The sequence below is a fragment of the Microvirga yunnanensis genome (assembly GCF_025460875.1).
This window is the reverse complement of the sequence record NZ_JAMXFI010000038.1, coordinates 1-54,227: the sequence shown is the minus strand read 5'-3', so window position 1 is coordinate 54,227 and position 54,227 is coordinate 1. Positions and strand designations below refer to the sequence as shown.

56 protein-coding genes and 1 tRNA gene (1 of these 57 running past the window's edge) are annotated in these 54,227 nt (G+C 67.9%); 26 read left to right on the top strand and 31 right to left on the bottom strand.

What is annotated here, in order from left to right:
- The 5 genes from thpR to NF876_RS19370 all read left to right on the top strand — a co-directional run.
- Positions 1-243, top strand: partial view of an RNA 2',3'-cyclic phosphodiesterase gene (gene thpR / locus NF876_RS19390; protein WP_262270300.1) — the 3' portion only. 294 nt of this gene lie to the left of the window's left edge; only the last 243 of its 537 coding nucleotides appear in the window; its start codon lies beyond the left edge, outside the window; its stop codon occupies positions 241-243.
- A 36-nt stretch (positions 244-279) separates the two neighbouring features.
- Positions 280-870: a histidine phosphatase family protein gene (locus tag NF876_RS19385; protein WP_262270299.1), complete on the top strand. Its 591-nt coding sequence runs from the start codon at positions 280-282 to the stop codon at positions 868-870.
- Positions 871-1,093: 223 nt separating this feature from the next.
- The gene (locus tag NF876_RS19380) at positions 1,094-2,110 is read left to right on the top strand and encodes a YeiH family protein (RefSeq protein ID WP_262270298.1); all 1,017 of its coding nucleotides are present in this window, start codon (positions 1,094-1,096) and stop codon (positions 2,108-2,110) included.
- Positions 2,111-2,176: 66 nt separating this feature from the next.
- Complete coding sequence (locus NF876_RS19375) at positions 2,177-2,479, top strand: 4a-hydroxytetrahydrobiopterin dehydratase (protein WP_262270297.1); 303 nt, start codon at positions 2,177-2,179, stop codon at positions 2,477-2,479.
- A 3-nt stretch (positions 2,480-2,482) separates the two neighbouring features.
- A complete protein-coding gene (locus NF876_RS19370; RefSeq protein WP_262270296.1) occupies positions 2,483-2,887 on the top strand; it encodes a GFA family protein in 405 nt (134 codons plus the stop codon).
- Positions 2,888-3,048: 161 nt separating this feature from the next.
- Here the strand turns inward: NF876_RS19370 and NF876_RS19365 are convergent, their stop codons facing one another.
- Positions 3,049-3,834 (bottom strand): SDR family NAD(P)-dependent oxidoreductase, encoded by a 786-nt coding sequence (locus NF876_RS19365; RefSeq protein ID WP_262270295.1) that lies wholly within the window; start codon positions 3,832-3,834, stop codon positions 3,049-3,051.
- 95 nt (positions 3,835-3,929) lie between these two features.
- On the opposite strand from NF876_RS19365, the gene NF876_RS19360 reads away from it, so the two are divergent.
- The 3 genes from NF876_RS19360 to rlmN all read left to right on the top strand — a co-directional run bounded on the left by NF876_RS19360 (position 3,930) and on the right by rlmN (position 6,797).
- Entirely contained in the window at positions 3,930-4,301 is a 372-nt protein-coding gene (locus NF876_RS19360; RefSeq protein WP_262270312.1) for a YkvA family protein, read from the top strand.
- A 303-nt stretch (positions 4,302-4,604) separates the two neighbouring features.
- On the top strand, positions 4,605-5,330 hold the full coding sequence (locus NF876_RS19355; protein ID WP_262270294.1) for a hypothetical protein: 726 nt from the start codon (positions 4,605-4,607) through the stop codon (positions 5,328-5,330).
- A 141-nt stretch (positions 5,331-5,471) separates the two neighbouring features.
- Positions 5,472-6,797: a dual-specificity RNA methyltransferase RlmN gene (gene rlmN, locus NF876_RS19350; RefSeq protein WP_262270293.1), complete on the top strand. Its 1,326-nt coding sequence runs from the start codon at positions 5,472-5,474 to the stop codon at positions 6,795-6,797.
- A gap of 156 nt (positions 6,798-6,953) precedes the next feature.
- Here the strand turns inward: rlmN and NF876_RS19345 are convergent, their stop codons facing one another.
- Positions 6,954-7,460 carry a hypothetical protein gene (locus NF876_RS19345; RefSeq protein WP_262270292.1) on the bottom strand — a complete coding sequence of 169 codons (507 nt, stop codon included), beginning with the start codon at positions 7,458-7,460 and terminating at the stop codon, positions 6,954-6,956.
- Positions 7,461-7,586: 126 nt separating this feature from the next.
- Here NF876_RS19345 and NF876_RS19340 point away from each other — a divergent pair, with 126 nt between their 5' ends.
- The 4 genes from NF876_RS19340 (at position 7,587) to NF876_RS19325 (ending at position 10,733) form a co-directional block, all read left to right on the top strand.
- Positions 7,587-8,075, top strand: a complete 489-nt coding sequence (locus NF876_RS19340) for a hypothetical protein (RefSeq protein WP_262270291.1) — start codon at positions 7,587-7,589, stop codon at positions 8,073-8,075.
- Between the two features lie 287 nt (positions 8,076-8,362).
- Positions 8,363-8,968, top strand: a complete 606-nt coding sequence (locus NF876_RS19335; protein ID WP_373371480.1) for a LemA family protein — start codon at positions 8,363-8,365, stop codon at positions 8,966-8,968.
- A 400-nt stretch (positions 8,969-9,368) separates the two neighbouring features.
- Complete coding sequence (locus tag NF876_RS19330; protein ID WP_262270290.1) at positions 9,369-10,121, top strand: TPM domain-containing protein; 753 nt, start codon at positions 9,369-9,371, stop codon at positions 10,119-10,121.
- Positions 10,122-10,733 carry a TPM domain-containing protein gene (locus NF876_RS19325; RefSeq protein WP_262270289.1) on the top strand — a complete coding sequence of 204 codons (612 nt, stop codon included), beginning with the start codon at positions 10,122-10,124 and terminating at the stop codon, positions 10,731-10,733. It abuts the gene before it with no gap.
- A gap of 15 nt (positions 10,734-10,748) precedes the next feature.
- On the opposite strand, the gene NF876_RS19320 is transcribed toward NF876_RS19325, so the two are convergent.
- The 8 genes from NF876_RS19320 to NF876_RS19285 all read right to left on the bottom strand — a co-directional run bounded on the left by NF876_RS19320 (position 10,749) and on the right by NF876_RS19285 (position 18,051).
- Positions 10,749-11,504 (bottom strand): DUF1223 domain-containing protein, encoded by a 756-nt coding sequence (locus NF876_RS19320; protein ID WP_262270288.1) that lies wholly within the window; start codon positions 11,502-11,504, stop codon positions 10,749-10,751.
- A gap of 67 nt (positions 11,505-11,571) precedes the next feature.
- The gene (locus NF876_RS19315) at positions 11,572-12,528 is read right to left on the bottom strand and encodes a lipid A biosynthesis lauroyl acyltransferase (RefSeq protein ID WP_262270287.1); all 957 of its coding nucleotides are present in this window, start codon (positions 12,526-12,528) and stop codon (positions 11,572-11,574) included.
- 132 nt (positions 12,529-12,660) lie between these two features.
- Positions 12,661-13,683: a zinc-binding dehydrogenase gene (locus tag NF876_RS19310; RefSeq protein WP_262270286.1), complete on the bottom strand. Its 1,023-nt coding sequence runs from the start codon at positions 13,681-13,683 to the stop codon at positions 12,661-12,663.
- A 319-nt stretch (positions 13,684-14,002) separates the two neighbouring features.
- Positions 14,003-14,749, bottom strand: coding sequence for an SDR family NAD(P)-dependent oxidoreductase (locus tag NF876_RS19305; RefSeq protein WP_262270285.1), 747 nt, complete (start codon positions 14,747-14,749; stop codon positions 14,003-14,005).
- A 21-nt stretch (positions 14,750-14,770) separates the two neighbouring features.
- On the bottom strand, positions 14,771-16,051 hold the full coding sequence (locus NF876_RS19300; RefSeq protein WP_262270284.1) for a beta-ketoacyl-ACP synthase: 1,281 nt from the start codon (positions 16,049-16,051) through the stop codon (positions 14,771-14,773).
- 10 nt (positions 16,052-16,061) lie between these two features.
- Complete coding sequence (locus tag NF876_RS19295; protein WP_262270283.1) at positions 16,062-17,186, bottom strand: beta-ketoacyl-ACP synthase; 1,125 nt, start codon at positions 17,184-17,186, stop codon at positions 16,062-16,064.
- Positions 17,186-17,647, bottom strand: coding sequence for a 3-hydroxyacyl-ACP dehydratase FabZ family protein (locus NF876_RS19290; protein ID WP_173949101.1), 462 nt, complete (start codon positions 17,645-17,647; stop codon positions 17,186-17,188). The genes NF876_RS19295 and NF876_RS19290 overlap by 1 nt, the downstream gene beginning before the upstream one ends.
- 122 nt (positions 17,648-17,769) lie before the next feature.
- A complete protein-coding gene (locus tag NF876_RS19285; protein ID WP_009490841.1) occupies positions 17,770-18,051 on the bottom strand; it encodes an acyl carrier protein in 282 nt (93 codons plus the stop codon).
- A gap of 309 nt (positions 18,052-18,360) precedes the next feature.
- Here NF876_RS19285 and NF876_RS19280 point away from each other — a divergent pair, with 309 nt between their 5' ends.
- Positions 18,361-19,083 (top strand): fused DSP-PTPase phosphatase/NAD kinase-like protein, encoded by a 723-nt coding sequence (locus NF876_RS19280; protein ID WP_262270282.1) that lies wholly within the window; start codon positions 18,361-18,363, stop codon positions 19,081-19,083.
- Between the two features lie 40 nt (positions 19,084-19,123).
- On the opposite strand, the gene NF876_RS19275 is transcribed toward NF876_RS19280, so the two are convergent.
- On the bottom strand, positions 19,124-20,905 hold the full coding sequence (locus NF876_RS19275) for an ABC transporter ATP-binding protein (protein ID WP_262270281.1): 1,782 nt from the start codon (positions 20,903-20,905) through the stop codon (positions 19,124-19,126).
- Between the two features lie 176 nt (positions 20,906-21,081).
- Here NF876_RS19275 and NF876_RS19270 point away from each other — a divergent pair, with 176 nt between their 5' ends.
- Positions 21,082-21,708 (top strand): LysE family translocator, encoded by a 627-nt coding sequence (locus NF876_RS19270; RefSeq protein WP_262270280.1) that lies wholly within the window; start codon positions 21,082-21,084, stop codon positions 21,706-21,708.
- Positions 21,709-22,032: 324 nt separating this feature from the next.
- On the opposite strand, the gene NF876_RS19265 is transcribed toward NF876_RS19270, so the two are convergent.
- Complete coding sequence (locus tag NF876_RS19265) at positions 22,033-24,429, bottom strand: thiamine pyrophosphate-binding protein (RefSeq protein ID WP_262270279.1); 2,397 nt, start codon at positions 24,427-24,429, stop codon at positions 22,033-22,035.
- A gap of 156 nt (positions 24,430-24,585) precedes the next feature.
- Positions 24,586-24,660 (bottom strand) — tRNA-Gly (locus NF876_RS19260).
- A gap of 285 nt (positions 24,661-24,945) precedes the next feature.
- On the opposite strand from NF876_RS19260, the gene NF876_RS19255 reads away from it, so the two are divergent.
- Genes NF876_RS19255 through NF876_RS19240 form a run of 4 tightly spaced genes read left to right on the top strand, consistent with a single transcriptional unit; the run spans position 24,946 to position 27,381 of the window.
- Positions 24,946-25,485 (top strand): prolyl-tRNA synthetase associated domain-containing protein, encoded by a 540-nt coding sequence (locus tag NF876_RS19255; RefSeq protein ID WP_262270278.1) that lies wholly within the window; start codon positions 24,946-24,948, stop codon positions 25,483-25,485.
- A 41-nt stretch (positions 25,486-25,526) separates the two neighbouring features.
- The gene (gene trxA / locus NF876_RS19250; protein ID WP_262270277.1) at positions 25,527-26,432 is read left to right on the top strand and encodes a thioredoxin; all 906 of its coding nucleotides are present in this window, start codon (positions 25,527-25,529) and stop codon (positions 26,430-26,432) included.
- Positions 26,433-26,461: 29 nt separating this feature from the next.
- Positions 26,462-27,133, top strand: coding sequence for an LON peptidase substrate-binding domain-containing protein (locus NF876_RS19245; RefSeq protein WP_262270276.1), 672 nt, complete (start codon positions 26,462-26,464; stop codon positions 27,131-27,133).
- A 26-nt stretch (positions 27,134-27,159) separates the two neighbouring features.
- Positions 27,160-27,381: a Trm112 family protein gene (locus tag NF876_RS19240; RefSeq protein ID WP_262270275.1), complete on the top strand. Its 222-nt coding sequence runs from the start codon at positions 27,160-27,162 to the stop codon at positions 27,379-27,381.
- A gap of 244 nt (positions 27,382-27,625) precedes the next feature.
- On the opposite strand, the gene NF876_RS19235 is transcribed toward NF876_RS19240, so the two are convergent.
- Complete coding sequence (locus tag NF876_RS19235; RefSeq protein WP_262270274.1) at positions 27,626-28,510, bottom strand: HpcH/HpaI aldolase/citrate lyase family protein; 885 nt, start codon at positions 28,508-28,510, stop codon at positions 27,626-27,628.
- 67 nt (positions 28,511-28,577) lie between these two features.
- Here NF876_RS19235 and NF876_RS43170 point away from each other — a divergent pair, with 67 nt between their 5' ends.
- The 4 genes from NF876_RS43170 to NF876_RS19210 all read left to right on the top strand — a co-directional run bounded on the left by NF876_RS43170 (position 28,578) and on the right by NF876_RS19210 (position 35,438).
- Entirely contained in the window at positions 28,578-30,272 is a 1,695-nt protein-coding gene (locus tag NF876_RS43170; protein ID WP_315975052.1) for a serine/threonine dehydratase, read from the top strand.
- 13 nt (positions 30,273-30,285) lie between these two features.
- Positions 30,286-30,969 (top strand): carbonic anhydrase, encoded by a 684-nt coding sequence (locus NF876_RS19220; protein WP_262270273.1) that lies wholly within the window; start codon positions 30,286-30,288, stop codon positions 30,967-30,969.
- Positions 30,970-31,082: 113 nt separating this feature from the next.
- Positions 31,083-31,421 (top strand): hypothetical protein, encoded by a 339-nt coding sequence (locus NF876_RS19215; RefSeq protein ID WP_262270272.1) that lies wholly within the window; start codon positions 31,083-31,085, stop codon positions 31,419-31,421.
- A gap of 204 nt (positions 31,422-31,625) precedes the next feature.
- A complete protein-coding gene (locus tag NF876_RS19210) occupies positions 31,626-35,438 on the top strand; it encodes a hypothetical protein (protein ID WP_262270271.1) in 3,813 nt (1,270 codons plus the stop codon).
- Positions 35,439-35,648: 210 nt separating this feature from the next.
- Here the strand turns inward: NF876_RS19210 and NF876_RS19205 are convergent, their stop codons facing one another.
- The gene (locus tag NF876_RS19205) at positions 35,649-36,680 is read right to left on the bottom strand and encodes an aspartate-semialdehyde dehydrogenase (RefSeq protein ID WP_262270270.1); all 1,032 of its coding nucleotides are present in this window, start codon (positions 36,678-36,680) and stop codon (positions 35,649-35,651) included.
- A 284-nt stretch (positions 36,681-36,964) separates the two neighbouring features.
- Positions 36,965-37,447, bottom strand: a complete 483-nt coding sequence (locus NF876_RS19200; protein WP_262270269.1) for a GNAT family N-acetyltransferase — start codon at positions 37,445-37,447, stop codon at positions 36,965-36,967.
- A 108-nt stretch (positions 37,448-37,555) separates the two neighbouring features.
- Between NF876_RS19200 and NF876_RS19195 the strand changes: the two genes are divergently transcribed.
- The gene (locus tag NF876_RS19195; RefSeq protein WP_262270268.1) at positions 37,556-38,359 is read left to right on the top strand and encodes a hypothetical protein; all 804 of its coding nucleotides are present in this window, start codon (positions 37,556-37,558) and stop codon (positions 38,357-38,359) included.
- Here the strand turns inward: NF876_RS19195 and NF876_RS19190 are convergent.
- Entirely contained in the window at positions 38,337-39,458 is a 1,122-nt protein-coding gene (locus NF876_RS19190) for a sulfite oxidase (protein WP_262270267.1), read from the bottom strand. The genes NF876_RS19195 and NF876_RS19190 overlap by 23 nt on opposite strands.
- 141 nt (positions 39,459-39,599) lie before the next feature.
- On the opposite strand from NF876_RS19190, the gene NF876_RS19185 reads away from it, so the two are divergent.
- Positions 39,600-39,944: a hypothetical protein gene (locus tag NF876_RS19185; RefSeq protein WP_262270266.1), complete on the top strand. Its 345-nt coding sequence runs from the start codon at positions 39,600-39,602 to the stop codon at positions 39,942-39,944.
- Between the two features lie 49 nt (positions 39,945-39,993).
- On the opposite strand, the gene leuB is transcribed toward NF876_RS19185, so the two are convergent.
- The 9 genes from leuB to NF876_RS19140 form a co-directional block, all read right to left on the bottom strand.
- On the bottom strand, positions 39,994-41,100 hold the full coding sequence (gene leuB, locus NF876_RS19180) for a 3-isopropylmalate dehydrogenase (RefSeq protein ID WP_262270265.1): 1,107 nt from the start codon (positions 41,098-41,100) through the stop codon (positions 39,994-39,996).
- A gap of 86 nt (positions 41,101-41,186) precedes the next feature.
- Positions 41,187-42,611, bottom strand: a complete 1,425-nt coding sequence (locus tag NF876_RS19175) for a serine/threonine protein kinase (protein ID WP_262270264.1) — start codon at positions 42,609-42,611, stop codon at positions 41,187-41,189.
- Positions 42,612-42,614: 3 nt separating this feature from the next.
- Positions 42,615-43,355 carry a metallophosphoesterase family protein gene (locus NF876_RS19170; RefSeq protein WP_262270263.1) on the bottom strand — a complete coding sequence of 247 codons (741 nt, stop codon included), beginning with the start codon at positions 43,353-43,355 and terminating at the stop codon, positions 42,615-42,617.
- A gap of 184 nt (positions 43,356-43,539) precedes the next feature.
- The gene (locus NF876_RS19165; protein ID WP_262270262.1) at positions 43,540-44,730 is read right to left on the bottom strand and encodes a lytic murein transglycosylase; all 1,191 of its coding nucleotides are present in this window, start codon (positions 44,728-44,730) and stop codon (positions 43,540-43,542) included.
- Positions 44,731-44,920: 190 nt separating this feature from the next.
- On the bottom strand, positions 44,921-45,295 hold the full coding sequence (locus NF876_RS19160; RefSeq protein ID WP_262270261.1) for a cupin domain-containing protein: 375 nt from the start codon (positions 45,293-45,295) through the stop codon (positions 44,921-44,923).
- Between the two features lie 44 nt (positions 45,296-45,339).
- Positions 45,340-45,942, bottom strand: coding sequence for a 3-isopropylmalate dehydratase small subunit (gene leuD / locus NF876_RS19155; RefSeq protein WP_262270260.1), 603 nt, complete (start codon positions 45,940-45,942; stop codon positions 45,340-45,342).
- A 108-nt stretch (positions 45,943-46,050) separates the two neighbouring features.
- The gene (gene poxB, locus NF876_RS19150) at positions 46,051-47,787 is read right to left on the bottom strand and encodes a ubiquinone-dependent pyruvate dehydrogenase (protein WP_262270259.1); all 1,737 of its coding nucleotides are present in this window, start codon (positions 47,785-47,787) and stop codon (positions 46,051-46,053) included.
- A 116-nt stretch (positions 47,788-47,903) separates the two neighbouring features.
- Complete coding sequence (locus NF876_RS19145; protein WP_262270258.1) at positions 47,904-48,311, bottom strand: metallopeptidase family protein; 408 nt, start codon at positions 48,309-48,311, stop codon at positions 47,904-47,906.
- Positions 48,312-48,314: 3 nt separating this feature from the next.
- On the bottom strand, positions 48,315-48,590 hold the full coding sequence (locus tag NF876_RS19140; RefSeq protein WP_262270257.1) for a hypothetical protein: 276 nt from the start codon (positions 48,588-48,590) through the stop codon (positions 48,315-48,317).
- A 123-nt stretch (positions 48,591-48,713) separates the two neighbouring features.
- Between NF876_RS19140 and NF876_RS19135 the strand changes: the two genes are divergently transcribed.
- Positions 48,714-49,031: a hypothetical protein gene (locus NF876_RS19135; RefSeq protein WP_262270256.1), complete on the top strand. Its 318-nt coding sequence runs from the start codon at positions 48,714-48,716 to the stop codon at positions 49,029-49,031.
- Between the two features lie 76 nt (positions 49,032-49,107).
- Here NF876_RS19135 and leuC read toward each other — a convergent pair whose 3' ends face one another.
- The 3 genes from leuC to NF876_RS19120 form a co-directional block, all read right to left on the bottom strand.
- Positions 49,108-50,514: a 3-isopropylmalate dehydratase large subunit gene (gene leuC / locus NF876_RS19130; protein ID WP_262270255.1), complete on the bottom strand. Its 1,407-nt coding sequence runs from the start codon at positions 50,512-50,514 to the stop codon at positions 49,108-49,110.
- Positions 50,515-50,742: 228 nt separating this feature from the next.
- Entirely contained in the window at positions 50,743-51,126 is a 384-nt protein-coding gene (rplS, locus tag NF876_RS19125) for a 50S ribosomal protein L19 (RefSeq protein WP_262270254.1), read from the bottom strand.
- Between the two features lie 271 nt (positions 51,127-51,397).
- Positions 51,398-52,069: a winged helix-turn-helix transcriptional regulator gene (locus tag NF876_RS19120; protein WP_262270253.1), complete on the bottom strand. Its 672-nt coding sequence runs from the start codon at positions 52,067-52,069 to the stop codon at positions 51,398-51,400.
- 104 nt (positions 52,070-52,173) lie between these two features.
- On the opposite strand from NF876_RS19120, the gene NF876_RS19115 reads away from it, so the two are divergent.
- Positions 52,174-53,121: a PLP-dependent cysteine synthase family protein gene (locus NF876_RS19115; protein WP_262270252.1), complete on the top strand. Its 948-nt coding sequence runs from the start codon at positions 52,174-52,176 to the stop codon at positions 53,119-53,121.
- Between the two features lie 12 nt (positions 53,122-53,133).
- Here the strand turns inward: NF876_RS19115 and NF876_RS19110 are convergent, their stop codons facing one another.
- A complete protein-coding gene (locus NF876_RS19110; RefSeq protein WP_262270251.1) occupies positions 53,134-53,532 on the bottom strand; it encodes a VOC family protein in 399 nt (132 codons plus the stop codon).
- 116 nt (positions 53,533-53,648) lie between these two features.
- Positions 53,649-53,993, bottom strand: a complete 345-nt coding sequence (locus NF876_RS19105) for a hypothetical protein (protein ID WP_262270250.1) — start codon at positions 53,991-53,993, stop codon at positions 53,649-53,651.
- Positions 53,994-54,227: the final 234 nt, after the last annotated feature.

Here is a 54,227-nt window from a genome sequence, read left to right as displayed (position 1 = left end):
CAGGCCGAGCAGGAGCGCCTCCTGCGCCAAGTCGGCCTGCCCCCGGAGACCCGCAAGTTCACCCCGCACGTGACCCTGGCGCGCCTGCGCAACGTCTCGCCCATCGACGTGGCGGATTACATCGCGACCCGGGGCCACTTCCCCAAGCTGACCTTCACGGCCGACCGCTTCGTCCTGTACTCCTCGCGGAACTCGGTCGGCGGCGGGCCCTACATCGTCGAGGCGGCCTATCCCTTGGGCTAGCTCGACGGGCGGATGCGAGGCCGGTAGAGCAGCCCGATGGCCTCGCTCATCTTCATCACCCATCCCGAAGTGGTCATCGACCCCGACCAGCCCGTTCCCCAATGGCCCCTGAATGCCACCGGGCGCGCCCGCATGGAGCGCTTCGCCGCGATGCTCGCGGACAGGGACGTGTCCGCCGTCTATGCCAGCACCGAACGAAAGGCCATGGACGGCGCCGCCATCGTGGCGGAGAGCCTCGGCCTGTCCTATGACACCGACGAGGATCTGGGCGAGAACGACCGCTCGTCCACGGGCTTCATCGCGCCGCCGGAATTCTGGGAGGTGGTGCGCGAGTTCTTCGGCCGTCCGCACGAGAGCATCCGCGGCTGGGAACGCGCCATCGACGCGCAGACGCGGATCGTGAACGCCGTCCGCCGGATCCTGCACGAGGACGAGACCGCGGGCGACATCGTGGTGGTGTCTCACGGAGGGGTCGGATGCCTGCTCACGGCCCATCTGCAGGGGGTCGCGATCGGACGGGAAAGCCGCCCGTCCCATCCCGGCGGCGGCTGCTTCATCGTCATCGACCGGGACTTGGTCGCGCTGACGCAGGATTGGCGCGCCATCGAGGATGGGTTCGCCGCCTGAGGACGATCTCGTCGTTCCGGGCGCCGGAGATGCCCCTCTTCCGTCGTGGCCGGCCTTGTGGCGGCCATCCCGATGGGCTAAGGGCGCCGCGCCTCCACGTCATCGGGATCACCGGGACACGCCCGGTGATGACCTGGAGGCGATGTCGGCTGCCGTTTGCGCTTGCATCCGCGGCGCCATGGGACTAGCCCCTGAGCCGAAGACCCAGGACTGACGCAACCCCATGATCCGCACCCGCATCGCGCAAGCAGCGCCCGGCACCGCCTTGTGCGCGGCGATCGCGCTGGCCGCCATGGGGCTGCAATGGGCGGAGGAGCACTGGACCGGACGGCCCTGGCTCGAGGCCCTCGTGATCGCCATCCTGCTTGGCACCCTGGTGCGGACCCTCTGGACGCCGGACCGGCGCTGGACCCCGGGAATCGGCTTTTCCGCCAGGACCCTGCTCGAGATCGCCGTGATGCTCCTGGGCGCGTCGATCAGCTTCCAGGCGGTTCTCGACGCGGGCCTCGGCCTCATCCTGGGCATCGCCGTCGTGGTGGCGCTCGCCATCGGGGCGAGCTACGGGCTCGGGCGGTGGCTCGGGCTGCCGAAGCGCATGGCCATGCTGGTGGCCTGCGGCAACTCGATCTGCGGCAACTCGGCCATCGCGGCGGTCGCACCCGTCATCGGGGCGAAGCCCGAGGACGTCGCCTCGGCGATCGCGTTCACGGCCATTCTCGGGGTGATCGTCGTGCTCAGCCTGCCCCTGCTGGTGCCGCTTCTCGGCCTGTCGATGACGCAATACGGGGTGCTCGCGGGATTGACCGTCTATGCGGTGCCGCAGGTGCTGGCCGCCACCGTGCCGGTGAGCCTCGTCAGCACGCAGCTCGGCACCCTGGTGAAGCTCGTGCGCGTGCTGATGCTCGGCCCGGTGGTGATCGGCCTGTCCCTGGTCGCGGGCCGGAGCACGGCGGACGCGAAGCCGAGTCTCGCCTGGAGCCGGCTCGTGCCGTGGTTCATCGTCGGGTTCCTGGGTCTCGCCCTGCTGCGGTCCCTCGGAGTCATTCCTGACGTGGTCCTGCGGGCGGTCGTGCCGATCGCGACGCTGCTCACCGTCATCGCCATGGCGGCCCTGGGCCTCGGGGTGGATCTCCGGATTCTGAGCCGGGTCGGCGCCCGGGTGACGCTCGCCGTGACGCTCTCGCTCCTGGTGCTGATCGCGATCAGCCTGGGCCTGATCCGGCTGCTCGGGATCGCATGAGGCCTTGAAACATCGCTCGGGCGCGTCATCACTAGGGCAGTCCCCTCCTGCCCCTGACGTGCGCCCATGCCCCGCCTGACCGACGCCGAACGTTCCGAACTCCTGCCGGCCCTCGACGGCTGGGCGCTCGTCGAAGGGCGCGACGCCCTCCACAAACGCTTCGTCTTCGACGATTTCAATGCCGCTTTCGCCTGGATGACCCGCGTGGCGCTCATCGCCGAGGCCATGAACCACCATCCGGAATGGTCGAACACCTACAACCGGGTCGAGGTCACCCTCGCCACCCACGACGCCAAGGGCCTCACGCGCCGCGACGTCGAGCTGGCGCAGCGCATGGACCGGATGGCCGCCGGACTGGCGAAGGGATAGGCCATGACGGAGACACGCATCCGGACGGGCGGCTGCGCCTGCGGGCAGCTGACCTTCCAGGCCCGGGGCGAGCCGAAGCGCGTCGGGCTCTGCCATTGCATGACCTGCCGCAGGATCAGCGGCGCGCCATTCAACGCCTACGTGATCTACCCCGTCGACGAGGTGACGGTCTCGGGCGCGTTCCGGGGCTGGTCGGCGACGCCCGAGAGCGAGCGCTGCTTCTGCGTTGTGTGCGGCTCGCAGGTCTTCGACCGGGATTCCGACACCGAGATCGAGATCAAGCTCGGGGCCTTCGACGAGCCCAATCTCTTCACCCCCACCTACGAGGCCTGGGCCCGGCGCCGGGAGCACTGGCTGCGCATTCCGGATCTGGAAAGCTTTCCCGAGAACCGGGGCGGCGCGGCCTGAGCGGCAGGACAGGGTTCACCCGGCCCGCATGAGAAACCCTCGACGGCATGGCCGGCCTTGTGCCGGCCATGCCGTCGGAAAGGTGCGGCGCTCCGCAGCATCGGGATCACCGGGACAAGCCCGGTGATGACGAACAGGGGCGAACGCCCGCTCGGCCTCTCCTATTTCGGCTGCATCCGCAACGCGCCGTCGAGGCGGATGCCCTCGCCGTTGAGCATGTCGTTCTCGATGATGGCCTTCACGAGCGCGGCGTATTCCTCGGGCCGGCCCAGGCGCGAGGGGAACGGCACGTTGGCCTCGAGCGCCTTGCGGTAATCCTCCGCGATGCCCTCGAAGAGCGGCGTGTGGAACAGGCCCGGCATGATCGTCATCACCCGGATGCCGAAGCCCGACAGGTCACGGGCGACGGGCAGCGTCAGCCCCAGCACGCCGCCCTTGGAGGCCGCGTAGGCGGCCTGCCCGATCTGCCCGTCCTGGGCGGCCACCGACGAGGTGTTGACGATGACCCCGCGCCCGCCGTCGGGCGTGACCGGATCGAGCCCGGCCATGGCGGTGGCGCATTTGGCGATCATCGCGTAGGTGCCGATCAGGTTGATTTCGACCGCCCGGCGGAAGCTCGCCACGTCGTGGGGGATCAGTTCTCCGGTCTCGCGCTTCTTCGCCACCGTGCGCTTGCCGGGCGCGATGCCCGCGCAGTTGACCAGGATGCGCTCGATGCCGTTGGCCGCTCGGGCGGCGGCAAGCGCCGAATCGATCGAGGTCTCGTCGGTCACGTCGGCCTGGCAGAAGACGGCGCCGATCTCCCGGGCAACCGCCTCGCCGCGTTCGGCGTTCATGTCCAGGATCGCGACCTTCGCACCGCCGGAGGCCAGCATCCGGGCCGTAGCCTCGCCGAGGCCGGACGCCCCTCCGGTAACGACGGCTGCCATCAATTTGTCGAGCTTCATCGCTTTTCTCCCTACGCCCGGCGATGTCTTAAGCTATCCCTGACGCAGCGGAAACGCATCCCATGGAAGGAGCCTGTTGAATGAGTGAACCCTTCATGAAGCCTTTCTCCAAGGCCGAGATGGAGGCCATCCGCAAGGAGACCCAGGACGAGGAAAGCCTCAAGCGCCGCTTCTGGGTCAAGCTGAAGCGGGTTGCAGGCAGAATTCCCTTCGCCGAGGATCTCGTGGCGGCTTTCTTCTGCGCGACCGATCCGTCGACTCCGAGCCGCGTGAAGATCATCCTTCTCGGGGCCATCGCGTATTTCGTCTTTCCGGCCGATGCCATCACGGACCTTCTGCCTGTGTTCGGCTTTGCCGATGACGCAGCGGTCCTGGCGGCCGCGATCACGCAGGTTGCCGGTTCCATAACGGAAGAACACAAGGAAAGGGCACGGAAGGCACTCGGAGACGCGATCGACCGCGCCTGAAAGCTTGGCTTTAGGAGCATATTCAGAACAAAGAATATTGACTTATTGCAATGTTATTATAGGTAACGTAAAGATGAGTCGTTCGCAACAAAGTCATTTCCTTCCTCCGGCTTTTAAAGACGAACAAGCTTTGCAGAACCACCTTGGGCCGCCCGAAAGGCGGCCCTTCTTTCTTGCCCTGGCGTGCGCCAGACCCTGGTCGAGGACAGAAACCGCCACGTTTCGACGCATCGCCAAGACCGGGGCGTGGCCTTAACGGAGATGGTGAAGAGTTCTTAACCATCCGCCTGTATGGTCCGCCCCATGATACCTGCATCTCTCCAGCGCGGCATCGCCGCGGGCATCCTTTCCGCCATCGTCGTCATCGGAACCGGGCCGGCAGCCCTGGCTCAGTCCGGACGTTCGACGCCGCAATCGACCCGCGGAACTCCGGCCAAGCCGGCCCCGGCGACGAAGCCCAACCCCGCTCCGGCGGCCAAGGCCAACGCGGCTAAGACCAACGCGGCCAAGCCTGCCGCGGCCGCCACAGGAGCCGCCGCCGGTGCGGCAGCCGCCGCCAGGCCGGCCCAGGCGGCGACGGGCCCGGGCGGCGCCTCGCTGCTGACCTCATACGGCGATTGGGGCGTCTACACGGCCCAGACCGGCCGCTCCAAGATCTGCTACGCGCTCAGCCAGCCCAAGGACCGGCTGCCGAAGAACGTGAACCGCGACCCGGCCTATCTCTTCGTGTCCTTCCGCCCGGCGGAGAACGTGAAGAACGAGGTCGCCCTGGTGCTCGGCTTCACGGCCAAGGAGAACGGCCCGGCGGAAGCCGCCGTCGGCAACGCCTCCTACGCGCTGATCACCAAGGCGGCCAATGCCTGGCTCAAGAACCCCGCCGAGGAAGGCCAGGCGATCGCCACCATGGCCCGCAGCGGGACCGTGACCGTGAAGATGCAGTCGGCCCGTGGCGCGAGCCTGACGGACCGCTATTCCCTGAACGGCTTCGGCAAGGCCCTGGAGCACGCCCGCAAGGAATGCGCTTCGTAAGCCCGCGCATGGTTGAAAATCCGCGTCTCGATGAGCATGTTCCGGGTCTCGCGCCCGGAATTTTGCGTTTGAAGGCTCACGGTTTCGGCGCAATCGTGCTATAGGCACGCCGATTCCCAACAACGAGGCTTGAGATTTCCCATGGCGACGGTGCTCGACATCGCCAAGCGCAACCCCAATGCGGCCACCGTGGCCGTGAGCGATGCCGCGCGCGCGGCCGGGTTCATCGAAAAGACCGCGGAGCTGAACGCCGTGGCGGGCGCCGCCCCGGGCGGCGCCTCCCTCGTCGGCCTCACCCGGGACCAGCTGAAGGAGTCCCTGGCCGCCATCGGGGTGCCGGAGCGCGAGCTGAAGATGCGCGTGGCCCAGCTCTGGCACTGGATCTATTTCCGCGGAGCGAAGGACTTCGTCGAGATGACCAATGTGGGCAAGGAGCTGCGCGGGAAGCTCGCCGCCGCCTACACGCTCGCCCGCCCGCAGGTGGTCTCCGAGCAGGTCTCGAAGGACGGCACCCGCAAGTGGCTGATCCGCATGCCCTCGACGGGCCCGCTCGACAAGGGCGCGGAGATCGAGTGCGTGTACATCCCGGAGGTCGACCGCGGCACCCTGTGCGTGTCGAGCCAGGTCGGCTGCACGCTCACCTGCTCGTTCTGCCACACGGGCACCCAGCGCCTGGTGCGCAACCTGACCTCGGCCGAGATCGTGGCGCAGCTCATCGTGGCCCGCGATGCCATCGGCGACTGGCCCGACGCCACCCCGCCGGACGGCGCCCGAGAGAAGGGACTTTTGCCGACCGATGGCGGACGCTTCGTGTCCAACATCGTGTTCATGGGCATGGGCGAGCCGCTCTACAACATCGGCGACGTGATCGCCGCCATCGACGTCATGTCGGATGGCGAGGGGCTGACCCTGTCCCGCCGCCGCATCACGGTATCGACCTCCGGGGTCGTGCCCCAGATGGAGCGGCTCGGCGCCGAGGCCAACACCATGCTGGCGATCTCCCTGCATGCGGTACGCGACGAGCTGCGCGACGAGCTGGTGCCGATCAACCGCAAGTACGACATCAAGCAGCTGCTCGATGCCTGCCGGGCCTATCCGGGCCTGTCGAACGCCCGCCGCATCACGTTCGAATACGTGATGCTGAAAGGCGTCAACGATTCGGACGCGGACGCGCGCGAGCTCGTGCGCCTGCTCAAGGGCATCCCGGCCAAGATCAACCTGATCCCGTTCAATCCCTGGCCGGGCTCGAAATACGAGTGCTCGGACTGGGAGCGGATCGAGCGCTTCTCCGAGATCGTCTACCGGGCCGGCTATGCCTCGCCGGTGCGCACCCCGCGCGGCCGCGACATCCTGGCCGCCTGCGGCCAGCTCAAGAGCGAGACCGAGAAGCTGCGCGCCCGCGCCCGCATGATGGCCGAGCAGGGCATCGGGGCCGAGGGCGTCTACGCAGTGGGGAACGGGGAATAGGCTTACCCTCCCCCGCTGACAGGAAAGCCTCTCTTCCCGTCATGGCCGGGCTTGTCCCGGCCATCCCGATACGATGAGGCGCAGCGCTTCACCCAGTCGAGATCACCGGCACGGGGCCGGTGATGGCGGAAGCACTCCGGACATCCGCACCAGTCCCTAAGCGTTGTCCCGCGCCGCCTGGGCGCGCTTGCCTGCCTGCAAGACCCGGCCGGCATCCATCGGATTGAGGATCCGGTCGCGGCGGTGGCTCGCGTTCTTGCGCATGCCCGTCCGGGGCGACCTGCCGGAATCCGGCCGCGCCGGCGTCTCCGCCTCCTGCCTCATCGCATAGGCGCGGCGGGCGTTGGCGCGCAGTTCCTCGGCTTTCCGGTGCGTGCGCTCGCTGTTGATCCGGGTCAGCGCCTCGGCGAGGACCCGCGCCTTCTGGCGGTTGCCGGCGTCCTGCTGCTCGAAGGTCGTCGCCTGACGGCCCTTGCCGCGCACCTCCCGGCGCTGGCGGCGGGCGATGTCCCGGGCCCGGTCGCGCCGCTCGCGCAGACGCCGGGTCAGCTCCGCGAGCGCCGGATCCTCCAGCCGGCCCAGCACCGGGTACCGGGTCTGCTCGACGAGGGTGAATTCCTCGTCCGACATGAGCCGCCGCTCGTCCAGCTTCGACGTGGCCATGGCGTCCTCCTCCTGCGTGGATGCCCGCCGCCCGGTCGTTAAACTAGCACAATGTCGGGATTGGCGAACCGGCCCGACCATGGCGCCTCTGGCAGGGAGACGTGAACTTTGCCACTATGCGCCCGCATGATCCGCTGGCTTCTCCTGATCCCGTTCGCGCTTCTCATCGCCATCGGCGCGAGCGGCACCTTCCTCCTCATCGCGTCCATCGTCGACCCGGTCATGGCGGTGCTGACCGGCGACACCCTGTTCGTCGGCTTCTGGTCCCTGGTGGACGCGGTGTTCGCCGCCGAGGATCCCGGGCCGATCGTGGAGGGCGCGCTCCTGACCGTCGGCCGGATCGTCTTCACCCTGCTGGTCCTGCCCCCGCTCATGGTCGCGGTCGTCAGCGAGGTGCTGGGCATGCGCAGCCTGCTCTGGCACGCGCTGGCCACCGGCATCCTGACGGCGGCCGTGCCCTTCATCCTGCGCGGATCCGCCCGGATCGCCTCGCCGGCGGAGCTGCACGTGAGCCTCGTGCTCGGCCTGACCGGAGCGGTCGCCGGCCTCGTCTACTGGGCGATCATCGGAGGGCGGAAGACAGGACCCGCACAGTTCGACGAAAAGATCCCCTGAGGCCAAAGAAGGCGGAGGCAGCATGCCCCCATGCCGCCTCCGAAGTTTCGGGAGGACCTGGCCGCCAGAGCCAGTCCCGAGACTGTGGACCGTGTCAGACTCCCGCGCAATTCGGCCGGCTGGCCGAATGACCGCCTAGGCCGTTCGGACGATGCGGGTTCGCCCGAGCCGGCACGACCCACTCCGATGTGCACGGCCGACCGAAAGCGGCTTGTTGAACGCGCGTCCCTGCCCCATGTGTTCATTCCAGCAAAGGTTCCCGGAACCGAATCGCGAGAAGGACAGACATGACAGCCCTGCTTTTGCCGGCCCGGATCCGTGTTGCTCTCACCGGCATGCTTCTGGCGTTCGGGCTGTCGGCCTGCGGCATCAACAATGTTCCGACCCTGCAGGAGCAGGCCAAGGCCGCTTGGAGCGAGGTGCAGAACCAGTATCAGCGCCGGGCCGATCTGATCCCCAACCTGGTCGAGACCGTGAAGGGCTTCGCCCAGCAGGAGCGCGAGGTGCTGACCCAGGTCACCGAGGCCCGCGCGAAGGCGACCCAGATCCGGGTCGATGCCTCCACGGTCACGGATCCCGAGAAGTTCCGTCAGTTCCAGGAGGCGCAGAACCAGCTCTCCGGAGCGCTGGGCCGGCTGCTCGCCACCGTCGAGCGCTACCCGGAGCTGAAATCGAACGCCAATTTCCTGGCCCTCCAGTCCCAGCTCGAAGGCACCGAGAACCGAATCGCGGTGGCCCGGCGCGACTACATCTCGACCGTGCAGGCCTACAACACGGAACTGCGCACGATTCCCGGACGCTGGATCGCCGCCATCGTCTATCCGGACGCCAAGCCCATGGAGACCTTCACGGCCACGGCCGGCTCCGACCGTCCGCCCGAGGTGAAGTTCTAGCGCATCGGGCGGAAAAGTGGACCCGGTACTCACCAGCGTGGCGCTTCGGGTCGCTAGCGTGGCCCGCTGGGTCCGCCTCATCCGATGCGCCGGTCAAGAGAGGGAGCCTCGGATGAACCCCAAAAGGGGTGTCCACTTTTGGGTCCGAGGCTCTAGCGCATCGTGCGGAAAAGTGGACCCGGTTTTCCGCCCCGAACGATGCGCCGCTCAAGGAAGTGAGCCTCGGATGATCACTCCACCGCGTCATCGCGGGCCTCGTGCCGGTGATCCCGGTCACGACGAGCGCGGCGCTTTTCGGCATCGGGATGGGCGGGTCGGGCCTGGCCATGACGGAGCGACCTCACCCGATCGCGCCCTTTCGACCGCCCTCCCCTCCCGCCGGGAGGGAACACGATGGGCAGTGCTCTTCATCGCTCTTCTCGTTCTTCTTGCGCCCCTCCCCTGTCTCGCCCAGACCTTTCCCCAGCTCACCGGACGCGTCGTCGATGCGGCGGGTCTCCTCAAACCCGAGGAGCGGACGGCCCTCGAGGCGAAACTGAAGGCGCACGAGGACAAGACCACCGATCAGGTGGTGGTCGCGACGGTGCCGTCGCTGGACGGCTATCCGATCGAGGATTACGCCAACCGCCTCTTCCGGCACTGGCAGCTCGGCCAGAAGCAGAAGAACAACGGCGCCCTCCTCCTCGTGGCCCCGCAGGAGAGGAAGGTGCGCATCGAGGTGGGATACGGGCTGGAGGGCGCCCTCACCGACGCGCTGTCCAAGGTCATCATCACCACGGCGATCGCACCGCAGTTCCAGAAGGGCAATTTTTCAGGCGGCATCGATGCGGGTGTCGACGCCATGCTGTCGATCCTGACCGGGGACGCGGAGGAATGGCACCGCCGGGCCGAGGTGCGGGAGGACGGCGCCACGAGCATCGACCCGGTGATCGCCTTCGTGTTCCTGCTGATCCTGTTCTTCCTGATCTCGCGCATGATGGGGGCCGGCCGCGCGCGGGGCGTCGGGCGGGGGCGGCGCGGCCCCTGGATCGTCACCACCGGCGGCTGGCCGGGCGGCGGATGGTCCGGAGGCGGCGGTGGATGGTCCGGCGGGGGCGGCTTTTCCGGGGGCGGCGGCTCCTCGGGCGGCGGCGGCGCCTCGGGGAGCTGGTAGATGATTTCACCCGACGATCAGGCGCGCCTCGCCCAGGCGATCAGCGACGTGGAGGACGAGACCTCCGGGGAGATCGTGCTCGTGCTGGCCGAGCAGGCGGGGCACTACCGTGAAATCCCCCTGCTCTGGTCCCTTCTCGCCGCCCTGGTCACGCCCTGGCCGCTGATCTGGCTCACCTCGGTCAGCACGGCGCGGATCTTCCTGATCCAGCTCGCGGTGGCGCTCGCCCTGGGTCTCATCCTGTCCTGGCCGAAGCTGCGCTACGCCCTCGTGCCGCGCTCCCTCAAGCGGGCTCAGGGTCATGAGGCGGCCTCCCGGGAGTTCCTGCGCCGGGGGCTCACCCGGACCCGGGAGAAGACGGGCGTGCTGATCTATCTGGCGCTCGCCGAGCACCACGCCGAGATCCTGGCCGATACGGGCATCGCCGACCGGGTCGATGCCGGGATTTGGGCCGACATCGTGGCCGACCTGACCCGGACGATCCGGGACGGGCGCATGACGGACGGCCTGATCGTGGCGATCCGGCGCACGGGCGCGATCCTGGCCGAGCACGCCCCGCCCCGCCTCGACGACGTGGACGAGCTGCCCAACAAGGTCATCATCCTGCCTTGATCAGACCCCCGGCCATCAGAAGCCTGGACCCCGGGCCGCCCCGAGGATGATTCCGGGCCGGGCGGCATCGGTGCTCTGCAGCAGCACCACATAGGCATCGCCGCCGCTGCGAGCGGTCTCGAGCGGCACCTCGAACCGCGCCGAGCCGCCGACCCACTCGCCGACCCGGGTCAGGCCGCGCACCACATTGGCATAGGTGATCGTCTTGCCCCGGTTCTCGCCGCGCTCGATCGGCACCGTCTTGGCCCTCAGGACCGGCAGCACCCAGAGTTCGGCAGCCCGCTGGGTGGTGTCCGGGGTCTCCTCGACGATGATCGTCACCTGACCGTTCTGCTCGTCGACGGTCACGTTCACCGGCAGGGTCTTGCGGCCTTTCGAGGTGGTCTGGATGGCCTGTTCGACTTGGTCCCGGTCGGAGCCGATGCAGGACTTCTTGCCGTTGACGATCATCTGCGGGGTGAAGACCTGCCGGTCCTTGCGGGAATGGGCATAGGCCTTCTGGCGCTCGGTGAAGGACACATGGGCGAGGGTGTCCTTCCAGCCGAGATAATCCCAGTAATTCACGGGCAGGGAGAGCGCGATGATGTCCGGCTGGCGGGAATACTCCACGAGGAGCTCGTCGGCCGGCGGGCAGGACGAGCATCCCTGGCTGGTGAACAGCTCGACGACCGCGCGCGGCGGGTCCGCCAGAGCAGGCTGAAGGAGAGCGGCGAGACCGAGGGCCGCTAGGGTCAGTGTCAAACGGGACGCCATGGTGCCGCTATCGAACACGAAATCAGCCTCGAGGGAAACTCACGTTACCTTGAACGCGGGCACATCGTGCGGACCGGGAGCCCCGTCAATGGGAAGTGGACCCCACGTTCGGGTCCGACGCCCGGGCAGGCACCCGCCAGCGGCGGTGCATCCACAGCCATTGCTCCGGGTGTTCCCTCACCCATTCCTCCACCACGGAGGTCATCGCCTGCATGGCGCCCTGCACGTTGATCTGCCCGTCCGGGTCGCGCGGCAGGTCGAGCGGCGGGGTGAGCTGCAGGCGGAAGCGGTGGCCGGGCAGGCGGATCACCCGCACCCCGTGGACCGGACAGTCGAATCGGCGGGCGAATTTGCCCAGGATCGGGTTCACCAGAGCCGGGCGACCCATGAAATCGACGATCACCCCGCGGGTGAAATGCTGATCGATGAGCATGCCGAGATGGCCGCCCTTCTCCAGCGCCCCCTGCATGGCGAAGGCCGCCCCCTGGCGGGCTGCTTCCAGGTTGCCCATGGTCTCGCTGCGGATCTCGTGCAGGACGCGGGCGACGGCCGGATCGTTGGGCGCGCGGAACACCGCCGTGGTGTCGAGCCCGAAGCGCGCCGCACAGATCGCCGGCAGCTCCCAGTTGGCCAGGTGGGCGGAGAAGATGATGCCGGGCCGGCCATCGTCCCTGAGGCTCAGGAAATGATCGATGCCGTCGACCTCCGTGCGGCCGGGCACGGTGCTGTCGGGATCGAAGTCGAACAGACGCCCGAGATGGGGATACTCGCCGCCCGTGCGGCCGAGATTGTCCCAGGCCGCGAGCGCCAGCGCCTTCACGTCGGCCTCGGACTTCTCCGGGTAGGCGGCCCGGATGTTGGCCAGCGCTGTCCTGTGGGCCCGCAGGAGGGGTCCGAAGGTGCGGGTGATCGCCGCCCCCACGGCGCCGGAGCGCTCGGGGCCCAGGGCGCGCGCAAAGGCGAAGACGCCGCGGACGACGCCCACCATGACGGTCCCGACAAGGCGCGAGACGAGATTGCGGGACCGGTGGGGCTGCTGCACGTGGGTGTGATCCTGGAACGGTGAGCCGGCTCGGGCCGGCGCTGAAAATGAAAAGGCCCCGCGTCTTTTTCGAAGGCGACCCGGTTCGTCAAGATGCGCGGTCGCGACGAATTGCTGCCGCCGTTCCCTCGGTCAGAACGTCACGATGACCTTGCCGAACACCCGCCGGCCCTCGAGCCGCTCCAGCCCCTTCTGGAACTCGTCGAGCGGGAAGACCGCATCGATGACCGGATTCATGCCCCCGGCCATCTTGTCCAGCGACTGCGCGATGTTCTCGATCCGGCAGCCGAAGGAGCCGAAGATCCGGTACTGCTGCTGGAAGAGCTGCATCAGGTTCATGGTGGCGGAGACGCCCGAGGTCGATCCGCAGGTCACGAGGCGCCCGCCACGCCTGAGGCACAGGAGCGAGCCGTTCCACGTCTCGGCCCCCACATGCTCGAACACCACGTCGACGCCCCGGCGCTTGGTCAGCCGGCGCACCTCGCCCTCGAAGCGCTCGGTGCGGTAGTTGATCACGTGATCGGCCCCGAGCGCCTTCGCCTTCTCGCCCTTCTCGTCGTCCCCCACCGTCGTGTAGACCGTGCAGCCGATGGCCTTGGCCATCTTGATCGCCGCCGTGCCGATCCCGGAGCCGCCCGCATGGACGAGGATCGACTCGCCGGGCTCGAGCTTGGCGTTGTCGAACAGCATGTGCTGCACGGTGCCGAACCCGATGGGCGCGCAGGCCGCCTGCTCGAAGGAGACGCCCTGTGGGACCGGGATCACCAGACGCTCGGGCCGGTTGATCAGCTCGCGGGCGAAGCCGTCGATATGGAAGCCCATGATGCCGGCGACGTTCTCGCACAGATTGTCCCAACCGGTCCGGCAGGCCTTGCAATGGCCGCAGGTCTCGGCCCCGTACATGGTGACCGGATCGCCGGCCTTGAACCGGGTGACGCCCTCGCCGACGGCCGCGATCTCGCCCGAAGCCTCCACGCCGACGGCCTGCGGCATCTTGCGCTTGGCGAAGGCCATGCCGCGAAAGCCCCAGACGTCGAGATAGTTGAGGGCCAGCGCCTTGACCCGCACCTGCACCTCGCCGGCGGCCGGCGGCGGCGGGGGCTCGATCTCGGTGATGCGGAGATCACGGTCGCCGAAGAGCTGAAGGGAGCGCATGAAAGCCAATCCTGGTCGTGTGTCTGCCTGCAGCTCAAAGCGCGGCGATCACGGAGACAATCGTTCCCGGCGGCTTAAAGGGCCGAGGCCCCGATGACAAGTTTTGTGTCGTTCCGGAAGGGCGCGGGAGCCGAACGCCCTCTCCCGTCAGCCGCGGCCTTGCCGGCGCGCTCCCATGTCATGGCCGGCCTTGTGCCGGCCATCCCGATGCGGTGAGGCTCGGCGCTCCAACTTTATCGGGATCACCGGGACGAGCCCGGTGACGACGTGGAGATGGCATGCTCCGACGAAGCATGGGTCCGGAGGGCGGCAGGGGAACCTACCGGTGCACGCCCAGCATCGAGGTCAGTCCGCCGTCGATGGGCAGGACCGCCCCGGTGATGTAGGCGGCGGGCTCTGACAGGAGGAAGGCCGCGAGGCCTGCGATCTCCTCCGGCCTGGCGAAGCGCCCGGCCGGGATCTGCTTCTCCATGCTGTCGCGATAGGCCGCATAGGGGGCCATCATGTCCGTGTCGATGAAGCCCGGCGCGATCACGTTGACCGTGACGCCGCGCTTGGCGGTCTCGACCGAAAGGGTGCGGCAATAGGAGATCAGAGCCCCCTTGGACGCCGCATAGGCGGCATTGCCGGGATTGCCCTGGAGCGCCGCCACCGACCCGATGGCCACCATGCGGCCGGCCTTGGCCCGGATCATGCCGCGCATGAGCGCTTTCGCGATGCGGGTGAGCGACCAGAAGTTCACCTGCATGGCCGCTTCGGCCCTGTCCTGCTGCATCATGGCCGCGAGGGCGTCGTAGGGCTGGCCGGCATTGTGGATGAGCCCGAAGAAGCCCTCGCCCTCGACGGCCTCGCAGAAGGCCTCCAGGGCCGCCTTGTCGGCGAGGTCGACCTCATGGGCCCGGATGGTGCGGCCGGGGCTCGCCCGCATCAGCTCGTCGGCCAGCGCCCGCGCGGCATCGCCGGAGGACCGGTAGGTGAAGTCGACATCGTGGCCGGCCGCGACCAGCGCCCGCACGATGGCGGCGCCGACGCCCTTGGCCCCACCCGTCACCAGAACCCGGGTCATGGTCTCACGCTCCTCATGGCGTCAGGCTCCTTTGGGCTCGGCCCCGAAGACCAGGCAGGTGTTCTGGCCGCCGAAGCCGAAGGAGTTCGAGAGCACGTAATTCACCCTGGCGTCCCGGGCGACGTTCGGCACCACGTCGAGGGGGATCGCCGGATCCGGCACCTGGTAGTTGATGGTTGGCGGGATGCGGCCCGTCGCGATGGTCATGAGCGACATCACGGCCTCGACGGCGCCGGCCGCCGTGAGCGTGTGGCCGATCATCGACTTGTTCGAGGAGATCGGCAGGCCGGCCATGCGCTCGCCGAACACGGCGGTGCAGCTCATGGCCTCCATCTTGTCGTTCTCCGGCGTCGAGGTGCCATGGGCATTGATGTAGTCGATGTCCTCAGGGACGACGCCCGCATCCTCGAGAGCCTGGCGGATCGCCGTGATGGCCGGCATGCCGTCCGGGGACGAGCGGGTGCGGTGGAAGCCGTCGCCCTTCTCGCCGCAGCCGAGCACGTAGCCCAGGATCGTGGCGCCGCGGGCCCTCGCGCTGTCGGCATTCTCGAGCACCAGGGCCGCGCCGCCCTCGCCCATGACGAAGCCGTCGCGGTTCTTGGAGAAGGGCTTCGACGCTCCTTCCGGGTTCTCGTTCTGGGTCGAGAGCGCCGAGAGCAGCGAGAAGCGGATGAGCGATTCCGGGTTCACGGACCCGTCGGTCCCGATGCAGAGCGCCGCCTCGGTCTCGCCGCGGCGGATCGCCTCGACGCCGAGCTGGATCGCCGTGGCGCCGGACGAGCAGGCGGTCGACAGGGAAATCGGCGAGCCCCTGGTGCCGAAACGGTCGGCCACCCGGTCGGCCACGGTGCCGAAGATGAAGAGGTCGTGCCACGGCCTGAAACGGCCGGTCCCGGCTGCCTTGAGGAGATCCTTGTAGGTGACGTCCCCGTCCTGCCCCGAGGCCTTGGCCAGCGCCTCGCGCTGCGGCCATTCCATCTCGACCGGAGGCACGGCGATGAAGAGCGCGCCCGGAAAGTCCTCCTGGGCCAGCCCCGACTGCCCGACCGCCTCCTCGGCGGCCAGCATGGCGAGTCGCTCGGACAGCATGGGGGCGCAGAAGGGCTCCACGTCGACCGAGTCGATGGTGCCGGCGATCGTGGTGCGCAAGCCCTCGGTCGGGAAGCGGTTGATCCGATGGATGCCGGACCGGCCGGCCGTGAGAGCCGCCCAGGTGTCGTCCTTGCCCTGCCCAAGGGACGTGACCGTGCCGATGCCGGTGACGGCGACGAGCGGACGGCCCTGTGTGTCGCGAAGCGCCATTGCCTTCTCCTCAAGCCTTGGTGAGCCGGATGGCGCCTTCGCCGCGCCAGTGGCCGATGGAGGTCACGAGCGCCTCGCCGGCGCGTCCCTCGGCGATCAGCCCTGCGGCCAGCGCCACGCCGGTGGCCGGCTGGGCCTCCATCGTATGGCCCACGAGATCCCCGGTGGCGTGAACCGCCGCTCCGGGTGCGACGTCCTTCAACGCCGCCTGCTCGTCCTCCGTGATGCCCTTGATGCCGGTGGCGCCGGAGATCACCAGGTCCGGTCGGGCGTTCAGCTGCCGCGACAGGGCGTGGAGCGAGGCTTCCACGCTGCCTGCCTTGCGGCGGGAGCGGTCCGAGGCGACGCCCGCCAGGGCGGCGACCGGCTTTGCCCCGCGGGACGCGGCATGCTCGCGGGATTCCAGCACCAGGAAACAGGCCCCGGATCCGAGGATCATGCCGCCGCCGTCGGCCGGGCGCTCCCAGACCGGACGGTAGGGCTTCTTCCAGAGGAAGCCCCCCATCTCGTAGATGAGGAGCACGTCCGGCCGCTCCGCATTGTAGGCACCGCCCACGAGGAAGATGTCGTCCTGGCCCGAGGCGATGCGCTCGCGGGCGATGCGCAGGGCATCGACGCCGCTCGATTCCTCGCCCATGAAGGTCCGGGAGGCGCCGGTGACGCCGTGCACGATGGAGATGTTGCCCGCCAGCAGGTTCGAGAGCTGCGCCAGGAACAGGGTCGGGCGCAGATCGCCCATGAGGCGCTCGTTGAGGAACACGCCCGGGTTGTCGGCCTTGGCGAGTCCGGTGAGCACCTGCCCGTCGACCGCATAGTCCCGCTCGCCCCCTCCGGCCGAGACGATGAGCTGCATGCGAGCCTTCAGGGCCGCATCCTCCTTGGCCCCTGCGGCGTCCAGGGCAAGGCCCGCGGCATAGCAGCCGAGCTTCTGCCAGGCTTCCATCTGGCGCTGATCGGACTTCTTGGGGATCTGGCGGTCCCATTCGAGAGCCCCGACGGGATGGACCGGGAAAGGTTCGAACGTGGCCGCATCGGTGTTGGGGGCGCCGCCGCGCGCAAGCGCGGTCAGATGCGCCTCCAGGCCTTCCCCGGCGCTGGAGACGAGGCCGATCCCCGTAATGACGACATCCCGCATCAAACCGTCTCCTCCAGGAGGCCGATGCGCTTGGCTTGCGCCCGCATCAGGCCGTCCATGCCTTCAGGGAAGGGCATGATCCGGAAGCGCAGCTCCGCGTCGCAGATCGGCTTGCCCTCGGCGGCGATCTTGGCCTTGGTCACCGCATAGCCCGAGCCTTCATGCTCCAGCGTCGCCGTGACGGTGAGCACCGTACCCGGTCCGACGAAGGTGCGGAAGCGCGCCTTGTCGACGCCCATCAGGAACGGCATGTGGGTGAAGCCCATGAGGCCGAGCACGAGATAGCCGGAAGCCTGGGCCATGGTTTCGGTCAGAAGGACGCCGGGCACGAGGGGGTGGCCGGGGAAATGCCCTTCGAACACCGGGCTTTCCTGGGGAACCGTCGAGGAGACCTCGATCCGCCTGGTCTCGCGGTCGAGGCTCGTCACCCGGTCGATCATTTCAAAATATTCGAGGCGCATCCGGGTCTCTTACCCTCTTGCTCCCGGCAGGTTCAATGGGAAGAGAATCCATGAGGCGGAGCGCTGATGGATCGCCTCTTCGGACCGGCCTCGTCGGCCGGCCCGCCGGGATGGTTTGTTCGTCAGGCCTGCTTGGCGGCCACGAGGGCGTCGATGCGCGCCACGAGGTTCTTCAGGACGAAGTATTCCTCGGCGGGCGCCTTGCCCTCGTTCACTTCCTGCGTCCACTGCTCCAGCGGCAGCTTGATCCCGAAAGCCTTGTCGATCGCGAACGCGATATCGAGGAAGGCGAGCGAGTCGATGCCGAGATCCTCGATGGCATGGCTCTCCGGGGTGATCTGCTCGCGCGGGATATCGGCGGTCTCTGAAATGATGCCGGCGACGGTCTCGAAGGTGGACGACATGACGCCGCTCTCCTGAACTGCTTGTGGGTCTCAACGATCCAGCGCCGGCAAGCTCTCGAGGCCCGGTGTCCAGCCGCTCGTTTCGTCAAGGAGGGTTGTTTCGAAACGCACCCCTTACACGAGAGGCGGCAGACCGGCAACCGATTGGTTGCGTCCCGCCGAATTCCATCCGGCCGAACGTTGGGAATTCGGCCTGCGGCAACTACCTAAGGGACAGGCGATTGATTAATCGGCCCCTATCGTCGATAAGGGCCGCCTTCGGCCGCAAACCGAATGATCTTACATTGACGACAAATTGCTTGGATCGACGTGTTCAACAGGTTCCTCAAGCCTGAAATCCGCTATGCCCGCCGCATGGCCCGCATCGCGCGCTGGGACAGGCCCGTCGAGGGGCTGTCCGGGCGTTTGCGCGCTTGGGTGCATATGCTGGTCGCCGACCATGGGGTCTTTCGCCTCTTCTACCTGAACAAGCACCAGGTCACCGACCGCCTGTGGCGCTCGGCCCAGCCTGCGCCCCACCAGATCGCCGCCCTGAAGGCCGAGGGCGTCCGCACCATCGTCAACCTGCGCGGCGGGCGCGAGCATGGCTCCTGGCAGTTGCAGAAGGAGGCGTGCGAGCGCCTCGGCATCCATCTGGAGGAGTTCGTCGTCCGCTCCCGCGGGGCGCCCGACCGGGAAACCCTGCTGTCGGCGAAGGACTTCTTCGACAAGATCGAGTACCCGGCCGTCCTGCACTGCAAGTCGGGCGCGGACCGGGCGGGCTTCGTGGCCGCCCTCTATCTCGTGGTCTTCGAGGGCCGGTCCATCGACGAGGCCCAGCGCCAGCTCGCCATGCGATACGGCCATTTCCGCTTCTCGAAGACGGGCATCCTCGACGAGTTCTTCGATCTCTACCGCCGCGAGGGCGAGGCCCGGGGCATTCCCTTCCTGACCTGGATCGAGACTCAGTACGATGCCGAAGCCCTGGAGCGGAGCTTCCGCCCGAGCTTCTGGTCGAGCCTTCTCGTCGACCGGATCATGCGGCGGGAATAGGCCCCGAGCCCAGCGTCCCGCCCCGGAGCCCGGGCGATCGTCAGGGCAGCGCCGCCAAGCTGTGCTCGTCGTCGGAGAGCTGTAGGCGATGGAGCCGGGCATAAACCCCTCTCGTGGCCATCAGGGCCTCGTGCGACCCGGTCTCGGCGATGCGCCCGTTTTCCATCACGACGATCTGATCCGCGTTGCGCACGGTCGACAGCCGGTGGGCGATGACCAGGGTAGTGCGGCCCTTCATGAGACGCCGGATGGCATCCTGCACGAGGCGCTCCGATTCCGAGTCGAGGGCGCTGGTCGCCTCGTCGAGGAGCAGGATCGGGGCGTCCTTCAGGAACGCGCGGGCGAGCGAGATGCGCTGGCGCTCGCCGCCCGACAGGCGTCCGCCGCCGGGGCCGACCAGGGTGTCGTAGTCGTCCGGCTGCTTCAGGATGAAGTCGTGGGCCGCCGCCGCCTTGGCGGCCGCGACGATGTCCTCCTCCGACGCGTCCGGGCGCCCGAAGGCGATGTTGGCCCGGATGGTGTCGTCGAAGAGGATCACGTCCTGGCTGACCACAGCAATGGCGTGGCGCAGGCTCGCCAGGGTCACGTCCCGCACGTCCTGCCCGTCGATCAGCACGGCGCCCTGATTCACGTCGTAGAGGCGCGGGACGAGGGACAGGAGGGTCGATTTGCCCGAGCCGGAGCGGCCGACCAGGGCCGTGGTCCGGCCGGCCTCGGCCACCAGGTTGACGCGGTCCAGGGCCACGGTCTCGCCGTCGTAGGAGAAGGTGAGGTTCGAGAACGCGATCTCGCCGCCGACGAGGGCGAGCGGCTTTGCTCCGGGCTTGTCCTGGATCCGGGGCGCCTCGTCCATCACCGTGAAGGTCCGGTGGAGAGCCGACGCCGCCTCCTGGACGATGGCGTTGAGGTTGCCGAGCGCCCGGATCGGCTGCGCCGCCATGACGAGGGCGCTGACGAAGCCGGTGAAGTCCCCGACCGTGCTGTTGCCGGACAGGATCCGGTGGCCGATCAGCATGAGCACGATCGCCACGGCGAGACCGCCGCCGGTCTCGAGGATGGGGTCCATCCGGCCGCGGGCGTTCGCGGCCTTCATCTTGAGATCGCGCACGTCGTCGAAGGTCCTGGCCGCCTTGGTCCTGAGGTAGCGCTCGAGCCCGTAGGTCTTGGCGATGCGGGTTCCAGCCAGGCTTTCGGTGATGAGGCTCGCCATCAGGCCCGTCTGCTCCTGGGTCGAGATGGCGACCCGGCGCAGCTTGCGGCCGATCTGGTTCACCGGATAGGCGAAGACGGGCGAGATCACGGCCGCCACCAGGGTCAGGACCGGGTCGATCCAGAGCATCGCCGCCACGAGCGCGATGATCGTCGTGACCTCGCGCAGGAACACCGTGGACAGGCGGGTGAGCGCCTCCCGGATGAACGCGAAGTCAGTGGTGAAGCGCTGGGTCAGGGCGGCCGGGCTCTCCCGCCCGATCTGGGCGAGATCGGCCTCGATCAGGTGGCCGTAGAGCGCGGTCTGCATGTCGGCCTCGATCCGGGTCACCACCTTGTTGGTGAGGATCGTCAGGGCGAGGAGCGAGAAGCCCTTCACGGACGTGACGGCGATCACGAAGAGCGGCGCCAGCATGATGGCCTGCGCGTCCTTGGCGTCGAAGGCGTCGAAGGCCGCCTTGATCAGCACCGGGTAGAGCCCGGTGGCGCCCGAGACCAGGGCCACGAGCAGAAGCACCAGGGCCAGCGTTTTCCGATGCGGACGCATCCAGTCCCGCCACAGGCGGCGGATCAAGGGAAGGGTATCGCCTTGGAGGAGGCTTTTGCGGGCCATGCTCTGTCTTAGGGTTCTCGTCACGGAAGAGCACGCGGTTAGCATGCCAAGCCCCTCGGCCGCAAATCCTGAGCGGGACAGGAGCTCCGGGAGCGCCGCTTTGCCGCTTCCGGCCCCCCTCTCGACACCGGGGCGAATTCATGGCTGCATGGTCGTCCCGTCGCAGAGAAAACGCCATGACCTTCGAGACCTGGCTCGCCTTCGCGGCCGCGTCGGCCGTGCTGCTCGTCATCCCGGGCCCGACCATCCTGCTGGTCGTGTCCTATGCCCTCGGGCAGGGCTGGCGGACCGCCCTGCCCATGGCGATCGGCGTCGCCCTGGGCGATTTCACCGCCATGACCCTGTCGCTCCTCGGCCTCGGCGCCCTGCTCGCCGCCTCGGCGACGCTGTTCACGGTTCTCAAGTGGCTGGGGGCCGCCTATCTGGTCTGGCTCGGGATCAAGCTCTGGCGGGCCGGGGGAGCCCTCGACGCGAGGCCGCGCACGGATGCGACCTCCGCGCTCAGGATGCTGGGCCATGCCTGGATCGTGACGGCGCTCAATCCCAAGGGACTGACCTTCTTCATCGCCTTCCTGCCGCAATTCATCGACCCGAGGCTCGCCCTCCTGCCGCAGGTGAGCGTCTTCGCGGCGACCTTCCTGATCCTCGCCTTCGCGAACGTCCTCACCTACGCGCTCATCGCGTCGCGAGCCCGCCGGGTCGTGCAGAGCCCGCGGACCATGCGGGTGATCAACCGGACCGGCGGCAGCCTCCTGATCGGGGCCGGCATCGCGACGGTGGCCCTGAGGGCGGGGCAGGCTTAGCGCATCCTGCGGACGAAAGCGGGCCACGCTCGTGACCCTCGCCACGTCATCACCGGCCTCGTGCCGGTGCTCTCGATTGGAAGAGCGCCGCGTTTCACCGGATCGGGATGGCCAGCAAGAGGCAGGTGATGACCAGCCGGCCATGACACGGGAGGTTTCGACCGTGGCGGGAGGGTGCCACCTTCTCCACGTCATCACCGGGCTCGTCCCGGAGAACGCGATCGGCAGACCGCCGAGCGCATCGTGCGGACGAAAGCGGGTCGCTGACGCGGCCCTCCGGGTCCGCCCCGAACGATGCTCGAGAGGCCGGCGAGCCGGCCCGGCTCACACGGCCTTCAGGTAGCGCATCGGCCGACCGGGCGCGATCATCTCGGCGGCCGAGATGATCCCCTGCGCGTCGATGCCGAAATGCCGGTAGAGGTCCCTGATCGTGCCGGTCTGGCCGAAATGCTCGACGCCGAGCGAGCGGGTGCGGTGGCCCATGACGGATCCCATCCAGGCCAACGTGGCCGGATGGCCGTCGATCACCGTCACCAGGCCGCAATGGGGCGGCACGTCGGCGAGCAGGCGCTCCACATGGGACCGGGCGTGGACGAGGCCGCGCTCGCGGGCGCGCTGGGCCGCCGTCCAGCCGGCATTGAGCCGGTCGGCGGACGTGATGGCGAGCAGGCCGATATCGCGCCGGTCCTCGGCCATGAGGCCGACGGCCTCGATGGCCTCCGGGGCGACGGCCCCCGTATAGGCGACGATCACCTGGGCGTTCGGGCCGGGCTTCCGGAGCCAATAGGCGCCGGCCATGATGTCGGAGGCGAGCTCCGAGGTCATCTCGCGCTGGGGCTGCTCCAGGCTGCGGGTCGACAGGCGCAGGTAGACCGAGCCGCCGGTCTCGTCGCGCAGCCAGGTCCTCTCGTCCGCCTCGCCCTCGCCGTCGCGCTGCATGTAGTCGAAAGCAAAGCGCATGATCACGGCGAGCTCGTCGACGAAGGCCGGCTCGAAGGAGGCGAGCCCATCCTGCGCCAGCCCGACGAGCGGCGTGCCGATCGACTGGTGTGCGCCGCCCTCGGGCGCCAGCGTCACGCCGGACGGGGTGGCGACGAGCAGGAAGCGGGCATCCTGGTAGCAGGCGTAGTTCAGGGCGTCGGCGCCGCGGTAGATGAACGGGTCGTAGAGGGTGCCGATGGGCAGGATCCTCTCGCCGAACAGGGAATGCGAGAGGCCCAGGGCCGAGAGCACGATGAAGAGGTTCATCTCGGCGATGCCGAGCTCGATATGCTGGCCCTTGGGCGAGAACTCCCAATTGTAGGTCGAGGGGATCCGCTCCTTCTTGAAGGTGTCGACGAGGCTCTCCCGGGCGAAGAGGCCGCGCCGGTTGACCCAGGCGCCGAGATTGGTCGAGACCGTCACGTCGGGCGCCGTGGTGACCACGCGGGAGGCCAGCGCATGATCGGACCGCGCGAGTTCGTTGAGGATGAGCCCGAAACCCTGCTGGGTCGACATGGCGGGATTGGCCGGGAAGGCGAGCTTCTCCGGCACCGGCACCTGCGGGGCCGTGTAGCGCCGGGTGCCCTTCTGGATGAACGGGACCTCGCTCAGGAAGCGTTCGATCTCTCCCCCGGAGATCCCGAGGCCTTCGAACTTGTCCCATTCGTGCCCGGCCCGCACGCCCTGGGTGGCCTTCCAGGCCTCCATCTGGGTCGGCGTCAGCATGCCGGAATGGTTGTCCTTGTGGCCGGCGAGCGGCAGGCCGAATCCCTTGATCGTATAGGCCAGGAAGCAGACCGGCCGGTCGTGCTGGCGGGCCTTCTCGAAAGCGTCGAGCAGGCTCGGCAGATCATGGCCGCCGAGATTGGACATGAGACGCGCCAGTTCCTCGTCGGAACGCTTCTCGATCAGCCGGGTGACCGGCCCCTGGTCGCCGAGATCGTCGAGAAGACGCCTGCGCCAGGCGGCCCCGCCCTGGAAGGTCAGGGCCGAGTAGAGCTGGTTGGGGCAGGAATCGATCCAGTCCCGCAGGCGTTCGCCGCCGGGTTCCCGGAACGCCTCCTGCATCAGGGAGCCGTGCTTGAGGATCACCACGTCCCAGCCGAAATTGCGGAACAGCGCCTCGAAGCGCTCCCACAACCCTTCGCGGATGACGGCGTCCAGGCTCTGCCGGTTGTAGTCGATGATCCACCAGGTGTTGCGGATGCCGTGCTTCCAGCCCTCCAGCAGGGCCTCGAAGATGTTGCCCTCGTCCATCTCCGCGTCGCCCACCAGCGAGATCATGCGGCCTTCGGGGAGGTCCTTCGCCCAGCCATGGGCCTTCACGTAATCCTGCACGAGGCTGGCAAACAGCGTCTGCGCCACGCCCAGGCCCACCGAGCCCGTGGAGAAATCCACGTCGTCGATGTCCTTGGTGCGGGACGGATAGGATTGCGCGCCCTTGTAGCCGCGGAAATTCTCGAGCTTTTCGCGGGTCTGGCGGCCGAAGAGATACTGGATCGCGTGGTAGATCGGGCTGGCGTGCGGCTTGACCGCCACCCGATCCTCGGGCCTGAGCACCGAGAAGTAGAGCGCCGTCAGGATCGTGGACAGGGATGCCGAGGAGGCCTGGTGACCGCCGATCTTCAATCCGTCCTCGTTGGCGCGCAGGTGATTGGCGTTGTGGATCGTCCAGGTGGACAGCCAGAGCACCTTGCGCTCGAGTTCCTTCAGAATGCTCAGGTGCCGTGCATCGGCCATGGTGTCGTCTCCCGGTTTCGCCGAGATATACGCCCGAAGCTTCAGGGAGGCGAGGCCGAAGCCTCCGGCGCCGGATTGGCATTTGGGAGGAGCCCGCGAAAACGAAAAGCCCGCCGAGCGGCGGGCCTTCGTGATGCTCTCGAACCTGAGAGAAATTGGAGCGGGCGAAGGGATTCGAACCCTCGACCCCAACCTTGGCAAGGTTGTGCTCTACCCCTGAGCTACACCCGCGCTCCGCGATGCGCGCGGCATCGTTGCGAGGCCGTTGATGTGCCCCAAAACGCGCCGCATTGCAAGAGGGGCCTGCCGATCTTTTCGCGGCAGGCCTTGAGCCTGCTTCATCCGGTCGCTAGAGCCTCGGACCCAAAAGTGGACACCACTTTTGGGATTCATCCGAGGCTCCCTCTCTTGACCGGCGCATCGGATAAGGCGGAAAACCGGGTCCACTTTTCGCTGACGCGGCCCTCCGGGTCCGTCCGATGCGCTAGAACGCAGGCCCGCATGGAGGTTGCACGCTTGGCCCATCTGTCCCCTCAGGAACTCCTGGAGCGCCTGTCCTCGCTCGGCATCAGGACCGAGACGGTCGCGCACGAGCCGGTCTTCACGGTGGCGGAATCGCAAGCTGTCAAGCAGCGGATTCCCGGAGCCCATACCAAGAACCTGTTCGTGAAGGACAAGAAGGGCCGCTACTTCCTGATTTCCGCCAAGCACGACACCGCCATCGACCTCAAGCGCACCCACGAGGTCCTCGGGGCGTCCGGGCGCCTCTCCTTCGGGTCTGCCGAGCAGCTGCGCGCCCTCCTGGGGGTCGAGCCCGGCTCGGTGACCGCCTTCGCCGTGGCGAACGATACGGAAGGCAGGGTCACGATGGTGCTCGACGCCAACCTCATGGCGCACGAGCGGGTCAATTTCCATCCCCTGATCAATTCCATGACCACCGGGGTGTCGCGGGAGGATCTGGTGGCGTTCCTGAGGGCCACGGGGCACGATCCGCTCATCCTGCGCCTGCCGGAGCCGCCGGCGGAATTGCCAGACGACGCTCAAGCTCCCATGTAAGGTTTCGTCCTTCTCAACGCCTTTCACCTTTCGAGGATCGCATGCTGTCCGATACCCCCGTTCCCGGAACCTCCTCCGACGATCTCGTGAAGGACACCACCACGGCGGCATTCCGCCAGGACGTGCTCGCCGAATCCATGCAGCAGCCCGTCCTGGTGGATTTCTGGGCTCCCTGGTGCGGGCCCTGCAAGCAGCTCACCCCGATCCTGGAGAAGGCCGTGCGCGCGGCCGGCGGCAAGGTGAAGCTCGTGAAGATGAACATCGATGAGCATCCGCAGATCGCCGGTCAGCTCGGGGTGCAGTCGATCCCGGCCGTCTTCGCGTTCCAGCGCGGTCAGCCGGTGGACGGCTTCATGGGGGCCCTGCCGGAAAGCCAGGTCAAGAGCTTCATCGAGCGCCTGACCGGCCCCCTCGGCCCCAGCGCGGCCGAGGAGCTCCTGGCCGAGGCTGATCGCCTTCACGCCGAAGGCGATATCGGCGGCGCGGCCGAACTCTACTCCGCCGTTCTCGCGCAGGACCCGGAGAATGTGGCGGCCCTGGCGGCCCTCGTGAAGCTGCATGTGGAGGTCGGCGATCTGGAGGGCGCCCAGCGCTTCCTCGCCATGGCCCCGGCGGCGAAGGCCAACGATCCGGCTCTCGTCGGCGCGCGGGCGGCGGTCGAACTCGCCGAGCAGGCGGGCTCGCTCGGCGACCTGGCGGACCTCCAGCGGCGGATCGAAGCCGATCCCATGGACCATCAGGCCCGCTTCGATCTGGCCGTCGGCCTGAACGCCCGCGGGCGGCGGGAAGAAGCTGCCGACCACCTCCTTGAAATCGTCCGCCGCGACCGCAATTGGAACGATGACGGCGCACGCAAGCAGCTCGTCCAGTTCTTCGAGGCCTGGGGCCCGATGGACGCGATGACGCTGGCAGGGCGGCGGAGGCTCTCCTCGCTCCTGTTCTCTTGACGCTGTCCAACGCGGTTTAGGAGATCGGGATGGGAATGAACGCGGTATACCGAGGGCCGGAGGATTGCCCGTCGGTCATTCCCGTCTTTCCGCTCCCCGGCGCCCTCCTCCTGCCGCGCGGTCAGATGCCTCTCAACATCTTCGAGCCACGCTACCTGGCGATGATCGACGAGGCGCTGAAGACCGACCGGATCATCGGCATGGTGCAGCCCGACGCGGACAACGATCCCCTGGCGAACGTGCCGAAACTCTACCGGATCGGCTGCGCCGGCCGCATCACCCAGCTCGCCGAGACCGGCGATGGCCGGTACCTCGTCACGCTCATCGGCATCGCGCGCTTCCGCATCGAGGAGGAGTTGCCGCCGGTCAGCCCGTTCCGCCGGTGCCGGGTGACGTTCGGGCCCTTCACCGACGACTTCACGGCTCGCGCCGGCGAGAACGACGTGGATCGTGCCGGCGTGGTCAAGGCCCTGCGCGACTTCGTCAACGCGGTGCATGTGAAGGTCGACTGGCGGGGCATCGAGGAGGCTCCCAACGAGGCCCTGGTCAACGCTTTGTGCATGATGAGCCCCTTCGGCGTGCGCGAGAAGCAGGCGCTGCTCGAAGCCCCCAATCTGAAGAGCCGGGCCGAGGTGCTGATCGCGCTCACCGAGATCGAGCTCGCCCGCGGCGGCGCCGGATCCGACTCGACCCTGCAATAGGCAAGCCCGCCCTAGGAATGAGCACGATGGTTCCCGACACCCCTCCTTCCGAGCCCCCCCAGCCCGTGGAGGCGACGCGGATCGATCCCAAGCTCCTGGAGCTTCTCGTCTGCCCGCTCACCAAGGAAACCCTCGAATACGACGCCGCCCGGCAGGAGCTGATCAGCCGCCGCGCCAGGCTGGCCTATCCGATCCGCGACGGCATCCCGATCATGCTGCCGGAGGAGGCGCGGCAACTGACGGATTGAGGGTTCCTTGCCCCTCCCCCGCACGCCGTCAGTCGACCTGGACGTGAGACCGGGCTCAACCGCCATGCCGTCACCGGGCCCGTCCCGGCGATCTCGATTGTTTGAGACTGACTGCTTTTCCGATCGGGATGGCCTGCCTTATCCCACGATGTCATCACCGGCCTTGTGCCGGTGATCTCGCTTCTGTGAGACGCGGCGCTTTTCGGATCGGGATGGCCGGCACAAGGCCGGCCATGCATGACATTCACGCGGACCGGGCGGCGATCGCGTCCGCCAGCGCCAGCGTCCGCTTCGCCATCTCAACATGCAACCGCTCGACCATGCGGCCGTCGAGGCTGATCGCCCCCTTTCCGGCGTTCTCCGGCTGCTCGAAGGCCGCCACGATGGTCTTCGCCTTCCCGATCTCGTCCGGCGCCGGGGCAAAGATCTCGTTGGCCGTCGCGATCTGATCGGGGTGGATCAGCGTCTTGCCGTCGAATCCGCCGTCGCGGCCCTGCTCGCATTCCGTGCGCAAGCCCTCAGGATCGGTCAGGTGGTTGTAGACGCCGTCGAGGATGTCGAGGCCGTGCGCCCGCGCGGCGGCGAGCACGGTCATCAGCCAGGGCAGCATCACGGCGCGCCCCGGCAGCAGGCGCGCGCGGGTGTCCTTGGCGAGATCGTTGGTGCCCATGACGAAGCAGGAGAGCCGCGTGTCGACGTCGTGAGCCGCGCTCGCGATCGACTCGGCCCGAAGGATCGCGAGCGGCGTCTCGATCATGGCCCAGACCCTGGTGCGCTCCGCGGCGCCGAGCCTGCGAAGGCGCAGGCCGACCGCCGCGAGCGTCTCGGCCGACGAGACCTTGGGCACGAGCACCGCGTCCGGCGCTGCCGCGACGGCGGCCGCGAGATCCGCCTCGCCCCAGGGCGTGTCGAGCGCGTTGACGCGAATCACGAGTTCCCGCCGGCCGTAGCCTCCGGCCCGCACGGCCGCGCAGACCTGCTCGCGCGCCTGCGCCTTCCGATCGGGCGCCACCGCATCCTCCAGGTCGAAGATCATCACGTCGGCGGCCAGCGTCTTCGCCTTCTCGAGCGCGCGGGCATTCGAACCGGGCATGTAGAGAGCGCTGCGGCGCGGGCGAATCGGGATCATGGCTCTGTCCTCGGGTGTCCGATCGGTTGTAATGCTCGCGAGGGGATCGGCAAAGGAGACGCCGCGCATGTGGGTCGCAGGAGTCGATGGCTGCCGGGCAGGCTGGATCGCCGTGCTGATGCGCACGGACGACCCGACCGTCCATCGCATCCTGACCGTGCCGACATTCGCGGCCGTCGCGGATGCACCCGAGCGGCCGGCCGTGATCGCCGTCGACATGCCGGTCGGCCTGCCGGAGCGGACCGAAGGCTCGGGCCGCCCGCCGGAGCAGTTGATCCGCCCCCTGCTCGGCGAGCGGCAATCCTCCGTCTTCGCCATCCCGTCGCGCCGCGCCGTGGCGGCCACGGACTACGCCGAGGCCTGCGCGATCGCCGCCGCCACCTCGACCCCATCGCGCAAGGTCTCGCGGCAGGGCTTCGCCATCTTCCCGAAGATCCGCGAGATCGACGCGCTGCTGCGCGGCCGTCCCGATCTGGTATCCCGCGTCTTCGAGGTGCATCCGGAACTCGCCTTCTGGGCCCTGAATGCGGGCCGGGCGCTCGGGGAGCCGAAGAAGGTGAAAGGCACGCCCTACGGGCCCGGCATGGCGCTGCGGCGCGCTCTTCTCCGGCGATCAGGCCTCCTTCCCGAATCCCTCGTCGAGGCCTTTCCTCCCTGCGGAGCGGCCGAGGACGACCTCCTCGACGCGCTTGCGGGGTTGACGGTGGCGCTCGATCTCGCGAGAGGTGGAGGACAATCCTTTCCCGAGCCGCCCGGCCGTGACGCCCATGGCCTGCCGGTCGCCATCTGGACGCTCCGCAGGCAGCCCCAAGGTTCAACCATGTCCATCTCCCGCGCCGACATCGAAGCCGCCCATGCCCGCATCGCCCCCCATATCCGCCGCACCCCGGTCCTGACCCTGGGACCCGCCTTCGGCCATGACGGGCCGGTGAGCCTGAAGCTGGAATTCCTGCAGCATGCGGGCTCGTTCAAGACCCGCGGCGCCTTCAATACCCTGCTGTCGAACGAGGTCCCGGCGGCCGGCGTGGCGGCGGCCTCCGGCGGCAATCACGGGGCGGCCGTCGCCTATGCGGCGAAGGAGCTCGGCGTGAAGGCGCGCATCTTCGTGCCGGAGATCTCGAGCCCGGCCAAGATCGCCGTCATCCGCTCGCATGGGGCCGAGGTGGTGATCGGCGGCGCACGCTACGCGGATGCGCAGGCGGCCTGCGATCTCTTCGTGGAGGAGAGCGGGGCCCTGCGCATCCATCCCTTCGGCGCGACGAACACCATCATCGGCCAGGGCACGGCGGCTCTCGAATGGGAGCAGGATGGGCCCAGTCTCGACACCGTGCTCGTGGCGGTGGGCGGAGGCGGCCTGATCAGCGGCGTGGCGAGCTGGTGGGCCGGCCGGGTGAAGGTGGTGGGCGTCGAGCCGGAAGGCTCCCGCGCGCTCCATGCCGCGCTCGCAGCCGGGCGGCCCGTCGACGTGGACGTGGATTCGGTGGCGGCCGATTCGCTCGGCGCCAAGAACACGGGCGACCTCGTCTATGCGATCTGCCGCGAGACGGTCGACCACGTGGCCCTCGTCACCGATCCGGCGATCCGCGACGCGCAGCGGCTGCTCTGGCGCGACTACCGCGTCGCGTCCGAGCCCGGCGGCGCGGCGGCACTGGCGGCGCTGGTCTCAGGGGCCTATAAACCGCGCTCAGGCGAGCGCGTCGGCGTGCTGCTCTGCGGCGCCAATGTCGAGCTCGCCAAGCTTGCCGAAATCACTCATCCGTAATGGAAGGACGCCCATGTTCCCGCAACGTCTGACCGAAGGCTATCGCGCATTCCTCGACGAGCGCTTCCCGCGCGAGAGGAACCGCTTCGAGACCCTGGCCGAAAAGGGCCAGGCGCCCGAGGTGATGGTGATCGGCTGCTGCGACAGCCGCGTCTCTCCGGAGGTCATCTTCGACGCGAGCCCGGGCGAGTTGTTCGTGGTGCGCAACGTGGCGAACCTGGTGCCGCCCTTCGAGACCGGGGGCGATTACCACGGCACCTCGGCGGCGCTCGAATTCGCCGTGCAGGCCCTGCGCGTGAAGCACATCGTGGTGCTGGGCCATGCCCGCTGCGGCGGCATCCGGGCCTTCGCGGACGAGACCGCCCCTCTGTCGCCGGGCGACTTCATCGGCCGCTGGATGAACCTGATCAAGCCGGCGGGCGAGCGCATCGGCCCGCGTGGGGACGTGGACTTTTCCGACTACCTGACCCGTCTCGAACTGGCGGCGATCGAGAACAGCCTCAACAACCTGATGACCTTCCCGTGCGTCCGCATCCTCGTGGAGCGCGGCAAGCTGCAGCTCCACGGCGCCTTTTTTGGCGTAGCGTCGGGCGTGCTGATGGTGCGCGACCCGGAAACGGGAGATTTCCGGTCTGTGGTCGAGGACATGCCTCACCGCGTCTCCATGTTCAGGGCCCGCCGGGTCGACGCGCCCTAGGCGCCTCTTCGACCATGACTGGCTCAGGTTCGGTTTCCTTCGAGACCGTTCAGCGTTAGCGATTGACGCCCGTTCGACATGTAATAACATGTCGACATTGTTAAGGGGGCGTCATGTCTACTTTAGTCGTTTCAACCGCGAGAACCACCGAGGTCCAGCTCGACCCGACCACCTCCGCGGAGCTTCAGGTCACGCAGACCGGATCGATCACGACCGTCAACTCCGCCGTCACCGGAGGATCGCCGGGCTTGGAGGTCGTCGTCGACGGCGCGATCCGCTCGCAATTGAACGGGATCGATTTCGCAGCGGCCGGGTGTGCCATAACGGTCGGCCTCACCGGGATCGTCCGAGGCAGCATCAATGGCGTCTACCTCGGCGACGATGCCAACGTGGTGGTCAACAACGGTCAGATCTCGGCCTCTCCGCTATTGTTCGACAGCGCTGCCATCTAGCTCGACGGATCCGACAATCATATTTTCAACGACGGGATCCTGTCAGGCTTCTACGGAATCCGCGGTTCCGGCGTCCAAGGCGATGGCAATCTCAACCATATCGTCAATACCGGACAGATCGAGGCGGCCGATACCGGTATTCTCCTGAACGCCCCGACAACGCTGGTTCCCTCTCCGATCGCAGCGCCGAATACTCCCTACGGCGTGTTCAACAGCGGAACGATCGTCGCCGGCGTGAAAGGAATCCACGTTCAGCTCTCCGGCAACGTCACCAACAGTGGCGTCATTCAGGCCGGAGCCTTCGGCGTGACGTTCGGCACGGGCGAAACCTTCCTGAGCAATACCGGCACAATTGCCGCCCAGACTGCTGTTTTCGGCTCCTTCGAGCGGGACACCCTCCTCAACCAAGGCACGATCCAGGGCGCCATCTTCCTCAATGAAGGCGACGACCTCTACGACGGGCGCACCGGAACGGTGACCGATGTCGTGAATATGGGTGTCGGCGACGACATCGCCTATGGCGGCATCGGTGACGAGACCCTCATCGGCGGCGCCGACAAGGATTCTCTCTTCGGCAACGGCGGCTCCGACAGCCTGCTCGGCGGCAACGGAATCGACTATCTCGACGGCGGCGAAGGCGCCGACCGGATGGCGGGCGGTACCGGCGACGACACCTACGTGGTCGACAGCGAGACCGATTCTGTGACCGAGGCGATCAACGAGGGAACGGATCTCGTACGCGCCTCGATCTCCTATGCACTCGGAGTGAACCTCGACAATCTCTGGCTGACCGGCGACGCCGATCTCGCCGGCACCGGCAACGACCTGGCGAACAGGATCACCGGCAATGCCGGCAGCAACGTGCTCGATGGGCGCGCGGGCGCGGACGTCCTCGCCGGGGGCCGGGGCGACGACGTCTACATCGTCGACCACCAGAACGATCTGGTGACCGAGGCGGCCGACGAAGGATCCGACACGGTGCTGGCGTCCGTGTCCCATACGCTCGGCGGAAACGTGGAGAACCTCGTCCTCACCGGATCCGGCGACCTCGACGGCGCGGGCAACGACCTGGGGAACGCGATCACCGGAAATGCCGGCAGAAACGTGCTCAACGGCGGAGCGGGCGCGGATCAACTCGCCGGCCGCGAGGGCGTCGACACGGTCAGCGCCTCCGTGAACTACGCGCTCGGCGCCCATGTGGAGAACCTCGTCCTCACGGGCGCCGGCGACCTCCGCGGCATCGGCAACGATCTCGCCAACGTGATCACCGGCAATGCCGGCAGCAACCTCCTCGACGGCGGTGCGGGCGGGGACCGGATGGCCGGCGGCGACGGGAGCGACACCTATCTCGTGGACGATGCGAACGACCGCGTCGACGAGATGCTGGACCAGGGCCTCGATACGGTGCGCGCTGCGGTCTCCTACGCGCTTGCCGACAACGTGGAGAACCTTGTCCTCACGGGCGCCGGCGACAGCGACGGCACGGGCAACCATCTCGCCAACGCCATCATGGGCAATGGCGGCGCCAACCGCCTCGTGGGTGGCGGCGGCAATGATGCGCTCGACGGCGGCGCCGGCCAGGACATCGCGGTGTTCTCAGGGCTTCTGTCCGAGTACACCATCACCCGCAGCCCCGACGGCACCCTGACGGTCAGCGACACGATGGGTGGTGCCCGCGACGGCACCGACACCCTGAGGAACATCGAATTCCTGCAGTTCCAGGACGGCACGGTGACGCTGCCGACCCGGGCGCCGGTCGCGCCGGCCGTGCAGGGGTCCGTGACCCCGATCAGCGAGAACGCGGCACCGTTCACGCCCGTGGCGAGCGTGAGGAGTCCCGGCTTGGCCGACGGGGGCGCGGTCTATTCGCTGACCGTCAATCCCGGCGGCAAGTTCATGATCGATCCAACGAGCGGCCTGATCAGCCTCGTGGGCGCGGTCGACTACGAATCGGCGGAGGATGCCGACCTGCAGACCGAGACGGTCGGCACCCTGGTGCGCAAGTTCTACCTTCTCGCTGTCAAGGCCACCGAGACGCTCACCGGCTGGTCGTCCGGGGCGACCCCGGTGAAGGTCTACGTGACCGACGTGAACGAGGCCGCGACCGGCCTGTCCTTCACGGACGGGACGACGAAGGCCGCGATCGGCGAGGACGCCTCCGACGGGACGCTCATCGGGTCCTTGCAGGCCTTCGATCCGGAGCATGATGGGGAGCTCGTCTACGCGTTCGACACCACGGGCGCCAACGGGACGAGCGGCGCCGGCAATGCGGGCGGGCGGTTCAAGATCGAGAACGGCCAGCTGAAGGTGGCGGCGCTCACCGACGTGACCAAGATGGAAACCTACACGATCACCCTCAAGGTGACAGACAGGAACGGCGGTCCGGGTTCCGTCTCGGCCTACAAGGATTTCCACATCACGGTGAATGCGGCCGGCGAGGGCAACGCGCCGCCCAGCAAGCCGGTCGAGCGGCCCGGGACGATCAGCCTCTCCGAGAACGGCGGCGCGGTCCAGACGGTCGCGACTGTCCAGTCCCAGGATGCCGACGGAGATCCGTTCGGATACGAGCTCGTGGGTAATCCCGGCGACCTGTTCAGCATCGACGCCAACGGCGTGATCGCGTTCAAGGGTGGGGCGAACTACGAGTCGGCCAGCCTTGGTCTCGTGACCGAGAACCCCGGTCTCGAGTCCGAGAAGAAATATTTCAATGTGGTCGTGCGCGCCCGCGAGAGCGGTCCGAACGGCAAGGTTTCCGGCAACACGACCGTGAAGGTCAACCTCGACGACGTGAACGAGCGGCCGACCGGTGCGACCTATGCGGTCAGCGCGGCGACGAAGACCACGCAGCCCGGCACCACCCTGGCGACCCTGCAGGGCGTGATCGACCCGGACACGCGGGCGGGTTTCCGCACCTATTCCTATGCGCTCGTGAATGCCGATGGCAGTCCTTATGCGGGCAGCGAGTTCGCGATCGATGCGGGCGGCAATGTGAAGGTCGGTGCGGGCGGGCTGCGCGACGTATCCGGCACGACGGCGGTTCCGGTCTACGTCGAGATCGCCGATCTGAAGGACGCGTCCCTGACCGTGATCCAGCAGGTCGACCTCACGATCGGATCGGTCAACCATGCCCCGACCGACATCACCCTGACGAACACGTCGATCCGCGAACTGTCGTCCACGGGCGACTTCGTGGGCAGCCTGGGCGCGGCGGATCCGGATGCCGGCGACACGTTCACCTACGAGCTCCTGGACAGTGCCGGCGGCCGCTTCAAGATCGTCAACGGCCACGACCTCGTGGTGGACAACGGCTTCCGGCTCGATTTCGAGCAGGCGACCGCCCACACGATCAAGGTGCGGGTGACGGACAAGGTCGGATCGTCCTTCGTCAAGGACGTCACCATCGGGGTCATCGACTGGAATCCGGAAACCACGCCCGGCTCCGCCGCCGATGACGTGTTCTACGGCGGTGCGCTCGCGGACACACTTTCGGGCAACCTCGGCAACGACTGTCTCGTCGGCGGCGCGGACGCCGACATCCTCAAGGGCGATGGCGGCAACGACACCCTCTCGGGAGGCGCCGGCAAGGACAAGCTCTACGGCAGCAGCGCGTCCAAGGGCCTCAAGGATTCCGACGTCTTCCTCTTCGACACCGACCTGAAGAACAACAGGGCGGAAGCGAACAGGCACAAGGACGTCGTCTATGGCTTCGAGCACAAGAAGGACGCCATCTGGCTCGACGGCGACGTGTTCAGGACCAAGGCATTCACGAGCCTGGACAGGAAGGGCGGCGACGTGAAGGCCCAGAAGATCGGCAAGGCCTATGTCGCCCTCGGCAGCGCGAAGGACGGGAACGACTACATCGTCATCAAGACGATCGGGACCAAGAAGGCGCAGATCCTTTTCGACCCGGACGGCAGCGGCCGCAAGGCCGCCGTCGAGATCGCGACGATCCATTACGAGCCCAATCCGAAGAAGATGGGCGGCGCGCTCGACCACACCGACTTCTTCATCATCTGATCGCGGCTCTGCCGCGCAGGTGAGCCTCGGGATCCATGAGCCCCGAGATCCATGAGCCCCGAGATCCATGAGCCCTGAGATCCATGAGCCCTGAGATCCGGGCGCCTTGGGATCCGGACACCGCGGACGTAAAAAGAGCCGCTGTCGTTCCGACAGCGGCTCCGTGACTTCATATGCGGGGCAGGAACGCCGCGCGTCGGGTCTCAAGACTCAGGCGGCCTGCTTCTTGGGCTTCAGCAACCCGCGATTGGCCATGGCCTCGGCGATCTGCACGGCGTTCAAGGCCGCGCCCTTGCGCAGGTTGTCGGACACGCACCAGAACGACAGGCCGTTCTCGACGGTGATGTCCTCGCGGATGCGGGAGATGTAGGTGGCGTCCTCGCCGGCTGCCTCGTGGGGCGTGATGTAGCCGCCGGGCTCGCGCTTATCGACCACCATGATGCCGGGGGCGGCGCGCAGGATGTCGCGCGCCTCGTCGGCCGTGATCGGCTTCTCGAACTCCACGTTCACCGCCTCCGAGTGGCTGATGAAGACCGGCACGCGCACGCAGGTGGCCGTGAGCTTGATCTTCGGGTCGAGAATCTTCTTGGTCTCGGCCGTCATCTTCCACTCTTCCTTCGTGTACCCGTCCTCCATGAACACGTCGATATGCGGGATCAGGTTGAAGGCGATGCGCTTGGGGAACTTCTTCTCCTGCACGTCCTGGAGCGAGTAGAGCGCCTTGGTCTGGCGGTCGAGCTCGTCCATGCCGTCCTTGCCGGCGCCGGAGACCGACTGATAGGTGGCGACGACCACGCGCGTGATGGTGGCGGCGTCATGGAGCGGCTTGAGGGCCACGACGAGCTGGGCCGTGGAGCAGTTCGGGTTGGCGATGATGCCCTTCTTCATGTCGCGCAGCGCCTCGGCATTCACCTCCGGCACCACCAGGGGCACCTCGGGGTCGTAGCGCCAGGCGGAGGAATTGTCGATCACCACCGCCCCTTGGGCGGCGATCCGGGGCGACCATTCCTTGGAGACCTCGCCGCCCGCCGACATGAGGCACAGGTCGACATCGGAGAAATCATAGGTGTCGAGGGCCTTCGTCTTGAGCGTCTTGTCGCCGTAGGAGACCTCCGTCCCCTGGCTGCGGCGGGACGCGAGCGCCACCACCTCGTCGGCCGGGAAGGCCCGCTCGGCCAGGATGCTCAGCATCTCGCGGCCCACATTGCCGGTCGCACCGACGACGGCGATCTTGAAACCCATTGATCTTCTCCTGTTGTCGCTCTCCCCGGAAATATGAAAACCCTGTTCGGGTGCTGCCTCTCGCCCCGACGGGAGAGAGGACCGGGGACGACGAGGCTTATTCGGCCGTGGTTTTCACGGTCGAGGTTTTTCCAACCACTTTGGCGGTTTTCGTTTTGCTCGTCGTCGGGGTGAGCATCGCCATAGCCATCGTCCATCCAGAAGCCGGCTTCCGGCTTCGATACGCGGTCAGCAACACACCAAAGTCACGCTGTCGTCAAGCGTTTCCTTGATGGAGCCGGCATTCAGTCGCCCGCCAGCACATCGGTCGAGAGATTGAACCGGTAGAAGACCTTGTCCATCCGCTCGGCTCCGAGGCGCTCGTAGAACGCCTGCGCGCCCGTGTTGGTGCCATCCGTCGTGAGATCGATTCGGGTGAGATTCTGCGCCCTGGCGTGCTGGGCCAGCCAGCGCATCAGCTGGGCGCCCACCGTCTGGCCACGCGCAGGTTCGGCGACGAACAGCTCCTTGACGAAGAGGAGGCCCGTGAGCCTGAAGCCGGGCCGCAGGATGGCGAAGCAGGCAAGGCCCGCGGCCCGCCCGTCCCGAACGGCCAGGGCGTAGCGCGTGCCCTCCGCCTCCCGCATGGAGCGTTCCACCATCGCCTGGATCGGCTCGAGGGGTCGGGCCACCTCCGGGCCGCCGTAATGCAGGTCGAGCGCCCGGACCAGGGCTGCGATCTCGGCGGCATCCTCTAGGGTGGCGAGACGGATGACGGTCTGGGTCATGGAGGGGCTCGGGCTGGTTAAGCTTCGGTTTACCCTGCTTAGCAAAACCTTTCGGACCCTGGCCAGTGTCACGGTAGAACATGGGGATGACGGGATCAGCAGGGTTGATTGGTTCAAACGATGCCGCGGGCGGTCTATGCCGAATGGGATGAGGACGACGTCGCCGACTGGATCGACGAACGCCCCGCCCGTCGACTCCGCCGGAAGTCCCTGCCCTGGCTGCGCATGGTCCTGCTCTCGACCTGTACCATCGCGGGCCTCGTCTATGCCGCGCTGGAGCAGGAGCCGAATAGCAAGCCGGCCGAGCGGCGGAAGGCGGTCCCGTCCTCGGTTCTGGTCGCCCCGGCGCCCGCCTGGACGTCCCTTCCCTCGTCTCCGTCCGTTTATGCCCTGGCCGGCATCTCCGGTCCTGTCGCGTCCGAAGTGCGCGAGCATGCGGACGGAGCCCGGGAGGACGCGCTGACCGTCGGGCGATTCGGCGATTTCCGCTATGCGCAGCTGGCTCTCGTCCAGGGGCCGGCCGAGCCACCGGGGAGCTTCTACATCGACACGGTCCGGCGGGCCGCGCGCTCGGGCCTTGCGGTCGCGCATCTGGGCCAGAGCCGCATGATCGCGACCAAATTCGGCCCGATGGAAGCCGCTCCCATGACCCTGTCGAACAAGGGCGAGCAGAGCTGCCTGGCCTTCCGGTTCTCCGGTCCGGCCGCCGTGTTCGGATTCCAGGGCTGGCTGTGCGGCTCCGCGGCTCCCGAGGATGGGCAGCTCGCCTGCTTCATCGACGGCATCGTCCTGACCGGCGGCACGAATCCGTCCCTGAAGGCCGTGTTCGCCCAGGCCGAGCGCAGCCGGGGCGAATCGTGCGGACCAGGGGCTCGCACCCTTGGGACCGTCAGGCCTCCGGCCCGACCGTGATGGCCACCCGGTGCATGACGTTGCAGCCGTAGCCGTTGGGATTCCATCCGGCAGCCCTGAAGGGCTGGGCGCGGCCCTGCGAGTCCGTCGCCCGCGCGACGATCTCGTAAGAGCCGTCGCCCGGCAGCGTCAGCGTGGCTTGCCAGCGCACCCAGTCGTAGCGGTTGCGCGGGGGCGTCATGGCGGTCTCGATCCAGGTCACGCCGCCGTCAAGGGTGACCTCGACGCGCGCCACGTCGTCGTCGCCCGCCCAGGCGGCGCCCCGGACCGCGATGGCGCGCGTGCCCTCGGGATAGCGTCGACCATCGGCGGGCGCCGTGACGATGCTGCGCACGGGCATCGATTCGAGGATCCGGGTCTGCACCCCCTGGCCGTCCGAACCGGGTGCCAGCGGCCGGACGGGGAGGCGGTAGGACAGGCCGGTCATGCCCGGACCGTCGTGCTCCCGGTCGCGGATCCACACGCGCGTGAGCCATTTCTGGCTCAACGAGCCGGGCCAGCCGGGCACGACGAGGCGCAGGGGACCGCCATGGATGAAAGGCAGCGGCTCGCCGTTCATGGCCCAGACGAGCAGGGTGTGCTCCTCCAGGGCCTTGGCGATCGGCATGCCGCGCGACATGGCCTGCCGCTCATGGCTGCCGTGCTTGTCCGGATCGGCTCCGAAGTGGCCTGTGAAGCATGCCGCGTGCTTGAGGCCTGCTTCGTGCAGGACGTCGCCGAGCGAGACTCCGGTCCATTCCGCGCAGCCGACGCCGCCATGGGTCCAGGGGTTTCCCTCCGCGGCGGGCTCGAAGAAGGACCGGCCGTTGCCGCCGCATTCGAGCACCATGCGGAACGTTCTGTGCGGGAAGCGGCTCTTCAACTCCGCGAGCGTGAGGCGCAGCGGGCGCTCGACCTCGCCGTCGACGACGACATACCAGGTCTCTGGGTCGGCGGCCGGCCCGGGCAGCAATCCGTTGTTGCGGATGAAGAAGCGCCTGATCGGCGTCGTCTCGTCGTCGAGAAGCTCCTCGGGCGTCTCGGCCACCAGCGGGGTGTCGCTCAGCAGGCTCAGGCCCTCCTTCCCTGAGAGATCGAAACCTGCCTTCCTATCCTCCATCGGCTTTTGTCCTTCTCACCCTGTGCGAAATGTCACGCTTCGTCGGAACCATTTTAAGGGGGGCGGCCTTGTTTTCACATCATCGCACTTGATGATCGCGCACAGCACAAGGGACTGAGCGCCGTTCCTGGAGGATTACCCATGCGCCACTTCGCATTGTTGGGTTTGATATCGTTGGCTGCGCTGACGTCCGTCTCAGTGGTGGCTGAAGCGCAGACGCGAGACCGTCCTCTTGTTCTCCGAGTCAAACCACGCAGCTTCCTCGATCCGGGGCCGGTCGTGCCGGTCGGGACGATCAATCCGGGCTATACCGGCTACGGGCAGGCGCAATCCTACCTGCTGAGTCCACCCTATGCTCCAGCCGGTGCCGGTTTTGGCGTTGCCACCCTGCCCGATCCGATCACCAACGGGCCCTTCGTCGGCTCGCGCAATCCGTTCCCGATGTTCGGCGGCCCGGACGTCCAGGCGACAGGCTCGATCCGCTGATGTCTCCCCCGAGACGGATGGCCCCGGGCATGGCCCGGGGCTTTCGCCGTTACGACTGGGCTTCCAGTTCCTTGACGATGGCATCGCCCACGTCCTGCGTGCCCACCGCGTTGGCGCCGGGAGCCGCGATGTCCTTCGTGCGGGTGCCGGAGGCGAGCACGTTGGCGATGGCCCGGTCCAGCCGATCCGCCTCGTCGAGGAGGCCGAAGGAATAGCGCAGGGCCATGCCGAAGGAGCCGATCATGGCGATCGGATTGGCCAGTCCCTTGCCGGCGATGTCCGGGGCGGAGCCGTGCACGGGCTCGTAGAGCGCCTTGCGCTGGCCGGTCACCGGATCCTCGGCCCCCAGGGAGGCGGACGGCAGCATGCCGAGCGAACCGGTGAGCATGGCGGCGATGTCCGACAGGATGTCGCCGAACAGGTTGTCGGTGACGATCACGTCGAACTGCTTGGGCCAGCGCACGAGCTGCATGGCGCAGTTGTCGGCGAGCACGTGCTCCAGCTCCACGTCGGAGAACTCGGCCTTGTGGATGCGGGTGACCACCTGGCGCCAGAACACGCCGGTCTTCATCACGTTCATCTTCTCGGCCGAGGAGACCTTGTTGCGGCGCTTCCTGGCGAGATCGAAGGCGACGCGCGCGATCCGCTCCACCTCGTGGGTATGATAGAGCTGCGTGTCGACGGCGCGCTGGGAGCCGTCCTCCAGGGTCACGATCTCCTTCGGCTCCCCGAAATAGACCCCGCCGGTGAGCTCGCGCACGATCATGATGTCGAGGCCTTCCACCACCTCGCGCTTGAGCGAGGAGGCATCGGCCAGGGCCGGATAGCAGATCGCCGGGCGAAGGTTGGCGAAGAGGCCGAGGTCCTTGCGCAGGCGCAGCAGGCCCGCCTCGGGGCGCACCGCATAGGGCACGCTGTCCCATTTCGGGCCGCCCACCGCGCCGAACAGCACCGCATCGGCTTCCTGCGCGCGGCTCATGGCGGCATCCGAGATCGCCGCCCCGTGGGTGTCGTAGGCCGAGCCGCCGACGAGATCCGTCTCGGTCTCGAAGCCCAGCCCCCGCTTGCGGAACCAGCCCACAATCTTCTCGACCTCGCGCATGACCTCCGGGCCGATGCCGTCGCCAGGGAGAAGGAGAAGCTTGTGCGTTGCCATGGGAAGACCCCTGTTCTGTCGTGATCGAATGCAGGGCCCTTAAAGAGCCGAATGTGCGGCTTGGCAAGCTCCCGTCGTGTTGGCCGTTAGGCGGAGGCGGCTCCCCCGTCCTCGGCCCGCCGATCCTTCGGGGTCCTGACGACGGTGACCGAACAGGGCGCCTCCGCGACGACGCGGGACGAGACGCTGCCCAGGTAGCGGCGCAGGGCGGACGAGGACCGGGCGCCGATCACGACATGGTCGACATTGTTGTGCCGCACGTAGTCCACCAGGGCCGCCGCCGGGTCGGGGGCCTCCAGCACGCTGTAGGTGATCCGATCGGACGGGATCTGAAGCGAGCCGCCCCAGTGTCGGAGCTGCACCAGGCGCTGGACATGGAGGCTCCTCCCCTCCTCGTCCTCCAGGACATCGACGGCGATGCGCGAGGTCTTCAGGACGTTGACGCAGGCGATGCGCGCCTCGCCCTCGATGGAGAGGATGCGGCCGACCATCAGGCGCTGGGCTTCGGCGAGATCCTCGCTGCCCGGCGCCAGATCGATGGCGACCAGCACGATGGGAGCGCGGGACAGCTGCCCGGCGATGTTCGGCGCCTCGAGCGGTTGCGCCCGGCGGGCCTTGAGCCAGCGCCGGAACGTCTTCACCCCGCTGTCCCGTTCGAGCCGCCCGGCCCGTTCGGTGAGCCGCACCTGGTCCGGGTTCTCCAGATCGAGGGCGAGCTGGGCCGCCGTGGCGTAGCGCTCGTCCGGATCGACCTCCAGGCAGCGCAGGATGATCTCCTGCAGCCAGGGTGGGCAATCGGGGTTGAGCGCCCGCGGCGGCACCGGATCGCGCCACAGGCGGCGGCGGATCTGGCCGCCGCGCGGATTGCCGAAGGGACGTTCTCCCGTGACGAAGAAATACAGCATCACGCCGAGCGCGAAGAGATCGCTGCGCGGATCGGCCCTGTCCTGCAGCACCTGCTCCGGGGCCATGTAGGGCGTGGTGCCGAACGGCTCGCGAAACTCCTCGGCCAGGAGGTCGGGCAGGCGTTCGTGCCGGGCGAAGCCGTAATCGATGAGAACGGCCTCGCCGGTCTCGCGGAGCATCACGTTGCTCGGCTTGATGTCGAGATGGATGACGTGCTGGAGATGCAGGTCGTGCAGGGCATGCGCCACCGTCGCGCCGATCGCGACGACCTCGGGCCAGGGCAGCGGAACCCGGTCGAGGCGTGCCTTCAGCGATGGCCCGGAGATCCGCTCCATAACGATGTAGGGCATGGGATCGAGCGGACCGGTCGCGACGAAGCGGGGCACATGCGGGCCGGTCAGGCGCGGCATGATCATCTGCTCGGTCTCGAAGCACACGATGGGCAGCGGGTCGTCGCTGTCGATCAGCATCGGGACCTTCATGATCAGCGGCGCCGGATCGTCCTCCCGGGTGACGGCCCAGAGCTGCGCCATGCCGCCGGTGCCCAGATTTTCCTGGAGGGTGAAACCGTCGATCACTTGGCCGGGATGCAACCGCCAGCGCATCCGTCAGCGGCCCTGTTCGAGACGCAGCGCCAGCTTCTCCGGCAGGCCGGCCTGCCGCACCTTCCGGGCGGCCGTGGCCGTGTCGTAGGGCACGCGCAGGTAGCGCAGGGTCTGGCGCGCGGTGTCGAAGACCGCGTAGTTTGCCGCCGCCACCCCGTCCCGCGGCTGCCCGACGGCGCCGATCACCGCAAGCCAGGTGCGGGTCGGCAGGAGCGGAATGTCGTTGTTGGCCACCGGCGAGAAGGTGCCGACCTTAGCGGTGGTGCTCATGTGATAGAGCATGGGCACATGCACGTGACCGCAGAAGGTGATGTGGGCGTCGACCCGGCTGAAGTGCCGGATCGCCTCCATGGGCCCTGCCATGTAGTCCCAGCTGCGGGGGGCATAGCCGTTGGCGTGGACGTAGAGGACGCTCCCCTCCTCATGGGTGAGGGGGAGGTCCGCCAGGAAGCGCCGCTGCTCCATGCCGAGCTGGTTTCGGGTCCAGCGGATCGCCTCCTGGGCGACGCTGTTCATGTCCTCGTCCGAGCCGTCGATGGCCGCATCGTGATTGCCCAGAAGCGCCACGGCGCCCTGGTCCACGAGCCCGCGGACCGTGTCCACCACCCAGGCCGGATCGGCCCCGTAGCCCACGTAGTCGCCGAGAAAGATCAGGCGGTCGACATGGAGCAGGCGCGCATGGGCGAGGCAGGCCGACAGGGCCTCCCGGTTGCCGTGGATATCCGTGAGGAGGGCGATGAGCATGGAGCCAGTACAACTCCAAATGCATCGCCACTGCAACTAGAGCATCGATCCCAAAAGTGGAATCCACTTTTGGGATCGATTCCAATGCTCAAGCCTTTGAGCGGCGCACCGTTCGACGCGAAAAACCGGGTCCACTTTTTCGCACGGTGCGCTAGCTGATGATGGTCATCGGGCTCAGTGAACCTTATCCCCGCAGCGCCTCCAGCACCTTGCCGCCGGGCCGGCCGCGCGGCTCGAGGCCGATGCGGCGCTCCACGTCCTTGATGGCCTCGCGGGTCTTGGCGCCGATCTTGCCGTCCGGCTCGCCCACGTCGTAGCCGCGGGCGGTCAGGAGCTGCTGCAGCTCGCGGCGCTGAGCGCGCGAGAGCGGCGGATCGTCGGTGGGCCAGGCGGTCTGGATGCCGGGCTGGCCCTTGAGCCGGTCGCCCAGCAGCGCGATGGCGAGCCCGTAGGATTCCGCCGCGTTGTAGGAATAGACCGCGTCAAAGTTCTTGGTGACCAGGAAGGCCGGACCGTTGATGCCCGCCGGGATGATGATCCCGGCCGCGTAATTGCCCGAGAGCGGGCGTCCGTCGATCCGCTGCACGCCCATGGCGGCCCAGGTGGCGAGCGGCTTCTTGTTCTTTCGACCGGCGAGGCTCGCGTTGAAACCCGACGGCAGGCGTACCTCGTAACCCCAGGGCAGGCCGTTCACCCAGCCGGCTTTCTTGAGAAAGTTGGCCGTGGAATGCACCGCGTCCGGCACGGACGTCATGATGTCCCGATGCCCGTCCCCGTCGCCGTCGACGGCGAGGCGCTGGAAGGTCGAGGGCATGAACTGGGTGTGGCCGAAGGCGCCCGCCCAGGAGCCGCGCAGGTTCGCCGGGTTGATGTCGCCGTCCTGCACGATCTTCAGGGTCGCCATCAGCTCGCCCTTGAAATACTCGTTGCGGCGCGGCGCGTAGCAGACCAGCGTCGAGAGCGACTGGATCAGCGGCCGCCCGCCGATATCCTTGCCGAAATTGGATTCCACCCCCCAGACGCCCGCGATGGCATGGCGGTCGACCCCGAAGCGCGCCTCGGCGGCGGCGAGAGCCTGGCCCCATTGGCGCATGGCGGCGCGGCCGTCCTGCACCCGCTCCTCGTCGACGAGCGCCGAGAGATAGTCCCAGATGGGCGTCTTGAACTCGGGCTGGTTGTTCATGAGGTCGAGGATCGTCAGATCCGGCGTGACGCCGCGGGTCGCGGCATCGAAAGCCTGGCCGGAAATGCCCTTGGCGGCCGCCTGGCTGCGGAGGGATGCGAGGCACTGGCCGAAATCCGCCTGCGCGACGGCCGGCGTCGCAGCGGCAAAGCCGGCGAGAACGAAGAGAGCGGGGGCGATGAAGTTCTTCATGCTCGCGAACTTGCAGGCAATTTGGTTAATCTTATGGAAACGGGGCAGCTCCTCACGCTTTCGTCAGGCTGGGCAGCCCGACGGTGACTCTGCGTTAACCCTCCCGCGTCATGGCCGGGCTTGCCCGGCGTCCCGATGCCCGGGAGCGCCGCCAGGGTTCATCACGCGCAGCGCTCGCCCTCTGGGCTCATCAACCCAGGTCCGGATCGGGGAGGTTGGTCTGGATCCAGCGGTCGCTCACATGAACGTCCGTGGTTTCCAGCCGCCCCGGGCCGAGATTGACGAATTTGTGCGGAACGTTGGCCGGTCCGAAGACGACCTGACCCTTCTCGCATTCGAAGCGCTGGTCGCCGACGGTGAAGAGCGCCCGCCCCTCGCGGATGATGAAGATCTCGTCATAGGGGTGGACATGCCATTTCGGCCCGCCGCCGACCTCTTCCGTGGCGTAGAAGAGCACGGTCACGGCGGTGCCCAGCCGGTGACCCTCGACATGGCCCTTCCAGAACAGGTCGGGATGGGTCGCCCAATCGGCGCGGTCGAGAACCTGCGGCTTGCCCTGTGCCATCGCTCATCCTGCTCGATTGGCGCCGGTCCGGCGCGTCGGAAACGTCAGGCCCAGGCGCGCTCGGCGAGCTTCTTCTCGAAGCTGTCGATAGCTGCACCCTTTTCCATGGTCAGGCCGATGCCGTCGAGGCCGTTGAGCAGGCAATGCTTCTTGAACGGGTCGATGTCGAAGGTGACCGAACCGCCGTCGGGACCCCGGATCTCCTGCTTTTCGAGGTCCACGGTCAGGGTGGCGTTGGCGCCGCGCTCCGCGTCGTCGAAGAGCTTTTCCAGGTCTTCGGGGCTCACCTTGATCGGCAGGATGCCGTTCTGGAAGCAGTTGTTGTAGAAGATATCGGCGAAGCTGGTGGAGATCACGCAGCGGATGCCGAAATCGAGCAGCGCCCAGGGGGCGTGCTCGCGGGACGAGCCGCAGCCGAAATTGTCGCCCGCCACCAGGATCTTGGCGTTGCGATAGGCCGGCTGGTTGAGGACGAAATCGGGGTTCTCCGAGCCATCCTCGCGGTAGCGCATCTCGGAGAAGAGGCCCGTGCCGAGCCCCGTGCGCTTGATCGTCTTCAGGTACTGCTTGGGGATGATCATATCGGTGTCGATATTGATGATCCGCAGCGGCGCCGCGACGCTTTCGAGCACGGTGAACTTGTCCATGGTCCTCACATCCCTGAAGGCGGCCATGTCGCCGCTGTCCCGTGCCTCATATCAAAGGGTTTCGGGAACGGCTAGGCCAACGATCGTCGCGGCGGGCGGGAAACCTCCTCAGCGCCAGAGATTCGTCCGGGCCAGGTCATAGACCTCGTCGGCGCGGCCGTTCAGCACGGCCTTCAGCATGTAGAGGGTGAAGCCCTTCGCCATCTCCAGGGTGACGGAGGGCGGCATGGCGAGCTCGGTCCGGTTCACCACCGCGTCGACCAGGACCGGCCCGTCATGGGCCAGGGCGGCGGCGATCCCCTCCTCCACCTGGGCCGGGTCCTCCAGCCGGATGCCGCGGATTCCGGCGGCCTCCGCCATGGCGGCGAAGTTCGGGTTCCGGAGCTCCGTGCCGAAATCGAGGAAGCCGGTGGATTTCTGCTCGAGTTCGACGAAGCCGAGCGTGCCGTTGTTGAATACCACGACCTTCACGGGCAGGCGCTGCTGCGTCAGGGTGAGGAGATCCCCCATCAGCATGGCGAAGCCGCCGTCGCCCGACAGGGAGATCACCTGCCGGCCGGGGCAGGCCGCCTGGGCGCCGATGCCCTGGGCCATCGCGTTGGCCATCGAGCCGTGCCAGAACGACCCGAGCAGGCGCCGCTTTCCGTTCATGGCGAGATAGCGGGCCGCCCAGACGACGGGCAGGCCCACGTCGCAGGTGAACACGGCGTCGTCCGCCGCCTGGTCGCTGATCGCCTTGGCCACCTGCTGCGGATGGACCGGCGGCCGGCCCGGCGTTCCGACGGCGAGTTCGTCGAGCGCCCGGCGCGCCTTGGCGTAATGCTCCCGGGCCCGGGCGAGTTGCGCGCCGTCCGCCTTCCGGTCGAGCCTGGGCAGCAGGGCCGTCAGGGTGGCGCGGACATCGCCCACGACGCCCACATCGACCGCGGCGCGGCGGCCGATTTGTTCGCCCCGGAGGTCGACCTGCGCGATGCGGACGCCCGCATCCTCCGGGTAGAACTGGCGATAGGGGAAGTCGGTGCCGAGCATCAACAAGACGTCGCAGTCCCGCATGGCGTAATAGCCGGACGAGAAGCCGATCAGCCCGGTCATGCCGACGTCGTAGGGGTTGTCCCACTCCACGTGCTCCTTGCCGCGCATGGCATGCACCATGGGCGCCTGCAGGCGCTCGCCCAGGGCCAGCAACGCGTCATGCGCGTTCGCGCACCCCGCCCCGCACAGGACCGTGACCCGGCCGCCGCCGTTGAGGAGTGCGGCGAGCCGATCGAGGTCGTCCGGCGCCGGCGTGACGACCGGCGCCTGCGGCAGCAGCCCTGCGGGCTTGGCCGGAGGCGCCGCGGCGGCCGGCTGCAGGGCGACGTCGCCGGGGATCACCAGCACCGACACGCCGCGCTTGACCGTCGCCTCGCGGATGGCGGTCTCGAGCATGCGGGGCATCTGGTGGGGGCTCGAGACCAGCTCGCAGTAATGGCTGCATTCCCGGAACAGGGTCTCCGGGTGGGTCTCTTGAAAATAGCCGCTGCCGATCTCGGGCGAGGGAATATGGGCCGCGATGGCCAGCACCGGCACCCGCGAGCGGTGGCAGTCGAACAGGCCGTTGATGAGATGGAGATTGCCCGGCCCGCAGCTCCCGGCGCAGACCGCGAGGGCGCCCGTCACATGCGCCTCCGCGCCGGCCGCGAAGGCCGCGACCTCCTCGTGCCGGACGTGGATCCACTCCATGTCGTCCCGGCGCCGGATCGCGTCCGTCAGGCCGTTGAGGCTGTCGCCGACGATGCCGTAGACGCGCCTGACGCCTGCGGCCGCCAGGATCTCGACGAACTGCTCAGCGACGGACTTTGCCATGAAGCCTCTCCTGCTTGGGGACGGCCCGCCCGGGCGCAGGCCGGGCGGGCCGTCGGTCGGTTGTGGAGCAAGACCTAATCTGGCGTAGCGCCCAGCCCTTGCCAGCCCCGCAAGGCTCACCCCGCCGCCGCCTCGATGGCCTCCATGTCCTCGTCGGAGAGGCCGACATGGTGGCCAATCTCGTGGACCAGCACGTGGGTGACGATGTGGCCGAGGGTCTCCTCGTGCTCGGCCCAGTAGTCGAGGATCGGGCGGCGGTAGAGCCAGACCATGTTGGGGAACTGCCCGGTCTGCATCAGCCCGCCTCCTTGAGCGAGGCCGATGCCGCGGAACAGGCCGAGGAGATCGAAGGGCGTCTCGCAGCCCATATCGGTCATGGTCTCGTCGTCGGGGAAATCCTCGACCCGGATCACCACGCCCTCGCAGAGCAGCCGGAACGCCTCCGGCAGGCGCGCATAGGCGTCCTGCGCCAGGGCTTCGAGATCGTTGAGGCTGGGAGCTTGGAGATCGGCCAGGGCGCTCATGGGTCAGAGAATCCTCAGCTGGACCAGGAGCCAGATGGCCAGGATGACGACGCCCACGAGCGACAGGGCGCGGCCGATGCGGCGGCCCCAGAGCTCGACCGGATCGGTGCCGCCGTCCTCGGCCGAGCCGACAGCGTCCTTCGCGCCGAAATGGTCGCCCGCCCGGCGGCCCATGCGGGCGAGCGCCGAGGCGCCGAGGGTGTCCGAATCCCGCTGGACGCGCTCCAGCGCCTCGCGCGCCGCGTCGGCGTCGCGGGCTTCCCGGTCCCGATCGTTCATGAAACCCTCCTCGAAGCCTTTACCGTTGCTTTACCATGGCGATCCGATCACGTCTCCGCAACGGAACGCCTGGCGCGCTTGGCCGTTAACTGGCCCAGAACAACACAAGCTCACGAGGCAACAATGCGTAAAGTGTTTGGTATCCTGGCTGCGGCCGGGCTGGTGGTTCTCGGCGCCGGTGCGGCGTCGGCGCAGGGCGTCGACGTGCGGATCGGCCCGTCGGGCGTGCGCGTGGCGCAGGAACGGCATTACGGCCACGGCTATCGAGACGGCTATCGCGATCGCGTGGTCGAGCGCCGCATCGTGCGTCCGGCCCGGACCCGGACCGTGTGCCGCACCGTGATGGAGGAGCGCGTCCGCCCGAGCGGCATGGTCGTCCGCCGTCCGGTCGAGCGCTGCCGCCAGGTCGTGGCCGGCGGTCGCCGGGTCTACGTGGACTGAGGCCTCTCGCCCCTTCATGAAAAAGGCCGCGACTCGCAAGGGTCGCGGCCTTTTTCATCCATCTTCAGAATTCGGATCAGCGGAAGCTGCGGATGTCCACGAACCGGCCGGCGATTGCCGCCGCTGCCGCCATGGCGGGCGAGACCAGGTGGGTGCGGCCCTTGAAGCCCTGGCGGCCCTCGAAGTTGCGGTTCGACGTGGAAGCGCAGCGCTCGTGGGGCGCGAGGCGATCCGCGTTCATGGCCAGGCACATGGAGCAGCCGGGCTCGCGCCAGTCGAAGCCAGCCTCCCTGAAGATCTTGTCGAGGCCTTCCGCTTCCGCCTGCATCTTCACGATGCCGGAGCCGGGGACGATCATGGCGCTGACGCTCTCGGCGACGCGCCGGCCCTCGACCACCTTGGCGACTTCGCGCAGGTCCTCGATGCGGCCGTTGGTGCAGGAGCCGATGAAGACCCGGTCGAGGGCGATGTCGGTGATCTTCGTTCCCGGGGTGAGGCCCATGTATTCCAGGGCCCGCCACTTGGAGCGGCGCTTGTTCTCGTCCTGGATGTCGTCCGGGTTCGGCACTACGCCGGCGATCGACACCACGTCCTCCGGGCTCGTGCCCCAGGTGACGATAGGCGGCAGGTTGGCGGCGTCGAGGCGGATCTCGGTGTCGAAGAAGGCGCCCTCGTCGGTGCGCAGGCTGTCCCAGTAACGCACGGCCGCGTCCCAGGCCTCGCCCTTGGGCGCCTTGGGACGGTCCTTGAGATAGGCGTAGGTCTTCTCGTCGGGCGCCACCATGCCGGCCCGGGCCCCGCCCTCGATCGACATGTTGCAGATCGTCATGCGGCCTTCCATCGACAGGGACCGGATGGCCTCGCCGGCGTATTCGATCACGTGGCCGGTGCCGCCGGCGGTGCCAATCTCGCCGATGATGGCCAGGATGATGTCCTTCGCGGTGACGCCGGCGGGCAGCTGCCCGTCCACGGTCACGCGCATGTTCTTGGCCTTCTTCTGGATCAGCGTCTGGGTGGCGAGCACGTGCTCGACCTCCGAGGTGCCGATGCCGTGGGCAAGCGACCCGAAGGCCCCGTGGGTCGAGGTGTGGCTGTCGCCGCACACGATGGTCATGCCGGGCAGCGTGAAGCCCTGCTCCGGGCCCACCACGTGGACGATGCCCTGCCGGGTGTCGAGCTCGTTGTAGTACTCGACGCCGAAATCCTTGGCGTTCTGGGCCAGCGCCGCCACCTGGGTGGCGGCCTCGGGGTCCGAGATGCCGTGCGAGCGGTCGGAGGTCGGCACGTTGTGGTCGACCACCGCCAGGGTCTTCTGCGGCTGGCGCACCGTGCGGCCGGTCATGCGCAGGCCTTCGAAGGCCTGCGGGCTCGTCACCTCATGCACGAGGTGGCGGTCGATGTAGAGAAGGCACGTCCCGTCATCCTGCTGATCGACGACGTGGTCGTCCCAGATCTTGTCGTAGAGGGTGCGGGCTTTGGCCATGGTTCTCTTCCAGCGGTCGAAAAATAACGGTTCGGCGTGTTTAGCGGGCAGGCGCACGGACGGGAAGATGTCCTGAGCGCACAGGCCCTTGAAACGATCGCATAGCAGACGCCTGTCACCGCGCAATTATATTTTTGTCGCGTGGGCGTGCCGCCAAGCCTCGGTCGTCAGCAAAAAGGCGCGGGTTGAGCCGCGCCTTTGCATCGTCCGAAGAGGGAGGCGAGAGCCTTACTCGGCCGCGGCCGGGGTCTCGGTCTTCTTCTCGGTGCGCTCGGCGATACGGGCCGACTTGCCGCGACGGTCGCGCAGGTAGTACAGCTTGGCGCGGCGGACGGCGCCGCGGCGCACGACCTTGATCGACTCGACCAGCGGCGAGTAGAGCGGGAACACGCGCTCGACACCTTCGCCGTAGGAGATCTTGCGGACCGTGAAGCTCTCGTGGAGGCCGCCGCCGGACCGGGCGATGCACACGCCCTCATAGGCCTGCACGCGGCTGCGCTCGCCTTCCTTCACCTTCACGTTGACGATCACGGTGTCGCCGGGCTGGAAGTCGGGAATGGTCTTGGCGAGCTTGGCGATCTGCTCCTGCTCGAGCTGCTGAATGAGGTTCATCGTAATACTCCTGCCGTTGCGTGGCCCTGAGCGATCTCAAAACCCGCGGGATTTCGGCGTCCTGTTTTAAGTTGAGGCCGCGCCTATACAGGAGATTTGGCGGATTGTCGAGCCTCTCGCATCGGCGGGCGGGGCGCCCGTTCCGCCCTCCCTCGTCATCACCGGCCCTGTGCCGGTAATCCCGATGCTGAGAGGCGCCGCGCTCTGCCGAGCGGGATGGCCGGGACAAGCCCGGCCGTGACGGAATGGATAAGGCGTGCGCACCGAAGGCTCATCCGGATGCAGCAGGCACGACCCCGGCGAACAGATAGCGCTCGAACCAGCCGGGAAACGCCTGCACCAGCCCCTTCGGCCCTTCCATCCTGAGCCCCAACCTCTGCGCCTCGGCGAATGTCGCGTCGCCCCGCCACCAGGCGACCAGCGCCGGCAGGCGGGCACGGACGCAGAGGGGCTCCGGAAAGCCCGGGTTCTGCGTGCAGAACGAGACCTCGGCCTCCTTCAGGAGCAGGAAGCGCGGCCGGTGCTGCCCCTCGATCTCGAAGCGGACGACGAGGGGCTCGGACGGCAGAGCGTCGGTGCGGACCCGCCGCTGCATGTCGACGAGGAGCGGTTCGAGATCGAGATCCTCGTCCTCGGCCCGTCGCGGCAGCCAGCGCTGGCCCCAGGTGCCGAGGGCGCCGACGATCCCCATCAGCTCGCGGCCCGAATCGGTGAGTGCATATTCCGGTCCGTGCTCGCCCTCGACGCGCGTGACGGCCCCGACACGCACCAGATCCTGCAGGCGCTCCGACAGCATGGTGCGGGAAATGCGCGGGATGCCCCGGCGGATGTCGTTGAAGCGCCGGCTGCCGCACAGGAGCTCGCGCGCCACGAGAAGGGTCCAGCGCCCGCCGATGGCCTCATGGGCGCGCGCCACGGAACAGAACTGACCGTAATCTGCCATGGGTGAAGCGCTACCATGCCCGGGCGCGCGGCAGAAGTCCGGATTTCGGACCTGACAGGCGGCCCATCCCGGCCTATCGAGGCGGGAGTTTTCCGGATGATCCCATGACCGCACAGCCCCTCACCATCCTCGACCGCATCGGCAACACGTCCCTGATCGCCCTGCGCCATGTCAGGCCCGCCCGCGGCGCCCGCATCCTGCTGAAGCTGGAAAGCGAGAACCCCACGGGCAGCATGAAGGACCGGATGGCACTCGCCATGATCGAGGCGGCGGAAGCCGACGGGCGCCTGAAGCCCGGGGGCCCGGTGGTCGAATATACCGGGGGCAGCACGGGCGTCTCCCTGTCGCTGGTCTGCGCCGTGAAGGGCTATCCGCTCGACATCGTGACCTCCGATGCGTTCAGCAAGGAAAAGCTCGACCACATGCGGCTTCTCGGGGCGGCCTTGCACATCGTCGAAAGCGACGGCGGACGCATGACCGAGGCGCTGACGAAGACCATGATCGCGCGGGCCGGCGTCATCGCGCAGGCGAAGAACTCGTTCTGGACCGACCAGATGAAGAACCGGGACCAGATCGCCGCCTACCACCGCATGGCCGACGAGATCTGGCGGCAGACGGACGGCCGGATCGACGGCTTCGTCCAGAGCGTCGGAACGGCCGCGTCCCTGCGCGGCATCGCGGAACGCCTCCGAGGCCATTCCGGCGCGCTGACCGTCGTGGCCGTGGAGCCGGCGGAATCGCCCGTCCTGTCGGGCGGCTCCTCGGGCGCGCACAGGATCGACGGGATCGGCGCCGGCTACGTGGTTCCGCTCTGGCAGGACGGCATCGCCGACGGGATCGAGCGGGTCTCGACCGAGGAGGCCACCGCCATGGCCTTCCGGCTCGCCCGCGAGGAGGGCCTGTTCGCCGGAACCTCCACGGGCGCCAACGTCGTCGCGGCCCTGCGCCTCGCCGAGCGGCTGGGCCCCGGCGCCACGGTCGTCACCGTGATGTGCGACACGGGGATGAAGTATCTGAAGACCTTCGGGGCGGCGCTTGCGGCGAAGGCCTGACCGGCGCGGCGATCACACGCGCTCCAGGAACTCGACCACGATGCCGTCGGGATCCCGGCAGAACGCCACCTTGCGGATCAGTTCCGCGTTCGCCGCCCTGCGGGGTGGGACGGTGAACTCGACGCCGGCCGCGCGCAGCGTCTCGTAGACGGCCTCCACGTCCTCGACCCGGAAGGTGATGTGGCGGATGCCCGCCTCGGTGACGGGCACCTCGCGCGCCGGCGTCTCGATGGTTGCGGCCGGCTCGACGATTTCAAGCATGACGCCGCCGGTCTCCAGAAATGCGATGCGCCCGCCCTCGCCGGTGCGCTTGACGAGAATCTCCCTCAGCCCCAGCAGCCCGTTGTAAAACGCGATGGTCCTGTCGAGATCGCTGCTCGTCATCCCCACATGCTCGAAACCCTGCACCACGCCCGCGTCTCCCATTCATCGCCCGAAGGACTTGGGATGAAGCGGAGCACAGACGGTGCGCGGTGGCAATGCGACCGTGCCGCGGCGCGGCCCCATGCGGACGGGAGCGCCTGGCTCTACTTGGTGGCGGGCGGAGCCGTGGCGCCGATCCGGCCGACCATATCCATGCACTCGGCCTCTTTGCCCTGCTGATCGAGCTGCTTGGCCTGCTGGATCATCTGCATGGACTGGTTGTGGCCCTGGCTCTGCCCGGTGACGTTCGCCCCCTGGCCAGGGCTTGGGGTCGAGCCCTGCGTGGCGGACCCGGTCGTCGCGGGCGCGTCCAGGGTCGGGCCCGCGCCCTCCTGCCGGGCCGAGATGGATTTCTCCAGATCGGCGAGCCGCTGCGTGCAGGGGCCCGCCAGGACGGGACCGGCCAGGATGACGGCAAAGGTCGTGCTGAGAAGAAGGCGGCTGACCATATCGACCTCCTTTGATCGAGGTGCCGCCCTTTCAACCCCCGGCCGTGTCCGGCGTTCCGCATCGGGCCGATGCTCTGCACCTCGCAGAGCGCATCGTCCGGATTCGCGCGGTGCGCTAGCACTACAGATCCTATGGGGGTGGATAGCGGTCCACTCTCTGGCAGAGTGAGGTTGCTGTATCCACTCACGCTGGAGACCAACCGATGTCCGTTGAGCCCCGATTTGAGCAAACCG

What these genes read in the sequence shown, in the direction of transcription:
- NF876_RS19205 (WP_262270270.1), bottom strand. Translation starts at nt 36,680, where the DNA reads ATGGGTTTCAAGATCGCCGTCGTCGGTGCGACCGGCAATGTGGGCCGC.
- NF876_RS19370 (WP_262270296.1), top strand. Translation starts at nt 2,483, where the DNA reads ATGACGGAGACACGCATCCGGACGGGCGGCTGCGCCTGCGGGCAGCTG.
- NF876_RS19190 (WP_262270267.1), bottom strand. Translation starts at nt 39,458, where the DNA reads ATGGAGGATAGGAAGGCAGGTTTCGATCTCTCAGGGAAGGAGGGCCTG.
- NF876_RS19345 (WP_262270292.1), bottom strand. Translation starts at nt 7,460, where the DNA reads ATGGCCACGTCGAAGCTGGACGAGCGGCGGCTCATGTCGGACGAGGAA.
- leuD (WP_262270260.1), bottom strand. Translation starts at nt 45,942, where the DNA reads ATGGACAAGTTCACCGTGCTCGAAAGCGTCGCGGCGCCGCTGCGGATC.
- NF876_RS19120 (WP_262270253.1), bottom strand. Translation starts at nt 52,069, where the DNA reads ATGGCAGATTACGGTCAGTTCTGTTCCGTGGCGCGCGCCCATGAGGCC.
- NF876_RS43170 (WP_315975052.1), top strand. Translation starts at nt 28,578, where the DNA reads ATGTGGGTCGCAGGAGTCGATGGCTGCCGGGCAGGCTGGATCGCCGTG.
- NF876_RS19375 (WP_262270297.1), top strand. Translation starts at nt 2,177, where the DNA reads ATGCCCCGCCTGACCGACGCCGAACGTTCCGAACTCCTGCCGGCCCTC.
- NF876_RS19185 (WP_262270266.1), top strand. Translation starts at nt 39,600, where the DNA reads ATGCGCCACTTCGCATTGTTGGGTTTGATATCGTTGGCTGCGCTGACG.
- NF876_RS19175 (WP_262270264.1), bottom strand. Translation starts at nt 42,611, where the DNA reads ATGCGCTGGCGGTTGCATCCCGGCCAAGTGATCGACGGTTTCACCCTC.
- NF876_RS19170 (WP_262270263.1), bottom strand. Translation starts at nt 43,355, where the DNA reads ATGCTCATCGCCCTCCTCACGGATATCCACGGCAACCGGGAGGCCCTG.
- trxA (WP_262270277.1), top strand. Translation starts at nt 25,527, where the DNA reads ATGCTGTCCGATACCCCCGTTCCCGGAACCTCCTCCGACGATCTCGTG.
- NF876_RS19290 (WP_173949101.1), bottom strand. Translation starts at nt 17,647, where the DNA reads ATGCGCCTCGAATATTTTGAAATGATCGACCGGGTGACGAGCCTCGAC.
- NF876_RS19135 (WP_262270256.1), top strand. Translation starts at nt 48,714, where the DNA reads ATGCGTAAAGTGTTTGGTATCCTGGCTGCGGCCGGGCTGGTGGTTCTC.
- NF876_RS19325 (WP_262270289.1), top strand. Translation starts at nt 10,122, where the DNA reads ATGATTTCACCCGACGATCAGGCGCGCCTCGCCCAGGCGATCAGCGAC.
- NF876_RS19300 (WP_262270284.1), bottom strand. Translation starts at nt 16,051, where the DNA reads ATGGCGCTTCGCGACACACAGGGCCGTCCGCTCGTCGCCGTCACCGGC.
- NF876_RS19265 (WP_262270279.1), bottom strand. Translation starts at nt 24,429, where the DNA reads ATGGCCGATGCACGGCACCTGAGCATTCTGAAGGAACTCGAGCGCAAG.
- NF876_RS19365 (WP_262270295.1), bottom strand. Translation starts at nt 3,834, where the DNA reads ATGAAGCTCGACAAATTGATGGCAGCCGTCGTTACCGGAGGGGCGTCC.
- NF876_RS19305 (WP_262270285.1), bottom strand. Translation starts at nt 14,749, where the DNA reads ATGACCCGGGTTCTGGTGACGGGTGGGGCCAAGGGCGTCGGCGCCGCC.
- NF876_RS19385 (WP_262270299.1), top strand. Translation starts at nt 280, where the DNA reads ATGGCCTCGCTCATCTTCATCACCCATCCCGAAGTGGTCATCGACCCC.
- NF876_RS19200 (WP_262270269.1), bottom strand. Translation starts at nt 37,447, where the DNA reads ATGACCCAGACCGTCATCCGTCTCGCCACCCTAGAGGATGCCGCCGAG.
- NF876_RS19355 (WP_262270294.1), top strand. Translation starts at nt 4,605, where the DNA reads ATGATACCTGCATCTCTCCAGCGCGGCATCGCCGCGGGCATCCTTTCC.
- NF876_RS19160 (WP_262270261.1), bottom strand. Translation starts at nt 45,295, where the DNA reads ATGGCACAGGGCAAGCCGCAGGTTCTCGACCGCGCCGATTGGGCGACC.
- NF876_RS19285 (WP_009490841.1), bottom strand. Translation starts at nt 18,051, where the DNA reads ATGTCGTCCACCTTCGAGACCGTCGCCGGCATCATTTCAGAGACCGCC.
- NF876_RS19105 (WP_262270250.1), bottom strand. Translation starts at nt 53,993, where the DNA reads ATGGTCAGCCGCCTTCTTCTCAGCACGACCTTTGCCGTCATCCTGGCC.
- leuB (WP_262270265.1), bottom strand. Translation starts at nt 41,100, where the DNA reads ATGGCAACGCACAAGCTTCTCCTTCTCCCTGGCGACGGCATCGGCCCG.
- NF876_RS19380 (WP_262270298.1), top strand. Translation starts at nt 1,094, where the DNA reads ATGATCCGCACCCGCATCGCGCAAGCAGCGCCCGGCACCGCCTTGTGC.
- NF876_RS19165 (WP_262270262.1), bottom strand. Translation starts at nt 44,730, where the DNA reads ATGAAGAACTTCATCGCCCCCGCTCTCTTCGTTCTCGCCGGCTTTGCC.
- NF876_RS19335 (WP_373371480.1), top strand. Translation starts at nt 8,363, where the DNA reads ATGACAGCCCTGCTTTTGCCGGCCCGGATCCGTGTTGCTCTCACCGGC.
- NF876_RS19235 (WP_262270274.1), bottom strand. Translation starts at nt 28,510, where the DNA reads ATGATCCCGATTCGCCCGCGCCGCAGCGCTCTCTACATGCCCGGTTCG.
- NF876_RS19215 (WP_262270272.1), top strand. Translation starts at nt 31,083, where the DNA reads ATGTCTACTTTAGTCGTTTCAACCGCGAGAACCACCGAGGTCCAGCTC.
- NF876_RS19145 (WP_262270258.1), bottom strand. Translation starts at nt 48,311, where the DNA reads ATGAGCGCCCTGGCCGATCTCCAAGCTCCCAGCCTCAACGATCTCGAA.
- NF876_RS19310 (WP_262270286.1), bottom strand. Translation starts at nt 13,683, where the DNA reads ATGCGCTCCCTTCAGCTCTTCGGCGACCGTGATCTCCGCATCACCGAG.
- leuC (WP_262270255.1), bottom strand. Translation starts at nt 50,514, where the DNA reads ATGGCCAAAGCCCGCACCCTCTACGACAAGATCTGGGACGACCACGTC.
- rlmN (WP_262270293.1), top strand. Translation starts at nt 5,472, where the DNA reads ATGGCGACGGTGCTCGACATCGCCAAGCGCAACCCCAATGCGGCCACC.
- rplS (WP_262270254.1), bottom strand. Translation starts at nt 51,126, where the DNA reads ATGAACCTCATTCAGCAGCTCGAGCAGGAGCAGATCGCCAAGCTCGCC.
- NF876_RS19295 (WP_262270283.1), bottom strand. Translation starts at nt 17,186, where the DNA reads ATGCGGGATGTCGTCATTACGGGGATCGGCCTCGTCTCCAGCGCCGGG.
- NF876_RS19220 (WP_262270273.1), top strand. Translation starts at nt 30,286, where the DNA reads ATGTTCCCGCAACGTCTGACCGAAGGCTATCGCGCATTCCTCGACGAG.
- NF876_RS19270 (WP_262270280.1), top strand. Translation starts at nt 21,082, where the DNA reads ATGACCTTCGAGACCTGGCTCGCCTTCGCGGCCGCGTCGGCCGTGCTG.
- NF876_RS19360 (WP_262270312.1), top strand. Translation starts at nt 3,930, where the DNA reads ATGAAGCCTTTCTCCAAGGCCGAGATGGAGGCCATCCGCAAGGAGACC.
- NF876_RS19115 (WP_262270252.1), top strand. Translation starts at nt 52,174, where the DNA reads ATGACCGCACAGCCCCTCACCATCCTCGACCGCATCGGCAACACGTCC.
- NF876_RS19140 (WP_262270257.1), bottom strand. Translation starts at nt 48,590, where the DNA reads ATGAACGATCGGGACCGGGAAGCCCGCGACGCCGACGCGGCGCGCGAG.
- NF876_RS19240 (WP_262270275.1), top strand. Translation starts at nt 27,160, where the DNA reads ATGGTTCCCGACACCCCTCCTTCCGAGCCCCCCCAGCCCGTGGAGGCG.
- NF876_RS19245 (WP_262270276.1), top strand. Translation starts at nt 26,462, where the DNA reads ATGGGAATGAACGCGGTATACCGAGGGCCGGAGGATTGCCCGTCGGTC.
- NF876_RS19340 (WP_262270291.1), top strand. Translation starts at nt 7,587, where the DNA reads ATGATCCGCTGGCTTCTCCTGATCCCGTTCGCGCTTCTCATCGCCATC.
- NF876_RS19275 (WP_262270281.1), bottom strand. Translation starts at nt 20,905, where the DNA reads ATGGCCCGCAAAAGCCTCCTCCAAGGCGATACCCTTCCCTTGATCCGC.
- poxB (WP_262270259.1), bottom strand. Translation starts at nt 47,787, where the DNA reads ATGGCAAAGTCCGTCGCTGAGCAGTTCGTCGAGATCCTGGCGGCCGCA.